The sequence below is a fragment of the Pseudomonas sp. YL2 genome (assembly GCF_023063025.1).
GTDB classification, from domain to species: Bacteria; Pseudomonadota; Gammaproteobacteria; order Pseudomonadales; family Pseudomonadaceae; genus Aquipseudomonas; species Aquipseudomonas putida_A.
Genome location: NZ_JAJSLU010000010.1, coordinates 66,050 through 123,720 on the forward strand (window position 1 = coordinate 66,050; position 57,671 = coordinate 123,720).

47 protein-coding genes and 1 pseudogene (1 of these 48 cut by a window edge) are annotated in these 57,671 nt (G+C 60.5%); 24 read left to right on the forward strand and 24 right to left on the reverse strand.

Annotation, left to right across the window (positions count from 1 at the left end):
* Positions 1–657: 657 nt before the first annotated feature.
* The 3 genes from LVD08_RS15660 to LVD08_RS15670 form a co-directional block, all read right to left on the reverse strand.
* Positions 658–1,554: a hydroxymethylglutaryl-CoA lyase gene (locus tag LVD08_RS15660; RefSeq protein WP_247268593.1), complete on the reverse strand. Its 897-nt coding sequence runs from the start codon at positions 1,552–1,554 to the stop codon at positions 658–660.
* Positions 1,555–1,701: 147 nt separating this feature from the next.
* Positions 1,702–2,103: a MerR family transcriptional regulator gene (locus LVD08_RS15665; protein WP_027614625.1), complete on the reverse strand. Its 402-nt coding sequence runs from the start codon at positions 2,101–2,103 to the stop codon at positions 1,702–1,704.
* Positions 2,104–2,300: 197 nt separating this feature from the next.
* Positions 2,301–3,230: a LysR family transcriptional regulator gene (locus tag LVD08_RS15670; RefSeq protein WP_027614626.1), complete on the reverse strand. Its 930-nt coding sequence runs from the start codon at positions 3,228–3,230 to the stop codon at positions 2,301–2,303.
* A gap of 157 nt (positions 3,231–3,387) precedes the next feature.
* On the opposite strand from LVD08_RS15670, the gene LVD08_RS15675 reads away from it, so the two are divergent.
* Positions 3,388–4,617, forward strand: coding sequence for an acyl-CoA dehydrogenase (locus LVD08_RS15675; RefSeq protein ID WP_247268594.1), 1,230 nt, complete (start codon positions 3,388–3,390; stop codon positions 4,615–4,617).
* 130 nt (positions 4,618–4,747) lie between these two features.
* On the opposite strand, the gene LVD08_RS15680 is transcribed toward LVD08_RS15675, so the two are convergent.
* Together LVD08_RS15680 and xthA are read right to left on the reverse strand one after the other, a co-directional pair.
* Complete coding sequence (locus tag LVD08_RS15680) at positions 4,748–6,082, reverse strand: substrate-binding domain-containing protein (RefSeq protein WP_096795665.1); 1,335 nt, start codon at positions 6,080–6,082, stop codon at positions 4,748–4,750.
* Positions 6,083–6,270: 188 nt separating this feature from the next.
* Positions 6,271–7,083, reverse strand: coding sequence for an exodeoxyribonuclease III (gene xthA / locus LVD08_RS15685; protein WP_095138861.1), 813 nt, complete (start codon positions 7,081–7,083; stop codon positions 6,271–6,273).
* 304 nt (positions 7,084–7,387) lie between these two features.
* Here xthA and LVD08_RS15690 point away from each other — a divergent pair, with 304 nt between their 5' ends.
* The 8 genes from LVD08_RS15690 (at position 7,388) to LVD08_RS15725 (ending at position 20,004) form a co-directional block, all read left to right on the forward strand.
* A complete protein-coding gene (locus LVD08_RS15690; protein ID WP_007961094.1) occupies positions 7,388–8,038 on the forward strand; it encodes a GNAT family N-acetyltransferase in 651 nt (216 codons plus the stop codon).
* A 66-nt stretch (positions 8,039–8,104) separates the two neighbouring features.
* A complete protein-coding gene (locus tag LVD08_RS15695) occupies positions 8,105–9,832 on the forward strand; it encodes an autotransporter assembly complex protein TamA (RefSeq protein WP_097088154.1) in 1,728 nt (575 codons plus the stop codon).
* Complete coding sequence (locus tag LVD08_RS15700; RefSeq protein WP_247268595.1) at positions 9,829–13,503, forward strand: translocation/assembly module TamB domain-containing protein; 3,675 nt, start codon at positions 9,829–9,831, stop codon at positions 13,501–13,503. The genes LVD08_RS15695 and LVD08_RS15700 overlap by 4 nt, the downstream gene beginning before the upstream one ends.
* Positions 13,504–13,597: 94 nt before the next feature.
* Positions 13,598–14,920 (forward strand): HdeD family acid-resistance protein, encoded by a 1,323-nt coding sequence (locus tag LVD08_RS15705; protein WP_247268596.1) that lies wholly within the window; start codon positions 13,598–13,600, stop codon positions 14,918–14,920.
* 257 nt (positions 14,921–15,177) lie between these two features.
* On the forward strand, positions 15,178–15,660 hold the full coding sequence (locus LVD08_RS15710) for a MarR family winged helix-turn-helix transcriptional regulator (RefSeq protein ID WP_027614634.1): 483 nt from the start codon (positions 15,178–15,180) through the stop codon (positions 15,658–15,660).
* Complete coding sequence (locus tag LVD08_RS15715) at positions 15,650–17,119, forward strand: efflux transporter outer membrane subunit (RefSeq protein ID WP_247268597.1); 1,470 nt, start codon at positions 15,650–15,652, stop codon at positions 17,117–17,119. Before LVD08_RS15710 ends, LVD08_RS15715 begins: the two co-directional genes overlap by 11 nt.
* A 14-nt stretch (positions 17,120–17,133) precedes the next feature.
* Positions 17,134–18,336 carry an HlyD family secretion protein gene (locus tag LVD08_RS15720; RefSeq protein WP_247268598.1) on the forward strand — a complete coding sequence of 401 codons (1,203 nt, stop codon included), beginning with the start codon at positions 17,134–17,136 and terminating at the stop codon, positions 18,334–18,336.
* A 138-nt stretch (positions 18,337–18,474) separates the two neighbouring features.
* Entirely contained in the window at positions 18,475–20,004 is a 1,530-nt protein-coding gene (locus tag LVD08_RS15725; RefSeq protein WP_027614637.1) for a DHA2 family efflux MFS transporter permease subunit, read from the forward strand.
* A gap of 124 nt (positions 20,005–20,128) precedes the next feature.
* Here the strand turns inward: LVD08_RS15725 and lpxH are convergent, their stop codons facing one another.
* Positions 20,129–20,881 (reverse strand): UDP-2,3-diacylglucosamine diphosphatase, encoded by a 753-nt coding sequence (gene lpxH / locus LVD08_RS15730; protein WP_247268599.1) that lies wholly within the window; start codon positions 20,879–20,881, stop codon positions 20,129–20,131.
* Entirely contained in the window at positions 20,878–21,384 is a 507-nt protein-coding gene (locus tag LVD08_RS15735; RefSeq protein WP_027614639.1) for a peptidylprolyl isomerase, read from the reverse strand. The genes lpxH and LVD08_RS15735 overlap by 4 nt, the downstream gene beginning before the upstream one ends.
* Positions 21,385–21,635: 251 nt before the next feature.
* On the opposite strand from LVD08_RS15735, the gene LVD08_RS15740 reads away from it, so the two are divergent.
* Complete coding sequence (locus LVD08_RS15740) at positions 21,636–23,336, forward strand: glutamine--tRNA ligase/YqeY domain fusion protein (protein ID WP_047291683.1); 1,701 nt, start codon at positions 21,636–21,638, stop codon at positions 23,334–23,336.
* Between the two features lie 22 nt (positions 23,337–23,358).
* Entirely contained in the window at positions 23,359–24,741 is a 1,383-nt protein-coding gene (gene cysS / locus LVD08_RS15745; protein ID WP_128614803.1) for a cysteine--tRNA ligase, read from the forward strand.
* Positions 24,742–24,946: 205 nt separating this feature from the next.
* On the opposite strand, the gene LVD08_RS15750 is transcribed toward cysS, so the two are convergent.
* On the reverse strand, positions 24,947–26,794 hold the full coding sequence (locus LVD08_RS15750; RefSeq protein WP_247268600.1) for a sigma-54-dependent Fis family transcriptional regulator: 1,848 nt from the start codon (positions 26,792–26,794) through the stop codon (positions 24,947–24,949).
* Between the two features lie 381 nt (positions 26,795–27,175).
* Here LVD08_RS15750 and LVD08_RS15755 point away from each other — a divergent pair, with 381 nt between their 5' ends.
* The 6 genes from LVD08_RS15755 to LVD08_RS15780 are packed head-to-tail and all read left to right on the forward strand — an operon-like array spanning position 27,176 to position 33,126.
* Positions 27,176–28,270 carry an ABC transporter ATP-binding protein gene (locus tag LVD08_RS15755; RefSeq protein ID WP_247268601.1) on the forward strand — a complete coding sequence of 365 codons (1,095 nt, stop codon included), beginning with the start codon at positions 27,176–27,178 and terminating at the stop codon, positions 28,268–28,270.
* Positions 28,270–29,379 (forward strand): ABC transporter ATP-binding protein, encoded by a 1,110-nt coding sequence (locus tag LVD08_RS15760; protein WP_247268602.1) that lies wholly within the window; start codon positions 28,270–28,272, stop codon positions 29,377–29,379. Before LVD08_RS15755 ends, LVD08_RS15760 begins: the two co-directional genes overlap by 1 nt.
* A complete protein-coding gene (locus tag LVD08_RS15765) occupies positions 29,376–30,242 on the forward strand; it encodes a carbohydrate ABC transporter permease (RefSeq protein WP_007961995.1) in 867 nt (288 codons plus the stop codon). The genes LVD08_RS15760 and LVD08_RS15765 overlap by 4 nt, the downstream gene beginning before the upstream one ends.
* A gap of 10 nt (positions 30,243–30,252) precedes the next feature.
* The gene (locus LVD08_RS15770) at positions 30,253–31,053 is read left to right on the forward strand and encodes a carbohydrate ABC transporter permease (protein ID WP_247268603.1); all 801 of its coding nucleotides are present in this window, start codon (positions 30,253–30,255) and stop codon (positions 31,051–31,053) included.
* A 10-nt stretch (positions 31,054–31,063) separates the two neighbouring features.
* Positions 31,064–31,336 carry a DUF2160 domain-containing protein gene (locus tag LVD08_RS15775; RefSeq protein WP_027614647.1) on the forward strand — a complete coding sequence of 91 codons (273 nt, stop codon included), beginning with the start codon at positions 31,064–31,066 and terminating at the stop codon, positions 31,334–31,336.
* Between the two features lie 47 nt (positions 31,337–31,383).
* A complete protein-coding gene (locus LVD08_RS15780) occupies positions 31,384–33,126 on the forward strand; it encodes an ABC transporter substrate-binding protein (RefSeq protein ID WP_247268604.1) in 1,743 nt (580 codons plus the stop codon).
* Between the two features lie 365 nt (positions 33,127–33,491).
* Here LVD08_RS15780 and LVD08_RS15785 read toward each other — a convergent pair whose 3' ends face one another.
* The 4 genes from LVD08_RS15785 to LVD08_RS15800 form a co-directional block, all read right to left on the reverse strand.
* Positions 33,492–33,869, reverse strand: a complete 378-nt coding sequence (locus LVD08_RS15785; protein WP_115990193.1) for a type II toxin-antitoxin system VapC family toxin — start codon at positions 33,867–33,869, stop codon at positions 33,492–33,494.
* Positions 33,866–34,204, reverse strand: a complete 339-nt coding sequence (locus LVD08_RS15790) for a type II toxin-antitoxin system Phd/YefM family antitoxin (RefSeq protein WP_247268678.1) — start codon at positions 34,202–34,204, stop codon at positions 33,866–33,868. Before LVD08_RS15790 ends, LVD08_RS15785 begins: the two co-directional genes overlap by 4 nt.
* A 400-nt stretch (positions 34,205–34,604) precedes the next feature.
* Complete coding sequence (locus LVD08_RS15795) at positions 34,605–36,038, reverse strand: heavy metal sensor histidine kinase (protein WP_247268605.1); 1,434 nt, start codon at positions 36,036–36,038, stop codon at positions 34,605–34,607.
* Positions 36,035–36,709, reverse strand: a complete 675-nt coding sequence (locus LVD08_RS15800; protein WP_027614650.1) for a heavy metal response regulator transcription factor — start codon at positions 36,707–36,709, stop codon at positions 36,035–36,037. The genes LVD08_RS15795 and LVD08_RS15800 overlap by 4 nt, the downstream gene beginning before the upstream one ends.
* Before the next feature lie 412 nt (positions 36,710–37,121).
* Between LVD08_RS15800 and LVD08_RS15805 the strand changes: the two genes are divergently transcribed.
* The 6 genes and pseudogenes from LVD08_RS15805 to LVD08_RS28060 all read left to right on the forward strand — a co-directional run.
* Positions 37,122–38,369 carry a TolC family protein gene (locus LVD08_RS15805; RefSeq protein ID WP_247268606.1) on the forward strand — a complete coding sequence of 416 codons (1,248 nt, stop codon included), beginning with the start codon at positions 37,122–37,124 and terminating at the stop codon, positions 38,367–38,369.
* A 49-nt stretch (positions 38,370–38,418) separates the two neighbouring features.
* Positions 38,419–39,612 (forward strand): efflux RND transporter periplasmic adaptor subunit, encoded by a 1,194-nt coding sequence (locus LVD08_RS15810; protein ID WP_247268607.1) that lies wholly within the window; start codon positions 38,419–38,421, stop codon positions 39,610–39,612.
* A gap of 15 nt (positions 39,613–39,627) precedes the next feature.
* Positions 39,628–42,777 carry a CusA/CzcA family heavy metal efflux RND transporter gene (locus tag LVD08_RS15815; RefSeq protein WP_247268608.1) on the forward strand — a complete coding sequence of 1,050 codons (3,150 nt, stop codon included), beginning with the start codon at positions 39,628–39,630 and terminating at the stop codon, positions 42,775–42,777.
* Between the two features lie 212 nt (positions 42,778–42,989).
* The gene (locus tag LVD08_RS15820) at positions 42,990–43,190 is read left to right on the forward strand and encodes a co-regulatory protein PtrA N-terminal domain-containing protein (RefSeq protein WP_247268609.1); all 201 of its coding nucleotides are present in this window, start codon (positions 42,990–42,992) and stop codon (positions 43,188–43,190) included.
* A 66-nt stretch (positions 43,191–43,256) separates the two neighbouring features.
* Positions 43,257–43,589: a DUF2790 domain-containing protein gene (locus LVD08_RS15825; protein ID WP_095138902.1), complete on the forward strand. Its 333-nt coding sequence runs from the start codon at positions 43,257–43,259 to the stop codon at positions 43,587–43,589.
* Between the two features lie 17 nt (positions 43,590–43,606).
* Positions 43,607–43,711, forward strand: a pseudogene (locus tag LVD08_RS28060) (DUF6124 family protein); the annotation flags it as partial.
* Between the two features lie 213 nt (positions 43,712–43,924).
* Here the strand turns inward: LVD08_RS28060 and LVD08_RS15835 are convergent.
* The 3 genes from LVD08_RS15835 to LVD08_RS15845 form a co-directional block, all read right to left on the reverse strand.
* Positions 43,925–45,250, reverse strand: a complete 1,326-nt coding sequence (locus LVD08_RS15835; RefSeq protein ID WP_247268610.1) for an OprD family porin — start codon at positions 45,248–45,250, stop codon at positions 43,925–43,927.
* 173 nt (positions 45,251–45,423) lie between these two features.
* Positions 45,424–45,738 carry a helix-turn-helix domain-containing protein gene (locus tag LVD08_RS15840; RefSeq protein WP_007964870.1) on the reverse strand — a complete coding sequence of 105 codons (315 nt, stop codon included), beginning with the start codon at positions 45,736–45,738 and terminating at the stop codon, positions 45,424–45,426.
* Entirely contained in the window at positions 45,728–46,078 is a 351-nt protein-coding gene (locus LVD08_RS15845) for a toxin (protein ID WP_007964869.1), read from the reverse strand. Before LVD08_RS15845 ends, LVD08_RS15840 begins: the two co-directional genes overlap by 11 nt.
* Before the next feature lie 370 nt (positions 46,079–46,448).
* Between LVD08_RS15845 and LVD08_RS15850 the strand changes: the two genes are divergently transcribed.
* Positions 46,449–46,913, forward strand: coding sequence for a GNAT family N-acetyltransferase (locus LVD08_RS15850; RefSeq protein ID WP_097088124.1), 465 nt, complete (start codon positions 46,449–46,451; stop codon positions 46,911–46,913).
* A 115-nt stretch (positions 46,914–47,028) separates the two neighbouring features.
* On the opposite strand, the gene nuoN is transcribed toward LVD08_RS15850, so the two are convergent.
* The 9 genes from nuoN to nuoF all read right to left on the reverse strand — a co-directional run.
* Positions 47,029–48,492, reverse strand: coding sequence for an NADH-quinone oxidoreductase subunit NuoN (gene nuoN / locus LVD08_RS15855; protein WP_115990181.1), 1,464 nt, complete (start codon positions 48,490–48,492; stop codon positions 47,029–47,031).
* Positions 48,493–48,499: 7 nt separating this feature from the next.
* A complete protein-coding gene (gene nuoM / locus LVD08_RS15860) occupies positions 48,500–50,032 on the reverse strand; it encodes an NADH-quinone oxidoreductase subunit M (protein WP_027614661.1) in 1,533 nt (510 codons plus the stop codon).
* A 39-nt stretch (positions 50,033–50,071) separates the two neighbouring features.
* Positions 50,072–51,925, reverse strand: a complete 1,854-nt coding sequence (gene nuoL / locus LVD08_RS15865; protein WP_007964862.1) for an NADH-quinone oxidoreductase subunit L — start codon at positions 51,923–51,925, stop codon at positions 50,072–50,074.
* Complete coding sequence (gene nuoK / locus LVD08_RS15870) at positions 51,922–52,230, reverse strand: NADH-quinone oxidoreductase subunit NuoK (RefSeq protein ID WP_003223790.1); 309 nt, start codon at positions 52,228–52,230, stop codon at positions 51,922–51,924. Before nuoK ends, nuoL begins: the two co-directional genes overlap by 4 nt.
* Before the next feature lie 3 nt (positions 52,231–52,233).
* Positions 52,234–52,734 carry an NADH-quinone oxidoreductase subunit J gene (nuoJ, locus tag LVD08_RS15875; protein WP_003223793.1) on the reverse strand — a complete coding sequence of 167 codons (501 nt, stop codon included), beginning with the start codon at positions 52,732–52,734 and terminating at the stop codon, positions 52,234–52,236.
* 9 nt (positions 52,735–52,743) lie between these two features.
* Positions 52,744–53,292, reverse strand: a complete 549-nt coding sequence (gene nuoI / locus LVD08_RS15880) for an NADH-quinone oxidoreductase subunit NuoI (protein ID WP_003223795.1) — start codon at positions 53,290–53,292, stop codon at positions 52,744–52,746.
* A gap of 11 nt (positions 53,293–53,303) precedes the next feature.
* Positions 53,304–54,311: an NADH-quinone oxidoreductase subunit NuoH gene (gene nuoH / locus LVD08_RS15885; RefSeq protein ID WP_007964859.1), complete on the reverse strand. Its 1,008-nt coding sequence runs from the start codon at positions 54,309–54,311 to the stop codon at positions 53,304–53,306.
* Positions 54,308–57,022 carry an NADH-quinone oxidoreductase subunit NuoG gene (gene nuoG, locus LVD08_RS15890; RefSeq protein WP_247268611.1) on the reverse strand — a complete coding sequence of 905 codons (2,715 nt, stop codon included), beginning with the start codon at positions 57,020–57,022 and terminating at the stop codon, positions 54,308–54,310. The genes nuoH and nuoG overlap by 4 nt, the downstream gene beginning before the upstream one ends.
* Positions 57,023–57,158: 136 nt before the next feature.
* On the reverse strand, positions 57,159–57,671 hold the 3' end of the coding sequence (gene nuoF, locus LVD08_RS15895; RefSeq protein WP_041073222.1) for an NADH-quinone oxidoreductase subunit NuoF. It continues 843 nt past the right edge of the window; only the last 513 of its 1,356 coding nucleotides appear in the window; the start codon falls outside the window, past its right edge; its stop codon occupies positions 57,159–57,161.

A 57,671-nucleotide genomic window follows, 5' to 3' on the forward strand; every position in this document is an offset into this window, starting at 1 on the left:
GGGGGGGGGCGGGCGAGGACGGAGGTGGCACAGTCAATTTGTCCCCCACCAGACACCCCGCCAGCAGAAGCGGACTCACTCCTACAAGGGGCGGCGGGGGATTCGGGAATCACAGAAAGCACAAAGGGGAGCCGAAGCTCCCCTTTAATTTTGTCGTCGCGTGCTCTTTTTTTATTATTGAGGGGCGGTCTGTTGTTGTTTTTGGCAACCGTGGCCCTTTACCGCTGTTTTTGGCGACCCCCATCCGGGGTCAAGAGCAAACGTATTTTTTTGAGCGCTGATCTGCTTTCTCGTTAAACGATCCAACCGATTCGGGAGCTACCTGAAGGTAGTTTTATTGTTCTCTGCCCGGTTGCGGGTCACTCCTGAGAGCACCCTGAAAAGCACACCTTCTCCAAAAAAATCTGTTAGCTGCGTCTCTGCCGTGTTGTTTTTGTTATGTCAGAGTCGGTACGTCTTATTTTTATTGGTTTGCTGCTTTTTATTCTTGTTATGCCATAGAGATAGCAGAAGCCGTGCCAACTTTTTAAATCCCTTTTAAATCAAGTGGTTGGGATTTTTGAAGGATTTTTTCTTTCAGGGCAAACCAGACAATTTGTTTCCGTGTTACTCGACTCCGCCCACGTTTCGGACACAGCGGTAACACCTTCGCCCTCACTAGGCGTTACGGGCCTTGGCCACGCGCGAACCGCTCGGGCGACCGAGCACCGCGCTGATCTGCTGCCCCGCCGCAATCAGGGCGTCCAGGTCGATACCGGTCTCGATGCCCAGGCCGTTGAGCAGATACACCACGTCTTCGGTGGCGACGTTACCGCTCGCGCCTTTGGCGTACGGGCAGCCGCCGAGGCCGGCGATAGAGCTGTCGAACACCGCGATGCCTTCCAGCAGGCTGGCATAGATGTTGGCCATCGCCTGGCCGTAGGTGTCGTGGAAGTGCCCGGCGAGTTTTTCCCGTGGCACTTGCGCCGACACCACTTCGAACAATCGCCGGGTCGCGCCGGCGGTGCCGGTGCCGATGGTGTCGCCGAGGGACACTTCGTAGCAGCCCATCGCATACAACTCGCGGGCGACCATCGCCACTTGTTCCGGTTCGACCTCGCCTTCATAAGGGCAACCGAGCACGCAGGACACGTAACCGCGCACGGTAACGCCGTGCTGTTTCGCGGCCTCCATGATCGGTGCGAAGCGCGCCAGACTTTCGCTGATCGAGCAATTGATGTTGCGCTGCGAGAACGCCTCGGACGCCGCAGCGAACACCGCGACTTCTTTCACACCGGCCGCCAGTGCATCTTCAAAACCGCGCAGGTTCGGCGCCAGTGCGCCGTAGGTCACGCCGGGTTTGCGCTGGATCTGCGCAAACACTTCGGCGGATCCCGCCATCTGCGGCACCCATTTCGGCGAGACAAAACTGCCGACTTCGATATAACCAAGACCGGCGGCGCTCAGGGCGTCGACCAGTTGCACCTTGTCAGCCACGCTGATCGGTTGGGCTTCGTTCTGCAGGCCATCGCGCGGGCCGACTTCGATCAGGCGTACTTGGGAGGGGAGGGACATGGGTTGACCTGCTCATTTTCGGAATTACATGAGGTCCCTGTGGGAGCGGGCTTGCTCGCGAAGGCGGTGTATCAGATACAAAATTTGTCGCCTGACACTCCGCCTTCGCGAGCAAGCCCGCTCCCACAGGGAATGAGTTGTGGCTGATTACTGCGCTATCTGCTGGCTCTTCAGCGTCTGTTCCAACGCCTGCACGCAGCGTTCTTCAGCGGTATCGAGTTCCAGCTTCATCTGTTCGATGTCGAGCAACTGCTGCTCGAGCTGTTCGCGGCGCTCGCCGATTTTTGCCAGCATGCTGTTGAGCTGTTTGGTGTTACCGCTGGACGGGTCATAGAGCTCGATCAGCTCACGGCATTCGGCCAGGGAGAAACCGATGCGCTTGCCACGCAGGATCAGCTTCAGGCTGACCTTGTCGCGCGGCGAGTAGATGCGTTCCTGGCCACGGCGCTCGGGGCTGAGCAGGCCTTGTTCTTCATAAAAGCGGATCGCCCGGGTGGTGATGTCCAGCTCGCGGGCGAGGTCGGAAATGCTGTAGGTCTGGCTGCTCATGAAAGCGCTCGGAAAAAGGTCTTGGCGCTAAGCTAATGGCGAGTTGACGTTTACGTCAAGGTTCAAGATGTATGGTGTGAGGGATGGCCTCTTCGCGAGCAGGCTCGCTCCCACAGTTGATTGCATGTCATCTGAAGAAGCGCGATCGAATGTGGGAGCGAGCCTGCTCGCGAAGAACGATAACGCGGTTGCCAGCCTTACACTTTGTCGAGCTTCTTCTCCTGCGCTGCCACCTGCTGGCACAACTCGATGATCTGCTCGCGCATCCAGCGATTGGCCGGGTCCTGGTCGGTGCTTTCATGCCAGTACAGGTGAGTCTCCAGCGGCGGCACGTCGTTGACCGGCAGGTTGAACGCATGCAAGTCGTTACGCCGGGCAAAGCGCTCGGGTACCGTCATCACCATGTCGGTCTGCTGCATGACCTGCGACGCCATCAGATAATGCTGTGAGCGCAGGGCGATCTTGCGCTGAATGCCCATTTTGCCCAGCGCCAGATCCACATAGCCCAGCCCGCTGCGGCGACTGGAGATGTGAATGTGGGTCAGCGACAGGTAGTCGTCGAGGCTGAGCTTTTCCTTGCCCGCCAGCGGATGCCCCTTGCGCATCGCACAGACGTAACGGTCTTCCATCAGCTTGACGTGGCGCACCTGCGGGTCGGTGTTGAGCGGGGCATCGACGGCAAAATCCAGGCGTCCGGCAGCCAGTTCCTTGGTGGTCTCGCGGCGTTTTGACAGGAAACTTTCAATGATCACCGTCGGCGCCAGACGCCGCAAACGCTGGAACAGCGGCGGCAGGATCACCGCCTCAGTGAGGTCGGTCATGCTGATGCGATAAGTCTTCACCGCCTGCGCCGGGTTGAAAATCCGGCTCTCCTGGACTGACACCCGCAGCAGCGACAGCGCGTTGCGCACCGGGCCGATGATGTTCTGTGCCATCGGCGTCGGCACCATGCCTTGGGCGGTGCGCACGAACAGCGGATCGTTGAAGGTCTCGCGCAACCGCGCCAGCGCGTTGGACACCGCCGGCTGGGTAATCCCGACAATCTGCCCGGCGCGGGTCAGGTTGGCTTCGGTGTAAATCGCGTCGAAGACGATGAAAAGGTTGAGGTCGACCTTACTCAGATTCATAACGCGGCTTCTCTTGTTCTAGGGGCTGACGATCAGCGGATCATATATCGGTGATGAATGTTTATACACGCCGAGAATAGGCTAGGTAAATTATCAGCGCTGTTCTAGCATCGATTGCATGATCTGAACAACCTCTGCCCATAGAAGGTAATTGCTCATGGATTTCGCTTATTCGCCCAAGGTGCAAGAACTGCGTGAGCGCGTGACCGCGTTCATGGACACTTACGTTTACCCGGCCGAAGCCGTGTTCGAACGCCAGGTTGCCGAGGGTGATCGCTGGCAGCCGACCGCGATCATGGAAGAGCTCAAAGCCAAGGCCAAGGCCGAAGGGCTGTGGAATCTGTTCCTGCCGGAATCGGAACTCGGCGCCGGCCTGACCAACCTTGAATATGCACCGCTGGCGGAAATCATGGGCCGTTCGTTGTTGGGGCCGGAGCCGTTCAACTGCTCGGCGCCGGACACCGGCAACATGGAAGTGCTGGTGCGCTACGCCAACGAAGAGCAGAAGCAGCGCTGGCTCGAACCGCTGCTACGCGGCGAGATCCGCTCGGCGTTCGCCATGACCGAGCCGGACGTGGCCTCGTCCGACGCCACCAACATGGCCGCCCGCGCCGTGCGTGATGGCGATGAATGGGTGATCAACGGCAAGAAATGGTGGACTTCCGGCGCCTGCGATCCGCGCTGCAAGATTCTGATCTTCATGGGCCTGAGCAACCCTGACGCACCGCGCCATGCGCAGCACTCGATGATCCTCGTGCCGGTCGACACCCCCGGGGTGAAAATCGTCCGCCCGCTGCCGGTATTCGGCTACGACGATGCACCGCACGGCCACGCCGAAGTGTTGTTCGACAACGTGCGCGTGCCGTACGAAAACGTCCTGCTCGGTGAAGGACGCGGCTTTGAAATCGCTCAGGGTCGCCTTGGCCCGGGCCGCATTCACCACTGCATGCGTTCGATCGGCATGGCTGAACGTGCGCTGGAATTGATGTGCAGACGTTCGGTGAGTCGCACCGCGTTCGGCAAGCCATTGGCGCGTCTGGGCGGTAACGTCGACAAGATCGCTGACTCGCGCATGGAAATTGACATGGCACGCCTGCTGACCCTGAAAGCGGCGTACATGATGGACACCGTCGGCAACAAAGTGGCGAAGAGCGAGATCGCGCAGATCAAGGTCGTCGCGCCGAACGTGGCGCTGCGGGTGATCGACCGGGCGATCCAGATCCACGGCGGGGCCGGGGTTTCCAACGATTTCCCGCTGGCCTATATGTACGCCATGCAGCGCACCCTGCGCCTGGCCGACGGCCCGGACGAAGTGCACCGCGCGGCAATCGGCAAGTTCGAGATCGGCAAGTATGTGCCGAAGGAAATGCTGCGCAGCGGTCATTAAGACCGCGTCGCCGGCTTCGCGAGCAGGCTCGCTCCCACATTAGACCGCATACCAAATGGAAGAATGCGATCACTGCGGGAGCGAGCCTGCTCGCGAAGGGGCCAGCCCATTCAGTCCATCAACATCAGATTCAATACACCCAAACCTCAACCCGCCGATTCTTGATCCTGCCTTCATCCGCACTGTTCGCCGCCACCGGCATCAACGCGCCAAACCCGCGCACTTCGCGCATCACCACGCCGTTCTTCACCAATTCACGGCGCACCGCCATCGCCCGCAGCTTTGACAGCAGGTCGGCGCGGGCCGGATCGTCTTTCTCGTCGCCAAACCCCACCAGCGTCACCGCGCGCTCGGTCTTGTCGTGGCGCTGTATATAGTCGAGCACCCGCGCCAGATCCTGCCGCGCCTTGTTGTCGAGGCTGGCGCTGCCTTCCTCGAAACGGAAATTCACCGTCAGACGCTGGGCATGGCGGCTGAGGGATTGATAACCCTCGGGCATCAGCGCATTCGGTGTCACGGTCATCGCGTGCACGGTCTGGCTGATGAAGCCGTTGGCCGCGACAATCTTCTGGCCCTGTGGGCTTTGCGCAAACGCCACCAGTGCCGATGCCCACGGATTCTGGTTGCCCGGCGGCAGATAAAAGAACAGGCGCCGCGACAGCGGATAGTCCTCAGTGGCAATCAGACTGTTGAGCGGCAACATCGATTGCGATGCGCCGTCGGCAATCGCCACGGCTTTGGCCTGACGCACATACGGCAGACCGATGAAACCGATACCCTGCGGATCACTGCTCACCGCGTCGGACAATTGCTCGCTGGATTCGAAGCGTTTCGCACTGGAACTCAGACTTTTCCCACGCCGACCCAGCACCAGTTCCTTGAACGTGTCGTAAGTGCCGGACTGATCATCCCGCGCATATAAATGAATCGCGCCGCCGCGACCGCCGAGGTCTTCCCAGGTTTTCACCTCACCGCTGAAGATCCGCGCCAGTTGCTCGGTGTCCAGTTGCTGCAGTGGGTTGCCGGGGTGAAGGATGATCGCCAGGCCGTCGATGGCAATCACCTGCTCGGCGGCGGCGCTTTTCAGATCGCCGAGCGCTTGCAGGCTGAGCAGTTCGCTGTCCTTGATCGGTCGGGAGGAGGCGGCGAGGTCGGCACTGGCGCTTTTCAGCGCAGTGAAACCGGTGCTGGAACCGTGGGCGGCGACTTCAATCACCACCCGTTTGCCTTGGGCAGTCTGGCCGACGATGTGTTGTTCGTTGGCGGCGTCGGGGTTCTCTCGGTGAATTTTCAGCAGGCCCTGGTCCTGCAGAAAGCCTTCAACCAACGCCGGGCCAAGGTCGGCGCCAATGGTGTTGGAACCCTGAATGCGCAATGCCGGGCCGTTTTCAGGGATGGGCAGGGTGGCGGCACTGACCGTCAGCCATGCACTCGACAGAAAAGCGAACAGAACACGCAGGGTCATGCCGGCACCGAATCAAGCCAAGGGGATTGCCGGGGAGATTAAGTCAGGCGCATGACCAAAACATGACAGTGATCCAATGTAGGAGTGAGCCTGCTCGCGATGGCGGAGTATCAGCCAATAAACACATCGACTGATCCACCGTCATCGCGAGCAGGCTCACTCCTACAAGGTTCTCTTAAAGCTTGAGATCAGGCCAGTTCAAGCCAGATCGGCGCATGATCCGACGGTTTTTCCATGCCGCGCAGTTCATAGTCCACGCCCGCATCCTTGACCCTTGGCAGCAAACCATGGGACGCCAGGATCACATCGATCCGCAGCCCGCGCTTCGGTTCGTCTTCAAAACCGCGGCTGCGATAGTCGAACCAGCTGAACATGTCGGTCACGTCCGGGTTCAAGTGGCGATAGCTGTCGGTCAGGCCCCAGTTTTTCAGGCGGGCCATCCACTCGCGCTCTTCCGGCAGGAAGCTGCATTTGCCGGTTTTCAACCAGCGCTTCATGTTGTCCGGGCCGATGCCGATGTCGCAGTCCTCCGGGGAAATGTTCACATCGCCCATCACCACCAGCGGCTGCTCGTTGTGGAACTGGCTTTCCAGCAGGGTTTGCAGGTCGCTGTAGAAGCGTTGCTTGGCCGGGAATTTGGTCGGGTGGTCGCGGCTTTCGCCCTGCGGGAAGTAGCCGTTCATGATGGTCACCGGTACGCCATTGGCGTCGGCGAAGGTGCCCCAGATAAAGCGGCGCTGCGCGTCTTCTTCATCGCTGGCGAAGCCTTTGTGGATCGCGATCGGTTCTTTGCGCGATAGCAGGGCGACGCCGTAATGGCCTTTCTGACCGTGGAAATAAACGTGGTAGCCCAGCGCGCGCACTTCTTCCAGCGGGAACTGGTCGTCGTGGACCTTGGTTTCCTGCAGGCCGATCACGTCCGGCTGATGCTTTTCGATCAGCGCTGCCAGCTGATGCGGACGGGCGCGCAGTCCGTTGATGTTGAAGGAAACAATCTTCATGGTCGGCAGTCCTGGCAAAAGGGCGATGCTAGCTGACATGTGGGATGGGGGCCAGTGTGGGGTGGGAGAAATCATTTTCATCTGTGGGATGTGGGTTGCCCGAGCTGACGCCATCGCGAGCAGGCTCGCTCCTACAATTGGAATGCGTACCCCCTGTAGGAGTGAGCCTGCTCGCGATGGCGGCCGCCCAGTCGATGAAGATCCCGAGTTGGTCTATACCTGTGGGGAACTGCGCCACCCGCAAAAGGTTCGTACCATCAAGAGCGCAGTCATTTGAGCCGCGCCCCGGGGGAGAATCACCGTTATGCCTGAAACCCAGACCGCCATCGCCGACATCCACATGCTCGACCGCGGTTACTCGCGCGAAGCCCGATCGCTGCTGTATCAGGCCTATCGCCACGAGCCGACCTTCGGTTACCTGTTCGAGGCCGAGCGGCCGGGGTACGAGCAGCGCGTGCGAGCCACGGTGCGCGAACTGGTCAAACAGCATTTTCTGCAGGATCAGCCGGCCATCGGCCTGTTAGTCAATGACCGCCTGATCGGCATTGCTCTGATCGCGCCGCCGCAGCGTCGCCTGGGCATCACCGAAAGTTGGGCGTGGCGCCTGCGCATGGTGCTCAGCACAGGTTTCCGCTGCACCCGCCGTTATCTGGAATATCACGATGCAGTGGCCGCCTGCGTGCCCAGCGACTCGGTGCACATGCTGCCGCTGCTGGGCATTCATCCGCAGTTTCAGGGCAAACACTTCGGCGAGCAGTTGCTGACCGCCGTGCACAACTGGTGCGCGGTGGACGAAACCTCGCAAGGTGTGGTGCTCGACACCGGCAACCCGCGTTACCTGGAATTCTATAAACGCCAGGGCTACGAAGAGATCGGCGAAGTGGCCGTCGGCCCGGTGCGCGAGCACGTGTTTTTTCACGCCAATCCGCAGGTGTTACAAACTGCAACTGCTTAGCCATAGAACTTTTCAGGAAATTTCCTGTTCTATCACGCTCCCAAGCCCGTGATAGCATCCGCGCCTATGAAGTTTCCAGGAAGATTTACCAGTGGCGTGCTCATGCTGTTAACCAGCTGCGCGGCGCTGGCGCAAAGTGAATTGGACGTGCGGATCAAACCGTCCAACGACGAACTCAAGGCCAATATAGAAGGCTATATCGGCAGCCTCGGCGATCGTGATGAAGAAGCCTTGCTGCGCTTCAGTCGCGGGGCCGAGGAGCAGGCGCGCAAAGCTGCGCAGGCCTTGGGTTATTACCAGCCGCAGATCGAAAGTGATGTGAAGGGCGGCGACAAGCCGCGCCTGGTGCTGAACATCGATCCCGGCGAGCCGATTCGTCTGCGCAATGTGACCATCCGCGTCGATGGCCCTGCTGCCTCCCTCAAATCCTTTCGTGTGCCGAGCAGTGACACGCTCAAGTCCGGCGCGGTGCTCAACCATGGGCGTTATGAAGACGCCAAACGCCTGATCCAGAACCAGGCCTCGCGCTTCGGTTTTTTCAGTGGCCATTTCACCAGTCAGAAACTCCTGGTCGACCCGCGTGCCGGGGTGGCCGACGTTGAATTGATCTACGAAAGCGGCCCGCGTTATGCGCTGGGCAGAGTCAGTTTCGAGGGTGATACGCCGTTCGACGAAGACCTGCTGCAACGCATGGTGCCGTTCAAGGCTGGCGATCCGTATGACTCCGAGCTGATCGCCGAACTCAACCGCGACCTGCAATCGAGTGGCTATTTCGAAGGCGTGCGCGTCGATGCGGCGCCGACGGCGGCGAAAAACGACGTGATCCCGGTCGACGTCAAACTCGACACGCGCAAACCACGCACCATGGGCCTGGGCCTCGGTTATTCGACCGACGTCGGCCCACGGATCAAGGCCAACTGGACGCGCCACTGGGTCAACCCGCAGGGCGACAGTTACGGCTGGGAAGCCGAATTGTCGGCGCCACGGCAGAACGTCGGGTTGTTCTATGACATCCCGCTCGACCCACCGCTGACCGACAAACTGCGTTGGGCCGGTGGTTATCAATTTGAAAACATCGACGGCTCGGACACCCTGAGCAAGCTGCTGACCTTCGGCCCGGAATGGCACAGCAAGTTGCCCAGCGGCTGGCAGCGAGTGATCTCGCTGAAATGGCAGCGCGAAGAATATGAACTCGGCGACGACTCCGGCCTGAGTACCTTGCTGATGCCCGGCATCAGTTACTCGTACCTGAAAAGCGACAACCGCATCGACCCGCACAACGGCTATCGCCTGACCTTCGAAAGCAAAGTGGCGAAAGAAGGCCTTGGCTCGGACAACAACCTTTTATATGGCACGGCGCTCATCAAGGGCCTGACCACGGTGTTCGACAACCACCGCTTCCTCGGTCGGGTGCAGGTCGGCGGCAGCGCCACCAACGGTTACAACTCGGTACCGCCGTCGCTGCGTTTCTTCGCCGGTGGCGATCAGAGCGTGCGCGGTTACGACTACCAGAGTCTGTCCCCGGAGAACTCCAAGGGCGACCGCATCGGCGGCCGCTACATGGTGGCCGGCAGCGTCGAGTATCAGTACTCGATTGCCGAGAAGTGGCGGGTCGCGACCTTCGTCGACCAGGGCAACTCCTTCAACAAACTCGAACTGCCGAACCTCAAGACCGGGGTCGGTATCGGTGTGCGCTGGGTCTCGCCGGTGGGGCCGATCCGCCTCGACCTGGCCCACGCGCTGGACGACGACGGCGGCATCCGGCTGCACTTTTCCATGGGGCCTGAGCTGTGAAGCGTGGTTTGAAAATAGCGGCACTGACACTGCTGGCGTTGCTGTTGTTAATTGTATTGAGCATCAGCGCGGTACTCGGGACGCAGGCCGGCAGCCGTTGGGCGCTGAGCCTGGTGCCGGGTTTGAGCGTGGAGAATTTCCAGGGCCGTCTCGGTGGCCAATGGAGCGCCGATCATCTGCTGTGGCAGCAGGACAGCAGTCGCGTCGAGCTGAACCAGGCAATCTTCGCCTGGTCACCGCTGTGCCTGACGCGCATGACTTTGTGCATCGAACAGCTCAAGGCCGATCAGGTCATTCTGCAATTACCGCCGAGTGAAGAAACCACTGAAAGCGGCCCGATCAAACTGCCGGATCTGCAACTGCCGGTGGCCATCGAACTCGGCGACGTACAAGTCGGCAGCCTGCTGTTCAACGGCAGCGAGCAGCTCAAGGGCCTGCAACTGGCGGCGCACTGGACGGCCCAGGGCCTGCAGATCGACAGCGTGAAATTGCAACGCGACGACCTCAGCCTGAACCTCTCCGGCCTGCTGCAACCGACCGGCAACTGGCCGCTGAACATCGCCGGTGACCTGAGCCTGCCGTCCCCAGGCACTGGCCCATGGACGCTGGCGTTGAAAGTCGACGGTGATCTTCTGAAAACCCTCAACCTGCATGCCGACAGCCGTGGCTACCTCGACGGCCAGTTGAGCGGCGAACTGCAACCGCTGGCGGAAAATCTGCCGGCCAAGGTGCGCATCACCTCCGAGGCGTTCAAACCCAGCGCCGATTTGCCGGACACCCTGCAACTCAATCAATTGGTACTGACCGGCGACGGTGACCTGAAAAACGGTTATCAGCTCAACGGCAACGCCACGCTGCCCGCCGATAAAGGCCCGGTGGCGCTGCTGCTCAAAGGCAAGGTCGATGCCAGCGGTGCGCAGATCGCCGGCCTCGACCTGACGGCCAACGATAAGCAAAGCCTCAAGCTCACCGGCAGCGTTGACTGGAGCAAGGGCCTCACGGCTCAGGCCAACATCAACTGGCAGGATTTCCCGTGGCATCGGCTGTATAACGAAATCGACGAGCCGCAAGTCGCCTTGCGCACCTTCACCGGCGAAGTCTCCTACACCGACGGTCAGTACCTCGGTAACTTCGCCGCCGATCTCGATGGCCCGGCGGGGGCGTTCAGCCTGAGCAGTCCGTTCAGCGGCAGCCTGAAGCAAATCGCCTTGCCGCAATTGAAAATGGAAGCCGGGCAGGGCAAGGCAGAAGGGCATGTCAACGTGCAGTTCGCCGACGGCATCGCCTGGGACACCGCGCTGGATCTCTCTGCGCTGAACCCGGCGTACTGGGTTGCGGAGTTGCCGGGCACCCTGGCCGGGCCGTTGCGCAGCAAAGGCGAAATGAAGAACGAACGCCTGAGCCTCACCGCCGATCTCGACCTCAAAGGCAAATTGCGCGGGCAACCGGCGATCCTCCAGGCCAAGGCTGACGGTGCCGGTGAGCAGTGGAACCTGAATGCCCTGCAAATCCGCCTCGGCGATAACAGCATCAGCGGCAAGGGCAGCCTGCAACAGAAGCTCACCGGGCAGATCGACATCAAACTGACGCGTCTGGCCCAGCTCTGGCCGCAGCTGCGGGGGCAGGTCACGGGTCAGGTCAACGTTGCCGGTACGCTGAAAGCTCCGCAAGGCAAACTTGATCTGCAAGGTTCGCAACTGGCGTTCCAGGACAATCGCCTGCAAAGCCTCAACCTCGACGCCACGCTCGACAGCGCGCAACGGGCGAAGATCGACCTCAAGGGCAGCGGCATTCAGGCCGGCGACACCAACCTCGGCGTGTTGACCGCCAGCGCGCAGGGCGACATCAAGAGCCAGAAACTCAACCTCGACCTGCTCGGGCCGAAGCTGAAACTGGCCCTTGGCCTGGACGGCAATCTGGACAAGGGCAACTGGCGCGGTCGTTTGGCCAGCGGCGATATTCAGGCCGGCGGCCAGGACTGGAAACTGCAGAGCCCGGCCAAACTCGAACGCCTCGCCGACGGCAAGATCAACTTCGGCGCGCATTGCTGGATGTCCGGCAATGCCAGCCTGTGCGGTGAAGACCAGCGCCTGCTGCCGGAGCCGAAACTGCGCTATCACCTCAAGCAGTTTCCGATTGAAAGCCTCGCACAATGGTTGCCGAAAGACTTTGCCTGGCAGGGCAAGCTCAACGCCGACCTGCAACTGGATCTGCCGGCCAGCGGCCCCAACGGCGTGGTCAGCGTCGACGCCAGCGGCGGCACCTTGCGCATGAAGGAAAAGGATCAGTGGCTGGACTTCCCGTACCAGACCCTGAAGCTCACCAGCAAACTCACACCGAAGCGCGTCGATACCGAACTCAACTTCGTCGGCGGCAAGCTCGGCGAACTGATGGTGCAGGCACAGCTCAATCCGTTGCCGAAAAATAAACCGCTGAGTGGTTCTTTCCGTCTCAGCGGGCTGGACCTTTCGGTGGCGCGGCCGTTTGTGCCGATGGTCGAGAAACTGACCGGGCGCTTGAACGGCAGCGGCACGATTTCCGGCGGGCTGCTGGCGCCGCTGGTCAACGGCACGGTGAAACTCAGTGACGGCGAAGTCTCCGGCGCCGAGCTGCCGATGGAACTCAAGGATCTGCAACTGCAAGCAGTGATTGCCGGTGAGTCGGTACGTCTGGACGGCGGCTGGAACAGCGGCAAGACCGGCCAGGGCAGCCTCAATGGCAACGTCGCGTGGGGGCAGGCGCTGATAGTCGATCTGGCGCTCAAGGGCACGCAATTGCCGGTCACCGTTGAACCGTACGCCAAGCTTGAAGTGGCGCCGGACCTGAAGATTTCCATGGCCGGCGATGAGCTGAAGATTGCCGGCAAGGTACAGGTGCCGCGAGGCGAAATCACCGTGCGTGAACTGCCGCCATCGACGGTGAAAGTGTCCGACGACACGATCATCGTTGGGGCGCAGACCGAAGAGGGCAAACCACCGCTGGCGATGAAAATGGACATCGACGTGGTGGTCGGCGAAGACAAACTGAGCTTCGCCGGGTTCGGCCTGACCGCCAACCTGCAAGGTCACGTGCACATCGGCGATAACATGGACACCCGTGGCGAGCTGTGGCTCAACGACGGCCGTTACCGCGCCTATGGCCAGCGCCTGAACGTGCGTCGTGCGCGGCTGCTGTTTGCCGGCCCGATCGATCAGCCGTATCTGGACATCGAAGCGATCCGCCAGACCGACGACGTGATCGCCGGTATCCGCCTGAGCGGCAGCGCCGAGCAACCGACCACGCAGATCTTCTCCGAACCGGCCATGAGTCAGGAGCAGGCCTTGTCCTACTTGGTACTGGGGCGTCCGCTGAGCACTAACGGCGAAGACAACAACATGCTCGCGCAAGCGGCGTTGGGTCTGGGCTTGATGGGCAGTTCCGGAGTCACCAGCGGCCTGGCCAAAGACCTGGGGATTCAGGACTTCCAACTCGACACCCAAGGCAGCGGCAACACCACCAGCGTGGTTGCCAGCGGTAACATTTCCGAAAAGCTCAGCCTGCGTTATGGCGTCGGCGTGTTCGAGCCGGCCAACACCATCGCGCTGCGTTACAAGCTGAGCAAGAAGGTTTATGTCGAAGCCGCCAGCGGTGTCGCCAGTTCGCTGGATATCTTCTACAAGCGCGATTTCTGAGAACGTGGCCAATAGCCGGGTCGTGACGCTGCGATCCGGTTTTTCCAGGATGTATTAGACTCACCGCACCCTCAAAACCTTGCCGGTTGCGCCTATGGTCCGCTTGAGTATGGTCCTGCTCGGTAATGACTTTGTCCGCAAACGCTGGTCGGCACTGGCGCTGACCGGCATCGTCTGGGGCGCGGCCGGGGTGGCGATATTCATCGATGCGCTGGATGGCGTTTTGTATTTCCCGTTGCATCTCTTCGGCTATCTGTTGTTACTCGAAGCGCTGATCCTGCTGCTGGTGCCGGCACCGCAAACCGGAACCGCTGCGGCCCTGCGTAAAGCGCGAGGTCTGGCGTTTCTCTTGCTGGGGCTGCTGATCGTTGACCGGCAACATGCTGCCGGGCTGATTCTGGCGGTGCTGTTTGGCGGGGCTTTCATCGTTGACGGGGTCTTCAGGCTGGCGGCTGCGGTGGTGGTGCGCTTTGTCGGTTGGCAATTGTCGTTGCTGACCGGATTGTTCGAAATCGGCTTTGGCCTGTTTATCCTTGAACCGTATCCGACGTTGTACAAGGGCACGGTGCCGTTCTGCATCGGCATGAGCCTGTTTCTCTCGGGCTGTGCGTTGTTGCGCCAAGCCGTGCGCTTCAGGCACCTGCCGCCGCTGACAAACCCTGTTGCGCTCAGTGCGCCGGCCAGCAGCGACGCATTGGTCATTCATGTCTGGACTCCCAGCGGCACCGTCGATGACACTCTGGTGCGCAACCGTCTGCTCAACCGCTATATCGCCGCGGTCGACATCAGCGGCGTGATCTCGGCCGGTCACGCGGCGCTGGAATGTGGCCCGGATATTTACATCAGCCACTACCCGCTGGATGACATCGATCGTTCGGCGGGGGATTTCGTGCGCTTGTTGCGGGCGACGCCGAACAACGATGTCGCCGGGCGGTTTCTGCCTGACTATGCGGGGGAGGTGGCGGACTGGTGCCCGTCTTCGGTTCAGGTCAGTTTTGCTCACTACGACGCCCGGCGGTTGCAGGCGTTCTGGAGCGAATATCGGCAGAACAGCACATACAACCTCACCAGCCGCAACTGCTCGAGTGCCGTCGCCCACAGTCTCGAAGCGGCCCTTGAAGGGGCGATGAATCGCGGGCATTCGAGCATGTTCGACTTCGCCCGAGTGGTCCTCAGCCCCGAGTTCTGGGTGGCGGCGCAGGTGCGTAAACGCGCCGAAGTGATGGCCTGGACGCCCGGTCTGGTGCTCGATTACGCCCGGGCGCTGCATGCCGCCATCGAGCCGGCACCGCCGGGCTGGCACAGCATGTATGCGGTGATCAAACGCGCCTGCGGTTATGCGCTGGCGGCCTTGCGCGGGCGCGAAGTGCATCCACTCCAGCCGCCGGCGGCTGCCCGTCCTTCCGATGAAGTCTGATCGGCTTTAAACCGAGTTGCTGCCATCGCGAGCAGGCTCACTCCTACATCGGATTGCTGATCGACGCGAAGTCTGTGTTCGCAGGAGATCCCCTGTAGGAGTGAGCCTGCTCGCGATGGCCTTCTTCTATGCGCCACAAAGACCCAGTCCACTGGTCAACTAATTACAAAGCAACCTAACTATTACGTTGACATTCGCTGCCTAGGCAGTAACATCTCGACATACATTCACTGCCTAGGCAGTTATTAGGTGAGCACATGAAGCATTTCACCCCGGACGAATTCAAACACTGCCATCTCGGCCTGTTGCTCGGCCGTGCCGCGCTGCTCAAAGACCGGATCATCGATACCCACATGGAACCCCACGGCATCACCGCCGCGCAGTTCAAGGTGTTGATCATCATGGCCCAGTTCGGCGTCGACACCCCGGCCGAGCTGTGCCGGCATTTGTCGCTGGACAGCGGTTCGATGACACGCATGCTCGATCGTCTGGAGCAGAAAGGTTTCCTGGCTCGCCAACGCAGCGAAGGCGATCGCCGTCAGGTGCAACTCAAGCTCACCGAGCAGGGCCAGCAACTGGCCGATCGCCTGCCATACATCGGTGCCGATGCGATGAATGAACTGGCCGGCGCCATCTCTCGTGAAGAGCTGAAAACCCTGGAATACATCCTCAAGAAAATCCTGCTGGCAGCCGGTGACCCGATCACTATCCAGCGGTTAGGTGAACACAATGAGCGGTAAAACCTTGCGCAGCAGCCTGACCCTGGTGCTGTCGGCGATGATCCTCGCCGGCTGCGCCAACTACAGCGGCCTCGACACTCAGGGCAAAAATCTCGACGCGAAAAGCCTGAAAGTCGGCCAGTCGCTCAACGGCGTGACTCTGTCGCCGGCGGCATGGCCGAAGAGCGACTGGTGGACGAGCCTCGGCGATCCGCAACTCGACGGGCTGATCCGCGAAGCGCTGCATGACAGCCCGGACATGCAGATCGCCGAAGCCCGCGCGCATCAGGCCAGCGCCGCCGCGTATGCCGCCGATGCCGAACGCTATCCGACCCTCGACGCCAGCGCCGGCATCAGCCGTTCGCGCTTGGCCAAGGATCAGGACCCGCGCGGGCAGGGCGATGCCTACGCCACCGTGCGTAACGTCAGCGCCGGTTTCAATTACAACTTCGATTTGTGGGGCGGTCAGCGCGATGCGTGGGAAGCTGCACTCGGTCAGGCTCGCGCTGCCGAAGTCGACCGTCAGGCCGCGCAATTGACCCTCGCCGCCGACGTGGCCCGCGCCTACAGCGATCTGGGTCAGGCGCATATCGTTTACGACCTGGCCAACGACGATCTGAAACGCACCAAACAGATGCTCGATCTGAGCCAGCGCCGCTTGAGTGCCGGGATCGACAGCCAGTACCAGTTCCAGCAAACCCAAAGCCTTGAGGCCAGTTCCGAAGCCAGCCTGATCGACGCTGAAAAACGTCTGAACAGCGCGAAAATCGCCCTGGCCGTACTGCTCGGCAAAGGCCCGGATCGCGGCAACGAAATCGCCCGGCCGAAAGTCCTGCAAGCCAGCGCCGTGGCGGTGCCGTCGGTGCTGCCGGCGGAGCTGCTCGGTCGGCGTCCGGATCTGGTCGCTGCGCGCTGGCGCGTAGAAGCGGCGAGCAAAGACATCGACTCGGCGAAAACCCGCTTCTATCCCAACTTGAACCTCACGGCCTCGGCCGGTGCCGAATCCTTGTTGGGTGACGCGATGTTCGGGTCGGCCAGTCGTTTCTTCAGCATCGCCCCGACCATTTCGGTGCCGATCTTCGACGGTGGACGCCTGCGCGCCAACCTCGATGCGCGCGACGCCGATTACGATCTGGCGGTGGCGCAGTACAACAAAAGTCTGGTGAAAGCCCTCGGTGATGTCAGCGACACGATCAACCAGTTGCGTGACATCGGCCGGCAGATCGGCGCGCAGCAGCACGCCACCGAGATTGCTCAGGATTCTTACAACACCGTCGTCCAGCGTTACGGTTCCGGCATCGGCAACTACCTGGACGTGCTCAGCATCGAGCAGCAATTGCTGCAGGCCCAGCGTCAGCTGGCCAACCTCAAAGCCGAGCAGATCGACCTGTCGATTCAACTGATGCAAGCGCTGGGCGGCGGCTTTCAGGGTGAAACCCTGACCGCAGCCAACGCCACCCCAGCCACGTCGCACAACTAATTCAGGTATTTGTCATGGCCACTGCCGAAAACACCCAAACTCAAACCAACACCCCCGACACCGGCAATCCGCGCAAGCGCAAATTCATGCTGCTGGTGCTGGCCGTCGTGGTCCTGCTCGCCGGGGCCGGCGTGTGGGCGTATCACGAATTCATCGGGCGCTTCAACGAAAGCACCGACGACGCCTACGTCAACGGCAACGTCGTCGAGATCACGCCGCTGGTCACCGGCACCGTGGTCAGCATTGGCGCTGACGATGGTGATCTGGTTCACGAAGGTCAGGTGTTGGTCAACTTCGACCCCAACGACGCCGAAGTCGGCCTGCAAAGCGCCCAGGCGAAACTGGCGCGTACCGTGCGTCAGGTGCGCGGTCTGTACAGCAACGTTGACGGCATGAAAGCCCAGGTCAACGCGCAACAGGCAGAAGTGCAGAAGGCTCAGGACAACTACAACCGCCGGAAGAACCTCGCCGCTGGCGGGGCGATTTCCCAGGAAGAACTGTCCCACGCCCGCGACGACCTGACCTCGGCGCAAAACGCCCTGGCCAACGCCAGGCAGCAACTGAAAACCACCAGCGCGCTGGTCGATGACACCGTGGTTTCGTCGCACCCGGACGTGATGTCCGCCGCTGCCGATCTGCGTCAGGCGTACCTGACCAACGCCCGCAGCACGCTGATCGCGCCAGTCACTGGTTACGTCGCCAAACGCACCGTGCAACTCGGTCAGCGTGTGCAGCCGGGCACCGCGCTGATGGCGGTGATTCCGCTGGATCAACTGTGGATCGACGCCAACTTCAAGGAAACCCAATTGCGTGACATGCGCATCGGCCAACCGGTGGACATCGAGTCCGACATCTACGGCAGCAGCGTGAAGTACAGCGGCACCGTCGACAGCCTCGGCGCCGGTACCGGCAGCGCGTTCGCCCTGTTGCCGGCGCAGAACGCCACCGGTAACTGGATCAAGATCGTGCAGCGTGTGCCGGTGCGGATTCACATCAACGCCGAAGAACTGGCCCAGCACCCGCTGCGGGTCGGGCTGTCGACCAACGTTGAAGTGAACCTGCACGACCAGAGCGGCCCGGTGCTGGCGCAGCAACCGCCGCAGAAGGCCTCGTTCAGCACCAACGTCTATGACCGCCAACTGGCCGAGGCCGACGCGATGATTGCGCAGCTGATCCACGACAACAGCGCTGCGGTGAGCAAGACCGCGCAACGCTGACCTGCACTGACCTTGTAGGAGTGAGCCTGCTCGCGATAGCGGTGTATCAGTCGAGAAAATTGGGTTTGACACATCGCTATCGCGAGCAGGCTCACTCCTACAGGGCTGCGGCGACCATCAGGTTTCATAGGATTCACAATGAGCAATAACGCCTCTTTCACGCCGCCCAGCCTGTTGCTCAGCACCATCGGCCTGTCGCTGGCGACGTTCATGCAAGTGCTCGACACCACCATCGCCAACGTGGCGCTGCCGACGATTTCCGGCAACCTTGGGGTGAGTTCGGAGCAGGGCACCTGGGTGATCACCTCGTTCGCCGTGAGCAACGCGATTGCGCTGCCGCTGACCGGTTGGCTCAGCCGCCGTTTCGGTGAGGTGAAGCTGTTTCTCTGGGCCACCATTCTGTTCGTGCTGGCCTCGTTCCTCTGCGGTATCTCCACCTCGATGCCGGAACTGATCGGCTTCCGCGTGCTGCAAGGCCTGGTGGCCGGGCCGCTGTACCCGATGACGCAGACGTTGTTGATTGCGGTCTATCCCCCCGCGAGGCGCGGCATGGCCCTGGCGTTGCTGGCGATGGTCACAGTGGTCGCACCGATTGCAGGTCCGATTCTCGGTGGCTGGATCACTGACAGCTACAGCTGGCCGTGGATCTTCTTCATCAACGTACCGATCGGCATCTTCGCGGTGATGGTGGTGCGCTCGCAACTGGCCAAGCGCCCGGTGGAAACCAGTCGCCAACCGATGGACTACGTCGGGCTGATCACGTTGATCATCGGCGTCGGCGCATTGCAGGTGATCCTCGACAAGGGCAATGACCTGGACTGGTTCGAGTCGAACTTCATCATCATCGGCGCGGCGATTTCGGTGATCGCGCTGGCGGTGTTTGTGATCTGGGAAATGACCGACCAGCACCCGGTGGTGAATCTGCGCCTGTTCGCGCACCGCAACTTTCGCATCGGCACGCTGGTGCTGGTGTTGGGTTACGCCGGGTTCTTCGGCATCAACCTGATCCTGCCGCAGTGGCTGCAAACCCAGATGGGTTACACCGCGACCTGGGCCGGTCTGGCGGTGGCGCCGATCGGGATTCTGCCGGTGCTGTTGTCGCCATTTGTCGGCAAGTACGCGAACAAGTTCGACCTGCGCCTGCTGGCCGGTCTGGCGTTCCTCGCGATTGGCCTGAGCTGCTTCATGCGCGCCGAGTTCACCAACGAGGTGGACTTCCAGCACATCGCTCTGGTGCAGCTGTTCATGGGTATTGGCGTGGCGCTGTTCTTCATGCCGACCCTGAGCATCCTGATGTCCGACCTGCCACCGAGCCAGATCGCCGACGGCGCAGGCCTTGCGACCTTCCTGCGCACTTTGGGCGGCAGCTTTGCCGCATCGTTGACCACGTGGATCTGGATCCGCCGTGCCGATCAGCATCATGCGTACATGAGCGAAAGCATCAGTACCTTCGAACCGGCGACCCGCGAGACCTTGAACCATTTAGGCGGCGCGAGCCAATCGGCTTATGCGCAGATGGATCAGATCCTCACCAGTCAGGCGTACATGCTCTCCACCGTGGATTACTTCACGTTGCTGGGCTGGGGGTTCATGGGGCTGATTCTGATTGTGTGGCTGGCGAAACCGCCGTTTGCGGCGAAGGCCGGACCGGCTGCCAGCGGTCACTAAGCAAAACGCGGTCAAAAATGTGGGAGCGGGCTTGCTCGCGAAAGCGGTGTATCAGACAAATCAATGCTGAATGACACTCCGTATTCGCGAGCAAGCCCGCTCCCACATTGGGTTTTGTGTTGTGTCAGATGGCAGGTGCTGCCAGTTGTGGCGGCGGGGCAAAGTCGAACGGTGCCAGGGCATACCCGTTCTCATCGACCTGCAACGCCCAACCCTGACGATCCCAGTCCCCCAGCACAATCCGCTTCGCCGCCTGCTCGCCGAGCTGCAGCTTATGGATCGCCGGGCGATGGGTGTGGCCGTGGATCAGGGTTTTCACCCCGTATTCCTGCATGATCCGCGGAATTTCCTCCGGCGTCACATCCACGATGTCATTGGCCTTCATCCGCGTCTGCGCGCGGCTTTCGCTGCGCAGCTTGCGCGCCAGTTTGTGGCGGGTGCTCAGCGGCAGGTGGCGCAGGATAAACAGAGTGATCGGGTTGCGCAGGTAGCGCCGCAGCTTCATGTAGCCCACGTCGCGGGTGCACAGGCTGTCGCCGTGCATCAGCAGCACCGGCTCGCCGTAAAACTGCACGACACTCGGGTCCTTCAACAGCGTGCAGCCGGCTGCTTTGCAGAAGGCCTTGCCGAGCAGGAAGTCGCGATTGCCGTGCATCAGAAAGATCGCCGTGCCGCTGTCGCTCAATTGGCGCAGGGCCTGGCAGATGGAACGCTGGAAGGGCGTCATGGCGTCGTCGCCAATCCACGCCTCGAAAAAGTCGCCCAAGATGTACAACGCACTCGCCAAGCGGGCGCGTCCGGCGAGCAAATCCAGAAACGCCCGGGTGATGTCCGGGCGCTCCTCTTCCAGATGCAAGTCTGAAATCAGCAATATCACGCTTCGATGATCTCGGCTTTCTCGATGATCACGTCGTCTTTCGGCACGTCCTGGTGACCGGCCTTGGAAGTGGTGGCCACGCCTTCGATCTTGTCGACCACGTCGGTACCGGCAACCACTTTACCGAACACGGCATAACCCCAGCCCTGAGCGGTCTTGGCGGTGTGGTTGAGGAAGCTGTTGTTGGTGGCGTTGATGAAGAACTGCGCCGAGGCCGAATGCGGGTCCATGGTGCGGGCCATGGCAACGGTGTACTTCTCGTTCTTCAGACCGTTGTCAGCTTCGTTCTGAATGCTTGGGCTCTTGTCTTTCTTTTCCTGCATGCCAGGCTCGAAACCGCCGCCCTGGATCATGAAGCCCTTGATCACGCGGTGGAACACTACGTTCTCGTAGTGACCTTTCTTGACGTATTCGATGAAGTTGGCAGCGGTGATTGGCGCTTTTTCCGCGTCCAGTTCGATGACGATGTCGCCGTAGTTGGTGGTCAGTTTGACTTGAGTCATGATCGCTACTCTTTATAAGGAATTCGTGGTTCTGGGACATTCAGCCCCACAACCGGTTCAGCCTGCTTCGGCCAAGGAGCGCAGTTTAGCGTGACAGGCGCGAATTTCGAGGCTGTTTTTCCAAAACCCTTCGATTAAATGCACTCCTTTATAGGCCGCGCTCTGTCAGCCCCTTGACAGCATCGGCTATGATAGCGGCTTTGTTTTGTCTGGCCCCCTTTGCGGCCGCGCACATGTAAGTCAAGGATCCTATGAGCAAGCCCACTGTCGACCCTACCTCGAATGCCAAGTCCGGCCCTGCCGTGCCGGTCAATTTCCTGCGGCCGATCATCCAGGCAGACCTGGACTCGGGCAAGCACACCCAGATCGTCACCCGTTTTCCGCCTGAGCCCAACGGCTACCTGCACATCGGCCACGCCAAGTCGATCTGCGTGAACTTCGGCCTGGCCCAGGAGTTCGGCGGCGTCACGCACCTGCGTTTCGACGACACCAACCCGGCCAAGGAAGACCAGGAATACATCGACGCGATCGAATCCGACGTCAAATGGCTGGGCTTCGAGTGGTCCGGCGAAGTGCGCTACGCCTCGCAGTATTTCGACCAGTTGCACGACTGGGCGGTCGAGCTGATCAAGGCCGGCAAGGCTTACGTCGACGACCTGACCCCTGAGCAGGCCAAGGAATACCGTGGCAGCCTGACCGAGCCGGGCAAGAACAGCCCGTTCCGCGACCGTTCGGTGGAAGAGAACCTCGACTGGTTCGCGCGCATGCGTGCCGGTGAGTTCCCGGATGGCGCCCGTGTGCTGCGCGCGAAGATCGACATGGCCTCGCCGAACATGAACCTGCGCGACCCGATCATGTACCGCATCCGCCACGCCCATCACCACCAGACCGGTGACAAGTGGTGCATCTACCCGAACTATGACTTCACCCACGGTCAGTCGGACGCCATCGAAGGCATCACCCACTCGATCTGCACCCTGGAATTCGAAAGCCATCGTCCGCTGTACGAGTGGTTCCTGGAAAACCTGCCGGTGCCGGCCAACCCGCGTCAGTACGAGTTCAGCCGCCTGAACCTGAACTACACCATCACCAGCAAGCGCAAGCTCAAGCAACTGGTCGATGAAAAGCACGTCAATGGCTGGGACGACCCGCGCATGTCGACGCTGTCCGGCTTCCGTCGCCGTGGCTACACGCCGGCGTCGATCCGCAACTTCTGCGACATGATCGGCACCAACCGGTCCGACGGCGTGGTCGATTTCGGCATGCTCGAGTTCAGCATCCGTCAGGACCTGGACGCCAACGCGCCGCGCGCCATGTGCGTGCTGCGTCCGTTGAAAGTCGTGATCACCAATTACCCGGAAGGTCAGGTCGAAAACCTCGAACTGCCGCGTCATCCGCAGAAAGAAGAACTCGGCGTGCGCCAGCTGCCGTTCGCCCGTGAGATCTACATCGACCGCGATGACTTCATGGAAGAACCGCCAAAGGGCTACAAGCGCCTGGAGCCGAACGGCGAAGTGCGTCTGCGTGGCAGCTACGTGATCCGTGCCGACGAAGCGATCAAGGACGCCGACGGCAACATCGTCGAGCTGCGTTGCTCGTACGACCCGGACACCCTCGGCAAGAACCCTGAAGGCCGCAAGGTCAAAGGCGTGATCCACTGGGTGCCGGCCGCTGCCAGCATCGAGTGCGAAGTGCGTCTGTACGATCGCCTGTTCCGTTCTCCGAACCCGGAGAAGGCCGAAGACAGCGCGAGTTTCCTCGACAACATCAACCCTGACTCACTGCAAGTGCTGACCGGTTGTCGTGCTGAGCCATCGCTTGGCAATGCACAGCCGGAAGACCGTTTCCAGTTCGAGCGCGAAGGCTACTTCGTCGCCGACATCAAGGACTCGAAACCAGGTCAGCCGGTATTCAACCGTACCGTGACCCTGCGTGATTCGTGGGGCCAGTGATTTAGCGTCAAGGAAATATAAAGTGCTGACGATCTACAACACGCTCACCAAGAGCAAAGAAGTCTTCAAGCCGCTGGATGGCAACAAGGTGCGCATGTACGTGTGCGGCATGACCGTGTACGACTACTGCCACCTCGGCCACGGCCGCAGCATGGTCGCGTTCGACCTGGTGACCCGCTGGTTGCGGTTCAGCGGTTACGACCTGACCTACGTGCGCAACATCACCGACATCGACGACAAGATCATCAATCGTGCCCGCGAGAACGGTGAGTCTTTCGACGCGCTGACCGAACGCATGATCGCCGCGATGCACGAAGACGAAGCGCGCCTGAACATCAAGAAGCCGGACATGGAGCCGCGCGCCACGGATCACATTCCGGGCATGCACGCGATGATCCAGACCCTGATCGACAAGGGCTTCGCCTACGCCCCGGGCAATGGCGACGTGTACTACCGCGTCGCCAAGTTCATGGGCTACGGCAAGCTGTCGCGCAAGAAGATCGAAGACCTGCGCATCGGTGCACGCATCGAAGTCGACGAGTCGAAAGAAGACCCGCTGGACTTCGTCCTGTGGAAAGCCGCCAAACCGGGCGAGCCGAGCTGGGAATCGCCGTGGGGCGCCGGGCGTCCGGGCTGGCACATCGAGTGCTCGGTGATGTCCACCTGCTGCCTCGGTGAAACCTTCGACATTCATGGCGGCGGCAGTGACCTCGAATTCCCGCACCACGAAAACGAAATCGCCCAGAGCGAAGCGGCCACCGGCAAGACCTACGCCAACGCGTGGATGCATTGCGGCATGATCCGTATCAATGGCGAGAAGATGTCCAAGTCCTTGAACAACTTCTTCACCATTCGTGACGTGCTCGACAAGTACCACCCGGAAGTCGTGCGTTACCTGCTGGTGTCGAGCCACTACCGCAGCGCGATCAACTACTCGGAAGACAACCTCAAGGACGCCAAGGGCGCACTCGAGCGTTTCTACCACGCGTTGAAAGGCCTGCCGAGCGTTGCTCCGGCTGGCGGCGAAGCCTTCGTCGAGCGTTTCACCACGGTGATGAACGACGACTTCGGCACGCCGGAAGCCTGCGCGGTGCTGTTCGAGATGGTGCGTGAGATCAACCGTCTGCGCGAGAGCGATCTCGACGCGGCGGCCGGTCTGGCGGCACGTCTGAAAGAACTGGCGAGCGTGTTGGGTGTGTTGCAGCTGGAAGCCGATGACTTCCTGCAAGCGGGCGCCGAAGGGCGTGTCGATGCCGCTGAAGTCGACGCGCTGATTGCTGCACGTCTGGCGGCACGCGCCGGCAAAGACTGGGCCGAATCCGACCGCATCCGCGACCAGCTCACCGCCATGGGCGTGGTGCTGGAAGACGGCAAGGGCGGTACGACCTGGCGTCTGGCTGACTGATTGCCTGATCCGCTTTAAAAACAAAACCCGCCGTGTGCGGGTTTTTGTTTTTGGGGGACGCTGTGGTTTTTGTGGTGACGGGACTGGCGCCTTCGCGAGCAAGCCCGCTCCCACACGGGTCATCGGTTACGCCACCAATCCTGAGTCGGTCGCAAACCCCTGTGGGAGCGGGCTTGCTCGCGAAGAGGCCCACAAGGCCGACGCATCATTCAGCCTGACGCAAGCGCTTGTACAGGGTATTACGGCTCACCCCAAGCCTGCGTGCCAGATGCGAAATATTCCCCCCGGCTGCTTTCAACTCCCGGTTCAACGCTTCCACATCATTCAGATCCAGCCCCAGCGGCTGCACGCTCTCCACCGGCTCCATCTCCAGGTCGACAAAAAAGTCATCCGGCAAATGCTCCGGCCGCACCGGCTGTTCCTCGGCCATCGCCAGCGCCACCTGCATCACGCTGCTGACCTGACGCAGATTACCCGGCCACGGGTGCCGCTCGAACAGCTCCAGCACTTCGCGGCTGAGCCCGGCCCATTGCGTCGGTTCACGATGCTGCTCCCACAAGCGTTTGAACAGCGCCTCTTTATCACTGCGCTCTCTGAGCGGTGGCAACTCCAGGGTCAAACCGCCAATTCGGTAGTACAAGTCCTCACGAAATCGGCCCAATTGCACTTGCTCGCGTAAAGAGCGGTTGGTCGCCGAGATGATCCGCAGATCCACCGCGAACAATTCGCTGCTGCCTACCGGTTGCACGCAACGCTCCTGCAATACCCGCAACAACCGCGCCTGAGTGGGCAGCGGCATGTCGCCGATTTCGTCGAGGAAGAGAGTGCCTTTGTCGGCTTTGCGGATCAGGCCGATGCTGCCTTTCTGGTTGGCGCCGGTGAACGCGCCTTTTTCATAGCCGAACAGTTCTGATTCCACCAGTTCGGCGGGGATCGCCGCGCAGTTGACGGCGATAAATGCCTGTTTGCTGCGCGAGCTGGCCTGGTGCAGGGCTTTGACGAAGACTTCCTTGCCGACCCCGGTTTCGCCGTGGATCAGCAGTGGGATGTCTTTCTCCAGCAGGCGTTCGGCCTGACGCACGGCTTTTTCCACCCGGCTGTCACCGAAGTGCAGGGTGCTGAGGCTGATGGCGCCCGCGGGTTTGAGCGACTTTTCGGCGCTTTTCGGTTCAGCAAATACCCGAGGCTGAACCGCTGCCTGTTGCGGGCGCTTCAGCAAACACTGAAAACGGTTGCGCCCGGAGGTCTGCAGGGCGAACGGCAATCCATCCGGCTGATTGATCAACTCCAGCAGCGACACGTTGAACAGGCTCTCGACACTGACCCGCGACAGGCGCACGCCGAGCAGATTGTCGGCGCGACGATTGGCCGACAGCACTTGACCGCTCTCGTCGAAAATCAACAAACCAGCCCACTGACTGTCGAGGTTGTTCAACCCGGTGTTGAACGTCAGTTGAAAGTGCTGGCCGTGGAACAGGTTGAGGATCAGCCGGTTCTCCACGGTCTGGCTCATCATCTTGACCATGCCCAGCGTGTGCGAGGGCGGCAGGTAACTGTCGCTGGACACGTCGAGCACGGCGATAACCTTGCGCTCGGCATCGAAAATCGGCGCGGCGGAACCGGTCATGAAACGGTTGGCTTTGAGAAAGTGTTCATCGTGCTCGATGTGCACCGCCTGTTCGCAGGCCAGCGCGGTGCCGATCGCATTGGTGCCACTGCAGCGTTCCATCCAGCTCGCCCCGGCGCTAAACCCTCGGGCCAGGTTCGGCTCGATAAAGCGCTGAGTGCCCCACGAGGTCAGCACCTGACCCTGATGGTCGGCGAGCATGATCAGGCAATTGGAGTTGCTGAGGATGTTCTCGTAGTACGGCAGCACTTCCTGATGGGTGGTCTGCACCAGCGCGTGGTGACGGTCGAGCAGCTGCGCGATCCCGGCGGCGGGCAATTGATCGAAGGCCGGGGCGCTCTGGTGGTCAAGGCCGAAGGCGCGGCAACGTTGCCAGGAGGTCTGGACAATAGCGTCGTGGGACAGCGGCGGGGCAGGTGCGGCCATGGTGGTGGGCCTCTGAAGGGCATTTTATTGTTGTTATGGCACTGCTTTCAAAACCAACACAGATCAAAACTGTGGGAGCGGGCTTGCTCGCGAAAGCGGTATATCAGACACATTTACATCGACTGACACACCGCCTTCGCGAGCAAGCCCGCTCCCACATTGGATTTTCATCGTTCACAGAATTTGGGCAAAAGGCGTTCATAGAGTGTTGTTCACTATTGTTCATTGTCAATCGCCCAACTGTTCAAATGTGTTCAGCAATGAACGCCCGATCCCCGCGTTTTCAGCCCTTTTCACGACAAATCAACCACTTGCCATTTCTGGCACGAATGTCGCTCTGCTGCACAGGTCGCTTGACTCCAATAATAAAAAGGCCGAGCCATGTCACTCACCCTGGAGCACGTCAGCCGCACCGTCGAGGGCCAGACCTGGATCGACGATGCCTGCCTGAAATTCGAACCCGGATCTTTCAACGTTCTGCTCGGCCGCACGCTGTCCGGCAAGACCAGCCTGATGCGCCTGATGGCAGGCCTGGACAAGCCCGACAGCGGCCGGATCCTGATGAACGGCGTCGACGTCACCCAGCGCCCGGTACGTCTGCGCAACGTGTCGATGGTCTATCAGCAGTTCATCAATTACCCGACCATGACCGTGTTCGAGAACATCGCCTCGCCGCTGCGTCAGGCCGGTGTTTCCAAAGAAATCATCCAAAGCAAAGTGCTGGAAACCGCGAAGATGCTGCGCATCGAGAAGTTCCTGCAGCGCTATCCGCTGGAGCTGTCCGGCGGTCAGCAGCAGCGCACGGCGATGGCCCGGGCGCTGGTCAAGGACGCCGAGCTGATCCTGTTCGACGAGCCACTGGTCAACCTCGACTACAAGCTGCGCGAAGAACTGCGCCAGGAAATGCGCGAGCTGTTCAAACTGCGCCACACCATTGCGATCTACGCCACCACCGAACCCAACGAAGCGTTGGCGCTGGGCGGCACCACGACGATTCTGCACGAGGGCCGGGTGATCCAGAGCGGCCCGTCGACTTCGGTTTACCACCAGCCGCAAACCGTGCTGGCGGCGGAGCTGTTTTCCGAACCGCCGATCAACCTGATGCCGGGGCGCATCGCCGGCAACGAGGTCAGCTTCGCCAATTTCGTGCACTTTCCGCTGAACGTCGACCTGCGTCCTGTAGGCGAGGGCGAGTTTCGCTTTGGCGTGCGCCCCAGCCATATCTCGCTGGTGCCGAGCAACGATGACGATCTGGAACTGGCGGTCACCGTCGAAGTGGCGGAGATCAGCGGTTCGGAAACCTTCCTGCACGTGCGCAACGAGCATTTCCTGCTGGTGCTGCACCTGCCGGGGGTTCACGAATACGACGTTGATGCGCCGATCCGCATTTACATCCCGACCCACAAACTGTTCGTGTTTGATGCGCAGGGCCGTCTGGTGCAGGCACCGGGTCAACGTGTCGCGAGGGTTGCCTGATGGCCGAAATTCGTTTGCAGCACCTCGCCCACAGCTACAACAAAGCCCCGAGCGGGCCTGACGATTACGCGATCCGCGAGATGGACCACATCTGGGAGCAGGGCGGCGCGTATGCCTTGCTCGGCCCTTCGGGTTGCGGCAAATCGACCTTGCTCAACATCATTTCCGGTCTGCTCAGCCCCTCGCAAGGGCATGTGCTGTTCGATGGCAAAGCGGTCAACGACCTGACCCCGGAGAAGCGCAACATCGCTCAGGTGTTCCAGTTCCCGGTGGTCTACGACACCATGACCGTGTTCGACAACCTGGCCTTCCCCCTGCGCAATCAGGGCATGGCCGAGGCGAAAGTGCACAGCAAGGTGCAGGAAATCGCCGAAGTCCTCGACCTGCAAAACCTGCTGAGCAAGAAAGCGCGCAACCTCACCGCTGACGAAAAACAGAAAGTCTCCATGGGCCGTGGCCTGGTGCGTGACGACGTCTCGGCGATTCTCTTCGACGAGCCGCTGACGGTGATCGACCCGCATCTGAAATGGAAGCTGCGACGCAAGCTCAAGCAGATCCACGAGCAGTTCAACATCACCATGGTCTACGTCACCCACGATCAGCTCGAAGCCTCGACCTTCGCCGACAAGATCGCCGTGATGTACGGCGGGCAGATCGTGCAGTTCGGCACGCCACGGGAATTGTTCGAGCGGCCGAGCCACACCTTTGTCGGCTACTTCATCGGCAGCCCGGGGATGAACCTGATCGAGGTGCAGCCGCAGCCGGGCGGGGTCGGTTTCGCTTCAACGCATTTGCCACTGTCCGACGCCTTGCAACGGCATATCGAACACGGTCAGTGGAAAAATCTGAAGGTCGGCATCCGTCCCGAGTTCATCCATGTCTGGGACGAGCCGTTTGACGAGGCGATGCAGGCGCGGGTGGTACACGTCGAGGACCTTGGCACCTACAAGATTCTCACCCTCGACCTCGATGGTGCGCCGCTGAAGGTGCGTCTGGCCGAAGACAAACCGGTGCCGCAGGGCACGGCATATATCAGTTTTCCGGCGCAGTGGCTGATGGTCTATGCCGATGAGTTTCTGCTCGAAGCCGACGACGAGGTGCAGCCATGAACAAGGTACAGAACAACAAGGCCTGGTGGCTGGTGTTGCCGGTGTTCCTGCTGGTGGCGTTCAGTGCGGTGATCCCGATGATGACCGTGGTCAACTACTCGGTGCAGGACATCTTCGACCAGTCCAGCCGCTACTTTGTCGGCGCCGACTGGTACAAGCAGGTGCTGCTCGACCCGCGTCTGCATGACTCGCTGCTGCGCCAATTCATCTACTCGGCCTGCGTGCTGTTGATCGAAATTCCGTTGGGTATCGCCGTCGCCCTGACGATGCCGACCAAGGGCCGCTGGTCGTCAGTGGTGCTGATCATCCTGGCGATTCCGCTGCTGATCCCATGGAACGTGGTCGGCACCATCTGGCAGATCTTCGGCCGTGCCGACATCGGCCTGCTCGGTTCGAGCCTGAATGCGCTGGGCATCAGCTACAACTACGCGGCCAACACCATGGACGCCTGGGTCACGGTGCTGGTGATGGACGTCTGGCACTGGACTTCGCTGGTGGCGTTGCTGTGTTTCTCCGGGCTGCGGGCGATTCCCGATGTGTATTACCAGGCGGCGCGGATCGACCGCGCCTCGGCCTGGGCAGTGTTCCGCCATATTCAGTTGCCGAAGCTGAAAAGCGTGCTGCTGATCGCGGTGATGCTGCGCTTCATGGACAGTTTCATGATCTACACCGAGCCATTCGTGCTCACGGGCGGCGGGCCGGGCAATGCCACGACTTTCCTCAGTCAGACCTTGACCCAAATGGCGGTCGGCCAATTCGATCTGGGGCCGGCGGCGGCGTTTTCGCTGGTGTACTTCCTGATCATCCTGCTGGTCTCGTGGCTGTTCTACACCGCCATGACCCATTCCGACGCCAATCGCTGAGGGCCCGGCCATGAGCAAGAGAAAGCTGATTCCGTTGCTGGTGTACATCCTGTTCCTGCTGGTGCCGATCTACTGGCTGTTGAACATGTCGTTCAAGAGCAACACCGAAATTCTCGGCGGGTTGACCCTGTTCCCCCAGGATTTCACCTGGCACAACTACAAGGTGATTTTCACCGATCCGAGCTGGTACACCGGTTATCTCAATTCCCTGTATTACGTCAGCCTGAACACGGTGATCTCGCTGAGTGTGGCGCTGCCAGCGGCGTATGCGTTTTCGCGCTATCGCTTCCTTGGCGACAAGCACCTGTTCTTCTGGCTGCTGACCAACCGCATGGCGCCAACGGCGGTGTTTCTGTTGCCGTTCTTTCAGTTGTATTCGTCGATCGGGCTGTTCGACACGCACATCGCCGTGGCCTTGGCGCACTGCCTGTTCAACGTGCCGCTGGCGGTGTGGATTCTTGAAGGCTTCATGTCCGGGGTGCCCAAGGAAATCGACGAAACCGCGTACATCGACGGCTACAGCTTTCCCAAGTTCTTCGTGAAGATTTTCATCCCGCTGATCGGCTCGGGCATCGGCGTCACGGCGTTTTTCTGCTTCATGTTTTCCTGGGTCGAACTGCTGCTGGCGCGCACGCTGACCTCGGTGAATGCCAAGCCGATTGCCGCGGTGATGACCCGCACGGTTTCGGCCTCGGGCATCGACTGGGGCGTGCTGGCGGCGGCGGGGGTGTTGACCATCCTCCCGGGGATGCTGGTGATCTGGTTTGTTCGCAACCACGTGGCCAAGGGCTTTGCCCTCGGTCGGGTCTGAGGAACGCATGATGGAATGGATGAGCTGGACCACCCCCACGGCGGGGTTCTTTATCGCCATCGGCCTGTTGCTGGTGGGCATGACCACCTGGGAATTGCGCTCGCCAAGCATCCTGCGACGCGGTTTTCTGCCGATTGCCACCACCCGTGGCGATCGCTTGTTCATCGGTCTTCTCGGCAGCGCCTACCTGCATCTGCTGGTAATCGGCGTCACCGACTGGAGCATCTGGGTAGCGTCCGCGCTGTCTCTGGTGTGGCTGTTGGTTGTGATGCGCTGGGGCTAGTCGAGTCGCTCGGCAATCGTGCTCCGTAACTCAAACTGGAGGTCTCTATGTTCGACAAAAACAATAAGCTGCGACATAGCATTTCATTGGCAGCCATGCTGGCACTCAGCGGTTTGAGCGCATCTGCCTGGGCCGATGCCTACGAAGACGCGGCGAAAAAATGGATCGGCAGTGAATTCAAGCCGTCGACCCTGACGGCGGATCAGCAGCTCGAAGAATTGAAGTGGTTCATCAAGGCCGCCGAGCCGTTTCGCGGCATGGACATCAAGGTTGTTTCCGAGACCCTGACCACCCACGAATACGAGTCCAAGGTGCTGGCCAAGGCGTTCACCGAAATCACCGGGATCAAGCTCACCCACGACCTGCTGCAAGAAGGCGACGTGGTGGAAAAAATGCAGACGGTGATGCAGTCGGACAAGAACATCTACGACGGCTGGGTCAACGACTCGGACCTGATCGGTACGCACTTTCGCTACGGCAAGACCGAATCGATCACCGACCTGATGGCCAACGAGGGCAAGAACTTCACCTCGCCGACCCTCGACATCAAGGACTTCATCGGCATCTCGTTCACCACCGCACCGGACGGCAAGATTTATCAGTTGCCCGATCAGCAGTTCGCCAACTTGTACTGGTTCCGCGCCGACTGGTTCGAACGCGCGGACTTGAAAGCCAAATTCAAGGAAAAGTACGGCTACGAATTGGGCGTGCCGGTGAACTGGTCGGCCTATGAAGATATCGCCAAATTCTTCAGCGAAGACGTCAAGGAAATCGACGGTAAACGCGTCTACGGCCACATGGACTACGGCAAGAAAGACCCGTCGCTGGGCTGGCGCTTCACCGACGCGTGGTTCTCCATGGCCGGTGGCGGCGACAAGGGCCTGCCCAACGGCTTGCCGGTGGACGAGTGGGGGATTCGCGTCGAGGACTGCCATCCGGTTGGTTCCAGTGTGACCCGCGGCGGCGACACCAACGGCCCGGCGGCGGTGTTCGCCACGCAGAAATACGTCGACTGGCTCAAGGCCTACGCGCCACCGGAAGCGGCGGGCATGACCTTCTCCGAGTCGGGACCGGTGCCGTCGCAGGGCAATATCGCCCAGCAGATCTTCTGGTACACCGCGTTCACCGCCGACATGACGAAACCGGGCCTGCCGGTGGTCAACGCCGACGGCACGCCGAAATGGCGCATGGCGCCGTCGCCGCGCGGGCCGTATTGGGAGGAGGGCATGAAGCTCGGCTATCAGGACGTGGGTTCGTGGACGTTCATGAAGTCCACGCCTGAGAAACAGAAACTCGCGGCGTGGCTGTACGCGCAATTCGTCACCTCGAAAACCGTGTCGCTGAAGAAAACCATCGTCGGCCTGACGCCGATCCGCGAGTCGGATATCAACTCGCAGGCGATGACCGATCTGGCGCCGAAACTCGGTGGCCTGGTCGAGTTCTACCGCAGCCCGGCCCGCGTGCAATGGACCCCGACCGGCACCAACGTGCCGGACTATCCGCGCCTGGCGCAATTGTGGTGGAGCCACATCGCCGAAGCGGCCAGCGGCGAGAAGACTCCGCAACAGGCGCTGGACGGCCTGGCCAAGGATCAGGACGCGATCATGACCCGCCTCGAACGCTCCAAGGCCCAAGCGGTGTGCGCCCCGAAAATGAACCCGGAACGCGACGCGCAATACTGGTTCGACCAACCGGGCGCACCAAAACCGAAACTGGCCAACGAGAAGCCGCAGGGCGAGACCGTGAGCTACAACGAACTGCTGAAATCGTGGGCGGATGCGCGTAAGTAATAGCTGAAATGTGAAAGGCGAACGGCACCGGAAGGTGCCGTTTGTTTTGTTGCCCGATCTACCGTAATCGCTTGCAGGCAAGCTCCCACAGGTTTTCTTGTTGTTCACAGACCCCAAAAACACCCCGATCCCTGTAGGAGCTGCCGCAGGCTGCGATCTTTTGCTCCTGATCTTCAAAGGCCAAGGCAAAAGATCGTAGCCTGCGGCAGCTCCTGCAGGACATCGGTCAATGCAAGCTTCATTTTTGAATTTCTTCAAAGATATCAAGCATGGGGTCAGGCCCGGGTACACCCGGATTCACTGTGTGGCTTGATGGTTGGCCTGGCAGCCAGCATTGATGTGTGACGGTGCTAGATGTGTCTTGATCAGACCAGAACAGCCAGATCGGTGTACCGAGCAACCAGAGCATCAGCCGTAAGTAACTTCATCGGTTCGGTCATCGCTGTGGCCACGATAATGCGGTCAAACGGATCGCGATGATGGTGCTCAAGATCCTTCACGGCGATGGCGTGCTCTGCAGTCACTGGCAGTTCGATAAAACCACTGTCGAGACAATATTGGCGGACTTCTTCCAGATCAATATTCAGCTTGCCGAGCCCGACCTTGATCGCCATTTCCCAGAAGGTGGCGGCGCTGATGTAGATTTCGGCGGCGTTCTCAATCAATTTTCTGGCTTTGCCGGACAGTCTGGCGTCATCACTGAGCGTCCAGAGCAAAACGTGCGTGTCGAGCAGAAGTCTCATGCTTGAGTGCCCTCAAATGCATCAAGCATGTCATCGGGCAGTGGTGAGTCGAAATCGTCGGGCGACAACAGTTTGCCTTTCATTGCGCCAATACGTTGAGCACTGGATTTTCCTACGGGAACGAGACGGGCCATCGCCCGGCCATGCTTGGCAATCGTGATGACTTGGCCGGCAGCGGCATCATCGACGAGTTTGGATAAATTGTTTTTGGCTTCAGCCAGCGGAACGATGATCATCAGCTCACCCCTGTATTCTGGACAAATATAGCCAGAATATTTCAGTGCTGCCAATCCGTAGACTTCTTCAGCCCATTCGCAAACGATGTCCCTGTTCATTTTTTGCCTCTCATCGGTATCCATCTGCCAGGGCCTCCACCTTAGTGCTATCTACTCAAAACCGGCTGTAGGACAAGACGGAGGTTGCGGCGAGAGCTTTCGGCGTTTGCGCGGGGATGGCAGTAAGTTGGTAAAAAATCGTACAAAAAATATCGACTGGCCCGCCGCCATCGCTGGCAAGCCAGCTCCCACAGGTTTCAGTGGTGCCCACCAAACCCAAAAACACCCCGATCACTGTAGGAGCTGCCGCAGGCTGCGATCTTTTGCTCCTGATCTTCAAAGGCCAAGGCAAAAGATCGCAGCCTGCGACAGCTCCTACAGGACATCGGTCAATGCCAGCTTCATGCTTGAGTTTCTTCAAAGGTATCAAGCATGGCGTCGAGCCCGGGTTCACCGCGACTTACTGTGGGAGCTTGCCTGCAAGCGATGGGGCCGTGGATGTCGCCGCAGGAAAACCGAGGCGGAATACGGTCATGACGCCGGGCAAGCTCTTCACCTCCGCCACGCCCTGATGCAGGCTCATGATCGAGCGCACGATTGCCAGTCCCAGCCCGGTGCTGCCCTGTGAACGCGAGCGGGCGCTGTCGACGCGGTAGAAGCGGTCGAACAGGTGCGGCAGGTGTTGCGCCTCGATGCCGGCACCGGGGTTGCTCACCAGCAGTGAAGCCTGCGTTGCGCCTTGCTCGATCAGCAAGGTGATGGTTTTACCGTTCGGGCAATGGCGCAGCGCGTTGGATAGCAGATTGGAAATCGCCCGCTGGATCATCAGCCGATCGCCCAACACCGATGCGCTGCCAACAACATTCAAATGAATCTGCTTGTCCTGCGCCGCCAGCGAAAACATCTCCGCAACCTTCGCCGCTTCCGCCTCCAGCGCCACCGCTTCAAACGGCGCCAGTGCCGACGGATGACTGACCTGCGCGAGAAACAGCATGTCCGAGACAATCCGCGCCACGCGTTCCAGCTCCTCGGTACACGACACCAGCACGTCCTGGTATTCCTCACTCGTGCGCTCGCGAGACAGCGTCACCTGGGCCTTGCCCATCAGGTTGTTGATCGGCGTGCGCAACTCATGCGCCAGGTCATCGGAGAACTGTGACAACTGCTGCACCCCGGCATCCAGTCGATGCAGCATGAAGTTGATGCCCTGCGCCAGTTCGCTCAACTCCTGCGGCATGTTCACCACCGACAGCCGATGCTCCAGATCCTGCGTCGAGACCATCGCCGCCACTTTGCGAAACTCGCGCAGCGGCGCCAATCCACGCTGCACCGCGCCCCACGCCGTCAGGCCGATGAACACCAGCAACAGCGGCAAGGCAATCAGCGTCGAGCGCAGATAGGCGCTGAGCAGCGCCTGGTCATGCGCGTTGTCCATCGACAGCAGCACCGGCACGCTGCTGCCGTCCTTGAGCCGAATCAGCTTCGACGCGGTAAGGAACTTCGCGCCCTCGTCATCGCTGCTGTCGCTATAGGCCAATTGTTCGGTGGTGGTTCGCACTGCGCGCAATTCGGCGCGTGGATCCTTGAGTCCCGAGCCGGATTTGAGCAGCGGCGTACGCAGGTTCGAACGGTCATAAATCGTCAGCGTCAGGTTGTCATGGCCCATGACCTGATCAAGCAGAATGTGCGGCTTGCCACTGACTTCGTTGGCGTCGACATACAGCGACAGGCTGTGCTCCACCTGCGCCATCTTCTTTTGCAGGCTGTCGCGGGACAGTGCATTCAGCTCATGGGTCAGGGCGAAATAGGCGAGGATCGCCAGAAACACCACCAACAGCGCGCCGAGAATACTCACGGTCAAACCGAGGCGCATCGACAGGCTGGCCGGCTTCATTCCCGCGCCTCCAGCACGTAGCCGACACCGCGCAGGGTGTGGATCAGCTTGTTGTCGAACGGGTCATCGATCTTCGCCCGCAAGCGCCGGATCGACACTTCGACCACGTTGGTGTCGCAGTCGAAATTCATGTCCCACACCAGCGAGATGATCTGTGTACGGGTCAACACCTCGCCGGACTGGCGCATCAGCAAGTGCAGCAGGGCGAATTCCTTGGTGGTCAGGTCGATGCGCTGCGCACCCCGAAACGCCCGATGCCGGCCCGGATCCAGCTCCAGATCGGCGACTTTCAACACCTGTGGCACTGGGATGTTTTCGCTGCGGCGCATCAGGGTGCGCACCCGCGCCAGCAGTTCGGGAAACTCGAACGGCTTGACCAGATAGTCGTCTGCGCCCAGGTCCAGACCGCGAATCTTGTCCGCCAACCGCCCGCGCGCGGTGAGCATCATCACTCGCGTCGAGTGGGTGCGGCGCAGTTGTTCCAGCACGCCCCAACCGTCCAGTTCCGGCAAGTTCACGTCGAGAATGATCAGGTCATAGGCCTGCTGTTGCGCCAGATGCAATCCATCGGCACCGGTGGCGGCGTGATCAACGATATAACCACTTTCGGTCAAACCCTGATGCAAGTATTCGGCAGCTTTAAGCTCGTCCTCAACGACAAGGATTCGCATGATCTATCACCACTTTTATTTAAGGGATATTTAATTAAGGTGGCCGGGAAAGTTATGGTTTTTGTAAGGTCTTCCGGACGCTGTTCAATAACTGAATGACGAATACGGTAAAGGCTGTAGTGGCTACAGGGTCAATCTTGGAGGCCTTTAAAACGGCCATCCGCGACAGCCTGTCGCAGCCTGAATGCGCCAACAGACATGTATTGCATTCAGGCAAGTGCTGTTCGGCAGATAACTACCGTGTATTTGTTTCCATGTATTACGGCAAACCCTTTTGCACTTCGCATCCTAGAACAAAACAACTTTGCTGAACCGTGGATAACGGATTTGTAATGTTCCAGTCACCTTGTCGATAAGTTCAAAACCCTAACGTGGCGGCATCGAAAAATCCTGAATTAAAGGAAGCCCTCCATTGCCCGGTTTAATTGAACTGACGGCGCGATCACGCCTGAACACAACCGCCAGCGGCCTCTTGTTGCTGGCGTGCAGCAGCCTGGCCAGCGCATCGACCCTGACGCTGGATCAGGCGCTGCAAAGTGCCTTCGCCGGCAACCCCGATCTCGCTGCCGCGCAATGGGAAATCGGTATTGCCGAGGGCGATCGCCAGCAGGCCGGGCTGATCCCCAATCCCGAGGTGTCGTGGGAGGCCGAAGACACCCGGCGCGACTCGCGCACCACTACGGTGATGCTCAGCCAGCCGATTGAACTGGGCGGCAAACGCGGTGCGCGCATTGATGTCGCCAGCCGTGCGCAGGACGCCGCCGGCATTGAGCTGGAGCGCAAGCGCAATGCCTTGCGCGCCGATGTGATTCAGGCGTTCAACGGCGCGCAAACCGCGCAGCAACGCTTGCAGCTGTCGCGTCAGTCACTGCAACTGGCCGAGCACGGTTTGCGCGTTGCTCAGGGGCGCATCGAGGCCGGTAAATCATCGCCGGTCGAAGGTGCGCGAGCACAGGTGCAGCTCTCGGAAGTGCGCCTGGAGGTGAGCCGCGCCGAACGCGATCAGGCCAATGCCTATCAGCAACTGGCGCAGGTCATGGGCGCACCGTTGCCGACCTCGACCAACGTCCAAGCCGCCACGCAAAACCTCGCCACGCTGCCACCGCCCAGTCGTTTGCTCGAGCGTCTGAACCAGACTGCCGAGCTGCGTCTGGCGAAGCTGCAGATCGATCAGCGCGAAGCCTCGTTGGGCCTGGAAAAGTCGCAGCGCATTCCCGATCTGACCGTGAGCATCGGCAGTCAGTACAGCGAAACCGAGCGCGAACGGGTCAACGTGGTCGGGCTGTCGATGCCGATTCCGCTGTTCAACCGCAATCAGGGCAACGTGCTCGCCGCCGCACGCCGCACCGATCAGGCGCGGGATCTACGCAACGCCACCGAGCTGCGTTTGCGCACCGAGGTCCAGACCAGCCTTGAGCAATGGCAGACCGCCAACGGCGAAGTCAACGCGTTCAACCAGAGCATCCTGCCTGCCGCACAAAGCGCAGTGGACAGCGCCACCCGTGGTTTCGAAATGGGCAAGTTCGGCTTCCTCGACGTACTCGACGCCCAGCGCACCCTGATCGCCGCGCGCAGCCAATACATCCAGGCCGTCAGCGAGGCGACCGAGGCCCGCGTGCGCCTCGAACGGATCTACGGCGACCTTAGCGTCAGCCCTTGAATTTCACTTTTCAGACAACTGCGCGATGGCACGGCGCAGAGGAGTTTCCATGGATAAAAAACTGATGGTGGTCGCGGTGGCGACCCTGGCGCTAGGCATTGGCTTCGGTTCGATGTGGCCGGCCAATTCAACTATCGACGCGCATGCCGATGAGGCTTCCGAACATGCCGATCACGCCGAGGAGGGTGCTGCCGCCGAAAGCGAACATGCCGAAGAAGGCCACATCGAATTGAGCACCGAGCAGATCGCGGCGGCGGGCATTCAACTGGCCGAGGCGCGGGCGCAGAGCATCAGTCTCGGCCTGTCGTTTCCCGGCGAAGTGCGCTTCGACGAGGACCGCACGGCACACGTCGTGCCGCGCGTGCCGGGGGTGGTCGAGTCGGTGGCGGTCAACCTCGGACAAGCGGTGAAGAAGGGCCAGTTGCTGGCGGTGATCGCCAGTCAGCAAATCTCCGATCAGCGCAGTGAACAGGCCGCCGCGCAACGGCGTCTGGCCCTGGCGCGCACCACTTACGAGCGCGAGAAGAAGCTGTGGCAGGACAAGATCTCCGCCGAACAGGATTTCCTCCAGGCCAAGCAGGCGTTGGAAGAGGCGGAAATCGCCATGAACAACGCCCGGCAGAAAATCAGCGTACTCAGCGGCAGCATGGTCGCCACCGGCGGCAATCGCTACGAACTGCGCGCGCCATTCGACGGCGTGGTGGTGGAAAAACACCTGACGCCGGGCGAGGTGGTCGATGAAACCACCGCCGCATTTACCCTTTCGGACTTGTCCCGGGTGTGGGTGACCTTCGGCGTTTCGCCCAAGGATCTGGCCCAGGTGCAGGTGGGCAAACCGGTCACCGTCAGCGCGCCGGAATTGAAAGCCGAAGTGACTGGCAGCGTGGCGTACGTCGGCAGCCTGCTCGGCGAACAGACCCGCACCGCGACCGTGCGCGTGACCCTGGAAAACCCGCAGGGCTCATGGCGTCCGGGGCTGTTCGTCACCGCACTGGTCGCCACCGAGAGCCGCCAGGCCAAAGTTGCCGTGCCGGAAACCGCGATCCAGACCGTCGAGGACAAACCCACGGTATTCGTCCGAACCGACGACGGCTTCAAGGCGCAGGCGGTGGAGCTGGGCAGCCGCGCCGCCGGCCACGTCGAAGTCACCCAAGGCCTGGAACCGGGGGTGCAAGTCGCCAGCGCCGGCAGCTTCGTCCTCAAGTCGGAGCTGGGCAAAGCCTCAGCCGAGCACAGTCATTAATTCTGGAAGGTCCCCATGTTCGAACGCCTGATCCAGTTTGCCATCGAGCAACGCATCATCGTGCTGCTCGCCGTTCTGCTCATGGCCGGCCTCGGCATCGCCAGTTATCAGAAACTGCCGATCGACGCCGTGCCCGACATCACCAACGTCCAGGTGCAGATCAACACCGGCGCCGCCGGGTTCTCACCGCTGGAAACCGAGCAGCGCATCACTTTCCCGATTGAAACCGCGATGGCCGGTTTGCCGGCGCTGGAGCAGACCCGGTCGCTGTCGCGTTCGGGGCTGTCGCAGGTCACGGTGATCTTCAAGGACGGCACCGACCTGTTCTTCGCTCGCCAACTGGTCAACGAGCGTTTGCAGATCGCCAAGGAGCAATTGCCCGAGGGCGCTGAAGCGGTGATGGGGCCGATCTCTACCGGCCTAGGCGAGATCTTTCTGTGGACGGTCGAGGCGCAGGAGGGCGCGTTGAAGGACGACGGCACTGCCTACACGCCGACCGATCTGCGGGTGATTCAGGACTGGATCATCAAGCCGCAATTGCGCAACGTGCCGGGCGTCGCCGAGATCAACACCATTGGTGGTTTCGCCAAGGAATATCAGATCGCGCCGGACCCGAAACGCCTCGCCGCGTACAAGCTCACGCTCACCGATCTGAACACCGCGCTGGAGCGCAACAACGCCAACGTCGGCGCCGGGTACATCGAGCGCAGCGGCGAGCAGTTGCTGATCCGCGCACCGGGGCAAGTGGCGAGCACCGAGGATATCGCTAACATCGTCATGGCCAATGTCGATGGCACGCCGATCCGGGTGAAGAACGTCGCCACCGTGGAAATCGGCCGTGAGTTGCGCAGCGGTGCAGCCACCGAAAACGGTCGCGAAGTGGTGCTGGGTACGGTGTTCATGTTGATCGGCGAGAACAGCCGCACCGTTTCGCAAGCGGTGGCCAGCAAGCTGGAACAGATCAATAAATCCCTGCCGCAAGGCGTGATCGCCGTGCCGGTCTATGACCGCACGCACCTGGTCGACAAAGCCATCGCCACGGTGAAAAAGAACCTGATCGAAGGCGCGATTCTGGTGATCGCGATTCTGTTCCTGTTCCTCGGCAACATCCGCGCCGCGCTGATTACGGCGATGGTGATTCCGCTGTCGATGCTGTTCACCTTCACTGGCATGTTCAGCAACAAAGTCAGCGCCAACCTGATGAGCCTCGGCGCGCTGGACTTCGGGATCATCGTCGACGGTGCGGTGGTGATCGTCGAAAACACTCTGCGCCGGTTGGCTCACGCACAGCAGCATCACGGCCGTTTGCTGACTCGTGCCGAGCGTTTCAAGGAAGTGTTCGCGGCGGCGAAAGAGGCGCGCCGACCGCTGATTTTCGGCCAGTTGATCATCATGGTGGTGTACCTGCCGATCTTCGCCCTGAGCGGCGTCGAAGGGAAAATGTTCCACCCGATGGCGTTCACCGTGGTCATCGCGTTGCTCGGTGCGATGCTGCTGTCGGTGACCTTTGTGCCGGCAGCGATTGCGCTGTTCGTCACCGGCAAGGTCAAGGAAGAAGAGGGCGTGGTGATGCGCGGTGCACGTCGGGTGTATGCGCCGGCGCTGGCCTGGGTCATGGCCCATCGCACGGTGGCCGTGGGCGCGGCGTTGGGCGTGATCGTGCTCAGCGGCGTGCTCACCAGCCGCATGGGCAGCGAGTTTGTGCCGAGCCTCAGTGAAGGCGACTTCGCCCTGCAAGCGCTGCGCGTGCCGGGCACCAGCCTGACGCAATCGGTGGACATGCAGCAGCGGCTGGAGACGCTGATCCTGGCCAAAGTACCGGAAGTCGAGCGCGTGTTTGCCCGCACCGGGACCGCCGAAATTGCTTCTGATCCAATGCCGCCGAACATCTCTGACAGCTATGTGATGCTCAAACCGAAGGATCAATGGCCAGACCCGAACAAGTCCCGCGAAACCCTGATGGCCGAGTTGCAACAAGCCGCCGCGACGCTGCCGGGCAGCAACTATGAACTGTCGCAGCCGATCCAGTTGCGCTTCAACGAACTGATCTCCGGCGTGCGCAGCGATGTCGCGGTGAAGGTGTTCGGCGATGATATGGACGTGCTCAACGCCACCGCTGCGAAGATTGCGGCGGCGATGCAAAAGGTCAACGGCGCCTCTGAAGTGAAAGTCGAGCAGACCACCGGGTTGCCAGTGCTGACCATCAACATCGACCGCGACAAGGCGGCGCGTTACGGGCTCAACGTCGGTGATGTGCAGGACACCATCGCTGTGGCAGTGGGCGGGCGTCAGGCCGGCACCTTGTACGAGGGCGATCGGCGTTTCGACATGGTGGTGCGTTTGTCCGACGCCATGCGCAAGGACATCGACGGCTTGTCGGCGTTGCTGATTCCGGTGCCGGCGCTGAGCGGTGCGGCGAATCAGATCGGGTTTATCGCGCTGAAGGACGTCGCCAGCCTCGATCTGGTGCTCGGGCCGAACCAGGTCAGCCGCGAAAACGGCAAGCGTCTGGTGATCGTCAGCGCCAACGTGCGCGGTCGGGATATCGGCTCGTTCGTCAGCGAGGCCGGTGCGCTGATCGAGCGCGAGGTGCAGGTGCCTGCCGGTTACTGGACCAGTTGGGGCGGGCAGTTCGAGCAACTGCAATCGGCGGCCAAGCGCTTGCAGATCGTGGTGCCGGTGGCGTTGCTGCTGGTGTTCGGCTTGCTGTTCATGATGTTCAACAATCTGAAGGACGGCTTGCTGGTGTTTACCGGGATTCCGTTTGCCTTGACCGGCGGGGTGATGGCGCTGTGGCTGAGGGATATTCCGTTGTCGATTTCCGCTGGCGTGGGGTTTATCGCGTTGTCCGGGGTGGCGGTGCTCAACGGTTTGGTGATGATCGCGTTCATTCGCAATTTGCGCGAGGAAGGGCGCTCACTGACGGAGGCAATCAACGTCGGCGCGTTGACGCGGTTGCGGCCGGTGTTGATGACCGCGCTGGTGGCGTCGCTGGGGTTTATTCCGATGGCGCTGGCAACCGGCACCGGCGCCGAGGTGCAGCGGCCACTGGCAACCGTGGTGATCGGCGGAATTCTGTCCTCGACGATCCTCACGCTTCTGATATTGCCCGCGCTGTACCAGATCGCCCATCGCCGGGATGAGGACACCGTACCGTCTGAATAGGTGATCCCTTGTGGGAGCGGGCTTGCTCGCGAAGAGGCCGTGTCAGTCGACATCAATGTTGGATGACACACCGCTTTCGCGAGCAAGCCCGCTCCCACATGGGTTCCGTGCACTGATCCGGCAGATAACGGATATGTAATTCCCCCGCCACCGTCACGAAAGGTGCGCCTTGTTACTTTGATCCCGTCAGTTACTTAAACGAGGAATCAACCATGAAATTCGCCCAACTCAGCACCTTCGCAACCGCCCTGATGCTGTCGTCACTGGCCATGGCCGAAGGCGGTGGTGACCGCACCTTCGACCGCATGATGACCGCCAATGATCGCGCGGTGGAGCTGTTCGTGGCCAAGGAACAGGCCCGTGACCCGGTCGTCGTCAACGAGAAGAAAGACGCCAACACCAAAGACCTGTAAGCCCGGCGCACTGGAACAAGCCCGTTGTCGTGTGCCGATGCCGGGCTTTTTTACGGAGGAGTAAACATGCAGTTGATCAAATGGATGACCTTCGCCGGCGTCATGGCGATGTCGGTAAATGCACTGGCTGAAGGCGGCGGCGATCGCACTTTCGAACGTGCTTTCAGCGCCAACGCCAAAGCCATGGAGCAATACGCCGCCGAGCAGGGCAAAGCGGCGCCGGTGGTCAAGGAATACGAATACGGCATGAAGCTCGACGTGGTGAAAATCGTCAGCGTGGTGAAGCCGCAGCCGGCTTGCTCGGTGGTGCCGACGGCCATGACTTACGAAGACTCGCAAGGGCAGCTCAATACGCTCAAGTACAGCGTGGCAGGCGTGTGCCGCAATAGCGGTGGCTGATGAGCCAGACGTTTTGTATTTCAAACCCGGGTCGCAATGCGCTGCTGAGGATTGCGCAGGTGGTCATGCTTGGCGAATTGGCGGTGAGCAAGGCACTGGATAACGTCGAAGCCAGCGCATAACCCTGTGGGAGCGGGCTTGCTCGCGAAAGCGGTGTGTCATTCAGCAATGATGTTGACTGACACGGCCCCTTCGCGAGCAAGCCCGCTCCCACAGTTTTCTGCGGCGTGATTTCGGAAAGGCATAAAAAAGGCGCCCCGAAGGGCGCCAAAAAATTCACCTCTGACCAAAGGAGCAAGGAGCTTCTAAAGGTGAATGGTATTGCTCGGGGAAACTCAGAGAATCGCCAGCGGATACTCGACGATCACCCGCACTTCATCCAGATCCGACTCGAACGCCGTGGCGCGGGTAGTGGCTTGGCGCAAGCGCAGTGACAGGTCTTTCATCGAGCCGCTTTGCACCACGTATTTGACTTCGATATCACGCTCCCAACGTTTCTGATCGGTCAGCGGATTGCCCTCGGCATCGCGGCGCATGTACACGGCGTTGGCGTTGGAATAGTCGGCGTCGGTGCCACGTGCGTAACGGGTCATGAACGACAGACCGGGTACGCCGTAAGTGCTCATGTCGAGGTCATAACGCACCATCCACGAACGTTCTTTCGGCGAGTTGAAGTCGCTGTACTGGATCGAGTTGTCGAGGAAGATCGAGTCGGACTGGCGCAGGTAATCGAAGTCGTCGTTGCCGTTGTTGCGCTGGTGGGAGAGGGCGACGGAGTGCGCGCCGAGTTTCACGCCGACGCGGCCGCTCCAGATGTTGTTGTCGAACTGGCCAAGCAGTTGTTTGCCTTCGTCGACTGCCTTGTAATAGTTCAGGCCGCCGAACAGCGACAGGTCATCCGACAGCGGATAGGTCCAAGCGGTGCCGGCGTAATACTGATTCCAGGCATCCTTGAGGCGACTGGAGTACAGGCTGAAACTGAGGTTCTTGTTCAGCACGTAGTCGCCTCCGCCATAAGCGATCCACGGCGAATTGACCGGGCCGGCGTAGAACGTGGCGAAATTTTCGCGCATGTCGCTGGACACCGGTTGGCTCATCGCATGCAAACGACCGCCCTGAATCGACAGACCGTCGATACTGGTGTTGGTCGCCGTCACACCGCGAAAGCTTTCCGGCAGCAGGCGCGAATCACCTGCGGCTACCACCGGGTTGGCCGGGAACACATCACCGACCTTGACCACGGTATCGAAGGCCCGCACTTTGGCAGCGCCACCGACCTTGGTGTACTCATCCCGCGCCTGGCCGTCACGGTTGACCGGCAACACATCGAACGAACTGCGCCCGCCGTTGCGGCCATCACCGGTGTCGAGTTTCAAACCGATCATGGCAAACGCATCCACCCCGACCCCAACGGTGCCTTGAGTGAAGCCGGATTCGAACTTGCTGATCACGGCATGCGCCCAGGCTTCGGAGTAACCGTTGCCGGTGGGGCTGGACTGGCCGTTGCGATGATCACGATTGAAGTAGAAGTTGCGATTGAGCACCGTCAGGCTGCTGCCCTCGACAAAGCCCTCAGGCTTGTCTTCTGCAAACACCATGGACGGCCCGGTGCCGACCACCACCGCTAAAGCGGCCATCGACATTTTTGTATTGTTAACCATCAAACACTCCTTGGGTTCGGCAGAACGGGAACGTGCGTCGGCGTGGTTTTATTGTTCGACGGGCAAAGGCCCGCCGGCATTGGTCGCCGGGTCACATCGTTGCAAGCTGCGGATAACGCCAAGGTGATGGGGGAATTACAATTTCGTCATGTGGCTGGAATGAAAACCCTCTATCAGGTCAGGGCTGCGAGTTGTTCGATTGTCTGTGGAAAACGCTCGACCAGACGGATCAGGGTTGTGGCCTGAGCATTGGGCGTTGCTCGTCCTTGCTCCCAGTTTTCGAGCGTTCGCGTGTTGGTGCGTAGATACATCGCGAATACTGACCGAGAGAGATTAAGTTGCTGACGGATGGCTACCACTTCCTCAGCAGTGATCGGCATCAGTTTTGGCAGCTGAACCTTGTGGGTACGCAAGGTGATTTTGCCTTGGCGTTCATCGGCCAGTGCTTCCAGTCCATCCATCAGTTCGGAAAAAATGTCACGTTTCATAGTGGCTTCTCGCGTTGAGTTCTCTATCCAGTGTTTTTCTGAAAAGTTTTTTCTGGGCAGGCGTCAAATCGTCCTGCTCGTTTTTGTTGTAGACGGTAAAGAGCCAGAACTGATCGAAGCCTGACCACCAGTAATAAATCACTCGTAATCCGCTGCGCTTGCCTTTCCCTCTTCGTTGGTCGCTAAAGCGAATTTTACGAAGCCCGCCTGTGTCCTCGATGAGATCGCCCGCTTCCGGATTTTTCAGCAACTCCAATTGAAAGCTGCGAAACAGATCGTCATCCAGATAGTCGTCTCGGTGCTTCTGAAATACAGGTAATTCGATAAATAGAGCATCCATGTTCTGTACGTTACCTACGTATAGTGTTGTCTCGATAATCGAATCGGTCAAGGCTTCCTGGCCTTGCTTTTCGTCCCTTTTTCAACGGTAGACGCCAGTCGTAAAAACACCTGTAGGACGAATCGACGAGTGTGGTGAGAACGTTCGATTGAGTAGAGAGGAGGCTTAGCAATTGACGTGTCGGAACAATCCGCAGCACTATCGCCCCATGACTGTCCAACTTCGAATGAACATGATGTGCTTCTCCATGACCGCTTCCGGCGGGCCATGAGGTCATACGTGTTTGTCATTTGACGTGTTACCCAAAGCCCCGCCAGCAATGGACGGGGCTTTTTCATGCCCCGTCCGCACATACCTCATGGAGAGAGAAATGTTCGACATCAGAAGAGCGACCCCGGACGATGCGCAGATCGCATTCGACATTCGGCGACTGGCCATCCGGCACCAATGCATCGGTGCCTACAGCCAGCAGCAAATGCTCGATTGGACCAAAGGAGCGGCCGAAGACGGCTACGACACGCTGATGGAGAGACATTTCTATCTGGGCTGCATCGAGGGTGAAGCCGTAGCGACCGGCATGCTCGATCTGGATTACCGTGAAATCGGCGCGATCTTCATTCGCCCGGATTTCATGCAGCGTGGGCTGGGCAAGCGTGTTCTGTACTTTCTCGAAGATTTGGCGCGGGATCTCGGGCTGACCGAGGTGTGTCTGGACGCAACGTTGAACGCTGCCGATTTTTACCGGCGCTGCGGTTACGTCGGGGAGGAGAGCGCGGTTTATCAATCACCTTCGGGTCTGCAACTGGCGTGTGTACCGATGGTGAAGAAACTGTGATGCCATTGTGGCGAGGGAGCAAGCTCCCTCGCCACAGGTTATTTGTTGCTACATAGAATCCTTAAAACAAAAACGGCACCCGAAGGTGCCGTTTCCGTTTCCAGCCAGCCGAATATCAGCCCGCCAGACCCGCCTGCTGAACCAGAGTCAGCAATGGCTGCGGGTACACACCCAGGAAGAAAGCGACCAGGGCGATGGCCAGCAGCATTACACCGCCTGCCTTCTGTTCCCAGTGCAGCTGAGCGTCGTGGCGGCGCAGGTTCGGTTCGATCAGGTACAGGGTGACCATCACGCGCAGGTAGTAGAAGACGCCGATGGCGCTGCCCAGTACCAGCGAACCTACCAGCCACCATTGGTGCGACTCGACACCGGTGGCGATGATGTAGAACTTGCCGATGAAGCCAGCGGTCAGCGGAATACCGGCCAGGGACAGCATCATCACGGTCAGCACGGCGGTCAGGTACGGACGGCGCCAGAACAGGCCGCGGTACTCGTACAGCGCGTCGGCGTCACGGCCGTTGTACGGCGAGGACATCAGGGTGATCACGCCGAATGCGCCGAGGCTGGTGATCACGTAGGTGACCAGGTACACGCCGATGGCTTCCACCGCCAGACCCTTGCTCGCCACCAAAGCGATCAGCAGGTAGCCGAAGTGCGCGATGGACGAGTAACCGAGCAGACGCTTGAGGTTGCTCTGGGTCAGGGCCAGCAAGTTACCGAACAGGATCGAGGCGACGGCGATCACGCTCAGCACGTCGCTCAGCACGCCACTGCTCGCGGCAGGGGAGATCTGGAACAGACGCACCATCACCGCGAACACCGCAACCTTGGAAGCGGTCGCAAGGAAGGCAGCCACCGGTGCCGGAGCACCTTCGTAGACGTCCGGCGTCCACAGGTGGAACGGTACCAGCGACAGCTTGAACGCCAGACCGATCAGCATCATGCCCAGACCCAACTGAGCCAGCGAGCTCGGCAGGTTGGTGGTGGCCAGCGCCTGACCGATACCGACGAAGCTCAGGGTGCCGGCGTCAGCGTAGAGCAGGGCCATACCGAACAGCAGGAACGCGGAACCCGCGGCCGACAGCACCATATACTTGATGCCGGCTTCCAGCGAACGCTTGTTGAAGAAGGCGTAAGCCACCAGACCGTAGACCGGCACCGACAGCAGTTCCAGACCGATGAACAAACCGGCCAGGTGCTGCGCGCTGACCAGAACCAGACCACCGGCGGCGGCCATCAGGATCAGCAGATACAGTTCTTCACGATTGCCCGGGTAACCCGAACCGCCATCGCCGAGGTAGGCGTGGGCGAGGGTCACACAGGCGAGGGTGGCGACCAGGATCAGCGCCATGTACAGGCAGGCGAAGGTGTCGATCTGCAGCAACGGGGTCACGGCCAGAGGCGCGACTTTCAGGGCTGGCAGGATCGACAGCAGGGCCAGGTTCAGACCGGCGACCGAGATCAGGAAGGTCTGCGAGTGGTTGCGGCGCCAGGCGATTGCCAGCATCACCACGATAATGGTGAGGCTGGTGATCAACAGTGGCGCTAGCGCAATAAAGTGTTGAATCGTGAATTCCATAGCGCTCTTACCGGGCCGAAGCGAGTTGAGTGAAGGCGGTGCCGAGCCACTGCTGCACGCCATGCATCGTGGCGGCGGAAGTGTCGAGGAACGGTTGCGGGTAGACGCCGAGGTAAATCAGCAGCGCCGCAAGGCCCAGCACCATGGTCAGTTCGCGACCGTCCATGCCGTGCAGGATCGAATCCGATTTCGACGGACCGAAGTAGGCACGGTGGATCATGATCAGCGAGTAGACCGAACCGAACACCAGACCGGAGGTGGCAATCGCGGTGATCCATGGCGCACTGGCGAACGTACCGATCAGGATCAGGAACTCGCCGACGAAGTTACCGGTACCCGGCAAGCCCAGCGACGCGGCTGCAAAGAACAGGCTGATCGCCGGCAGGTAAGCGATACGCGACCACAGACCGCCCATCTCACGCATGTCACGGGTGTGCAGACGCTCGTACAGCTGACCGCTGAGGATAAACAGTGCCGCGGCCGACAGACCGTGCGCCAGCATCTGGATCACTGCACCTTGCAGCGCCAGTTGGCTGCCGGAGTAGATGCCGATCAACACGAAGCCCATGTGGGAAACGGACGAGAAGGCGATCAGACGCTTGATGTCGGTTTGCGCGAACGCGAGGAACGCACCGTAGAAGATCCCGATCAGACCGAGGGTCATGGCGATCGGCGCGAATTCGGCCGAGGCGTTCGGGAACAGCGGCAGGGCGAAACGCAGCAGACCGTAGGCCGCGGTTTTCAGCAGGATACCGGCGAGGTCGACGGAACCGGCAGTCGGCGCCTGGGCGTGCGCGTCAGGCAACCACGAGTGGAACGGTACGACTGGCAGCTTGACCGCGAAGGCGATGAAGAAGCCGAGCATCAGGATGTACTCGGTGGTCATCGACATCTTGGTCTTCAACAGGTCGGCGTAGTTGAAGGTGATCACGCCGGTGTTGTTGAAGTTGACCAGCACCAGACCGAGGATCGCCACCAGCATGATCAGGCCGGAAGCCTGAGTGAAGATGAAGAACTTGGTCGCCGCGTAGATCCGGGTTTTCTTGCCGTCCGAAGAACTGTGACCCCAGAGCGCGATGAGGAAGTACATCGGCACCAGCATCATTTCCCAGAAGAAGAAGAACATGAACAGGTCGAGGGCGAGGAACACGCCGACAACGCCGCCCAGGATCCACATCAGGTTCAGGTGGAAGAAGCCAACGTGACGCTGGATCTCTTTCCACGAGCAGAGTACCGAGAGGATACCCAGCAGACCGGTCAGCAGGATCATCAACAGCGACAGGCCGTCGAGGGCCAGGTGCACGTTGATGCCGAAGCGCTGGATCCAGACGTGCTTGAACTCAAGCGCCCAGGTCGGATCGGCGCCAGGCGCCGGAGCAAATGAATAGTCACCGTGGGCCCACAGCCAGAGGCCGAGGGCGAGTTCCAGGGTCATGGTCAACAGCGCAATCCAGCGGGGGAGGGTAGCGCCGAAGCGCTCACCCATCCAGCACAGCAGGCCGCCGATGAAGGGGATCAGGATTAGCCAAGGCAGAATCATGACGGGCTCGTTTCCTTTCGCAAATTCGCAAGGTTCATATCAGACCGCTACCAGCACGATGGCGCCGATTACCAGCACGGCACCAGCAGCCATCGAGGCGGCATACCAACGCAGTTGACCGGTCTCGGTGCGGCTCAGGGCGGTGTGACCACCCTTGGCCATACGCGGGATCAGACCGATGGTCTGGTCGAGCGGGTCTCTGCGCAGTACATGGCTGATCGCAAGGTACGGCTTGACGAACAGTTTGTCGTAGATCCAGTCGAAGCCCCAGGCAGCGAACCACCAGGCCGAAAGGAAACGGCCGATGCCGCTGTTGGCGATTGCCGTCACGAAGCGACGCTTGCCGAGGAACAGCAGGGCCGCCAGCAGGATACCGGCCAGGGCGATGGCGCCCGAGGCGATTTCCAGACTGTGCTTGGCTTCACCACCGGCATGGCCAACGCTCTCAGGCAGTACGCCGTGCAGCGGTGGAACGATCATCGCGCCGACGAAAGTCGACAGCACGATCAGCACCGACAGTGGCAGCCAGTGCGAGATGCCGTGACCTGCGTGGGCTTCAGTCTTGGCTTCACCGTGGAACGTGATGAAGATCAGGCGGAAGGTGTACAGCGAAGTCATGAACGCGCCGACCAGACCTGCGTAGAGCAGACCGTGGTTGCCGCTGGCGAACGCTTCCCAAAGGATTTCGTCCTTGGAGTAGAAACCGGCGGTGACCAGTGGCAGGGCGGCCAGTGCAGCACCACCGACGATGAAGCTGGCGTAGGCCAGTGGCAGTTTTTTCCACAGACCGCCCATCTTGAAGATGTTTTGCTCGTGGTGGCAGGCAACGATCACCGCGCCGGAAGCAAGGAACAGCAGGGCCTTGAAGAAGGCGTGGGTCATCAGGTGGAAAATCGCGCCATCCCAGGCACCAACGCCCAGCGCCAGGAACATGTAGCCGATCTGGCTCATGGTCGAGTAGGCGAGGATACGTTTGATGTCGGTCTGTACCAGTGCGGCGAAACCGGCCAGTACCAGAGTCACACCACCAACGATGCCGACCAGGTGCAGGATTTCCGGCGCCAGGGTGAACAGGCCGTGGGTACGGGCAATCAGGTAGACACCGGCGGTCACCATGGTGGCGGCGTGGATCAGTGCCGACACCGGGGTCGGACCGGCCATCGCGTCCGCGAGCCAGGTTTGTAGCGGCAGTTGTGCCGATTTACCGACTGCACCACCCAGCAGCATCAGGGTCGCCAGGGTGATCCAGAAGTCGCCGACCTGGAATTTCTGCGGTGCCAGCACCAGCAGTTCCTGGATGTTCAGCGTGCCCACTTGCTGGAACAGGATGAACAGGCCGATGGCCATGAACACGTCGCCGATCCGGGTCACGATGAAGGCCTTGAGTGCGGCGTTACCGTTGTTGCGGTTGCTGTAGTAGAAACCGATCAACAGGTACGAGCACAGGCCCACGCCTTCCCAGCCGAAGTACAGGAACAACAGGTTATCGCCGAGTACCAGGAACAGCATGCTGGCGATAAACAGGTTGGTGTACGAGAAGAAGCGCGAGTAACCCGCTTCACCGCGCATGTACCAGGACGCGAACAGGTGGATCAAGAAGCCTACGCCCACCACCACGCCGAGCATGGTGATCGACAGGCCATCGATGTAGAGGGCGAAGTCAGGCTTGAAGCCTTCGACCGCCATCCACTTCCACAGCACCAGGGTGTAGTGACCGCCTTCGGGCGGCGCGACGTTGAATTGCCAGATGACGTAGGCGGCGACAATCGCCGACAGGCCGATGGAACCCACGCCGATCAGCGCCGAGAGGTTTTCCGACCAGCGTCCACGGGAGAACGACAGCAGCAGGAAACCGATCAGAGGGAATACAAAAGTCAGAAAGATTAGGTTCATCCGCGCATCTCACTGGCAGCGTCGATATCGAGCGTGTGGAAGCGGCGATACAGTTGCAGCAGGATCGCCAGGCCAATACTGGCCTCGGCGGCTGCCAGGCTGATCACCAGGATGAACATGATCTGTCCATCCGGTTGGCCCCAACGGGCGCCTGCAACGATGAAGGCCAGTGCAGAGGCGTTCATCATCACTTCCAGACTCATCAACACGAACAAAATGTTGCGGCGGACCATCAGGCCGACCAGACCAAGGCAGAACAGGATCCCGGCAACGGCCAATCCATGTTCGAGAGGGATAGCAGGCATGTCTTACTCCTTCGCCTCGTTACGGCCCAAATGGAACGCCGTGACGGCTGCGGCGAGCAGCAGCATCGAGGCGAGTTCGACCACAAGCAGATACGGGCCGAACAGGCTGACGCCCACGGCTTTTGCATCGACGGTGGTGTGGCCGATGGCCTGACCGCTCTGGTGAGCGAACAGCACATACAGCAGTTCGGCCAGCAGCAGGGCGGCGAGAATCACCGGGCCTGCCCAGATACCGGGCTTGAGCCAGGTGCGTTCCTGCTGAACCGAGGCCGGGCCCAGGTTCAGCATCATCACCACGAACACGAACAGCACCATGATGGCGCCAGCGTAGGCGATCACTTCCAGCACGCCGGCGAACGGCGCGCCGAGGGCGAAGAAGGTCATGGCCACGGCGATCAACGAGATGATCAGGTAGAGCAGGGCGTGCACAGGGTTGGTGTTGGTGACCACACGTAGCGTGGACACAACCGCAATACCCGATGCGAAATAGAAAGCGAATTCCATCGTTCTTCCTTAAGGCAGCAAGCTCTTCACGTTGATCGGTTCGGCTTCGTTCTGCGCAGAGCCTTTCGGCTTGCCAGCGATTGCCATACCTGCAACACGATAGAAGTTGTAATCAGGGTTTTTGCCGGGGCCGGAGATCAAAAGATCTTCTTTCTCGTACACCAGGTCCTGACGTTTGAACTCGGCCATCTCGAAATCCGGAGTCAGCTGGATTGCGGTGGTCGGACAGGCTTCCTCGCAGAGACCGCAGAAAATGCAGCGCGAGAAGTTGATACGGAAGAAGTCCGGGTACCAGCGACCGTCTTCGGTTTCAGCTTTCTGCAGCGAGATGCAACCTACCGGGCACGCCACGGCGCACAGGTTGCAGGCTACGCAACGCTCTTCGCCATCGGGGTCACGGGTCAGGACGATGCGACCACGGTAGCGTGGCGGCAGGTAGACCGGCTCTTCCGGGTATTGCAGGGTGTCGCGCTTGCGGAAGCCATGGCCGAAGACCATGACCAGGCTGCGCAACTGGGTACCGGTACCCTTAACGATGTCGCCAATATATTTGAACATGGGTCAAATCCTCACTGAACCGCAACCGCAGGTGTGTTCCACAACACAACCGCAGCGGTTATCAGCAAATTGATCAGGGTCAGTGGCAGGCAGAATTTCCAGCTGAAATCCATCACCTGGTCATAACGCGGACGCGGGATGGAAGCGCGCAGCAGGATGAACAGCATGATGAAGAACGCGGTCTTCAGTGCGAACCAGACGAAGGACAGTTGCGGCAGGATGCCGAACGGACCGTGCCAGCCACCGAAGAACAGGGTGACCAGCAGCGCCGAGATCAGGATGATGCCGATGTATTCACCGACGAAGAACATGCCCCATTTCATACCGGCGTATTCAATGTGGTAACCGTCTGCCAGTTCCTGTTCCGCTTCCGGCTGGTCGAACGGGTGACGGTGAGTCACGGCGACGCCAGCGATGAAGAAGGTACAGAAGCCGAAGAACTGCGGAATGATGAACCACAGGTTCTGCGCCTGGTACTCGACGATGTCGCGCATGTTGAACGAGCCGACCTGCACCACGATGCCCATCAGGGCCAGGCCCATGAACACTTCGTAGGACACGGTCTGCGCCGAAGCACGCAAGCTGCCGAGCAGGGCGAACTTGTTGTTGCTCGACCAGCCGGCGAACAGCACCGCGTAGACCGACAGACCGGCCATGGCGAAGAAGAACAGCAGGCCGATGTTCAGATCCGCCACGCCCCAGGTCGGGGTGATCGGGATGATCGCGAACGCGATCAGCAGGGCGGACATGGCGACCACCGGTGCCAGGGTGAAGATCACCTTGTCGGCAAACGGCGGGGTCCAGTCTTCCTTGAAGAACATCTTCAGCATGTCGGCGGCGATCTGGAACATGCCGAACGGGCCAACGCGGTTCGGACCGTAACGGTCCTGCCACCAGCCCAGCAGGCGACGTTCGACAAAGCTGAGCAACGCGCCCGCGACCACAACGGCCAGCAGAATCACGATGGCTTTGATGACCGTCAGGATCACATCGATCACTTCAGGGGTGAACCAGGTCATTGCGCTGCCTCCTGCAGACCGTCGACGGACAGGCCGGCGAATGCCGGTGGAATGCCGGCGATGCCCGCAGGCAAGGCCACCAGACCAGCGCCCAGTTCTTCATTGATGCGCAGCGGCAGACGCAGGGTCTGGCCGGCCACGTTCAGGCTCAGCAGAGCACCATCGTTTACGCCCAGGCGATCCGCTTCGGATTTGGCCAGCGCCACGTACGGAGCCGGGATGCGTTCCTGTACCGGTGCGGCTTTCGACGAGTTTTCGTCGCTGCCGAACAGGTGGTAGAACGGCACGGCCTGCCAGGTGCCCGGCGCCGGGTTGAATGCGCGCGGAGCGGCGGCGAACCAGTTCAGCGAATCACCGGTGCTTTCGATCAGGCGGGTGCCCGGGTCGCCAGCACGCAGGTGACCACCGACTTCATCCTGGAACTTGTTCCAGGCTTGCGGCGAGTTCCAGCCCGGCGACCAGGCGAATGGCACCTGCTGACGCGGTTCGGCCGAGCCCGAGTAACCTTCCATGGAGAAGGCGAACGCGGTGTCTTTGTCTTGCGGGGTGCGCGGTTCGTGAACGCTGATGTCGGCGCGCATCGCGGTGCGACCGGAATAACGCAGTGGCTCACGCGCCAGTTTCAGACCCTTGATGCGGAACGCGGCAGACGGCGCGGCATCGACGATACGCGCCAATTGCTCGGTGCTCGATGCCACGGCAGCGGTGACGTGGTCGAGTTGCGTCCAGTCGATCGGTTGGTTCAGCAGGGTCGAGCGCAGGGCGTGCAGCCAGCGCCAGCCTTCGTGAACCAGAATGCTCGCGTCCATATATTGCGGATCGAAAACCTGGAAGAAGCGCTGGGCGCGACCTTCCTGGCTGACCAGCGTACCGTCGCCTTCAGCGAAGCTCGCCGCTGGCAGAACCAGTTGCGCGCGCTCGGTGGTGGCGGTCTTCTGGTGGTCGGCAACGATCACTACTTTCGCAGCGTTCAGTGCGGCATCGACCTTGGCTTTCGAAGTGCGGGTGTACAGATCGTTTTCCAGCACGACGATGGCGTCGGCCTTGCCATCGATCACGGCTTGCAGCGCCGCGTCGACCGATTCGCCACCGAGCATGGCCAGACCGAGGCTGTTGGCTTCCGGCACGATCAGGCTGATCGAACCGTTCTTCTCGCGCAGCTTCAGGGCTTTGGCGATGTTCGCCGCCGCTTCGATCAAGGCTTTGGAACCCAGCGAAGTACCGGCGATGATCAGCGGACGTTTGGCTGCGAGCAGGGCGTCGGCAATGCGCTTGGCCAGTTCCAGTGCTTCAGCATCCAGACCTTCAACGGCCGGTGCGCTGGCATCCAGTGCGTGGGCCACAGCGAAGCCGATGCGCGCCAGATCGTCCGGAGCGGCGTGAACGCACTCTTCCGCGATGTCGTCGAGCTTGGTTTCCGCCAGGCTGGCGATGAACAGCGGGTTCAGTTCGTGCTGACCGATGTTCTTCACCGCGGCGTCGAGCCACGGCTGAACGCGCATGGCCTCGGCCATGTCTTCAGCTTTGCCCTTGACCGACTGACGCAGGGACAGCGCCATACGCGCAGCAGTCTGGGTCAGGTCTTCACCGAGGACGAACACGGCGTCGTGGTCTTCGATGTCGCGCATGTTCGGCACGGGCAACGGGCTGTCTTTGAGCACTTGCAGAACCAGACGGATGCGCTCCAGTTCGGAGGCCTCGATACCGGAGTAGAAGTGCTCGGCGCCGACCAGTTCACGCAACGCGTAGTTGCTTTCGAGGCTGGCACGCGGCGAACCGATACCGACGATATTGCGCCCGCGCAGCAGATCGGCCGCCTTGTCCAGCGCCTGATCCAGGCCCAGCTTGGTGCCGTCGGCCAGCATTGGCTGACGTGGACGGTCGGTGCGGTTGACGTAGCCATAACCGAAACGGCCACGGTCGCACAGGAAGTACTGGTTCACCGAACCGTTGAAACGGTTTTCGATGCGACGCAGTTCGCCGTAACGCTCGCCCGGGGAGATGTTGCAACCGCTGGAGCAGCCATGGCAGATGCTCGGCGAGAACTGCATGTCCCACTTGCGGTTGTAGCGCTCGGAGTGAGTCTTGTCGGTGAACACACCGGTCGGGCAGACCTCGGTGAGGTTGCCGGAGAACTCGCTTTCGAGGGTGCCGTCTTCAACGCGACCGAAGTACACGTTGTCGTGGGCGCCGAACACACCGAGGTCGGTGCCGCCGGCGTAGTCCTTGTAGAAACGCACGCAGCGGTAGCAAGCGATGCAGCGGTTCATTTCGTGGGAAATGAACGGGCCCAGTTGCTGGTTCTGGTGGGTGCGTTTGGTGAAGCGATAACGGCGCTCGTTGTGGCCGGTCATCACCGTCATGTCTTGCAGGTGGCAGTGACCACCTTCTTCGCACACAGGGCAGTCGTGCGGGTGGTTGGTCATCAGCCATTCGACAACACTGGCGCGGAACGCCTTGGATTCTTCATCGTCGATGGAGATCCAGGTGTTGTCGGTGGCAGGGGTCATGCAGGACATGACGATGCGACCACGGGTGTCGTTCTCGTCGGTGTACTGCTTGACCGCGCACTGGCGGCAGGCCCCGACGCTACCAAGCGCGGGGTGCCAGCAGAAATAAGGGATGTCGAGGCCCAGCGACAGACATGCCTGTAACAGGTTGTCTGCCCCGTCGACTTCGAGCGCTTTGCCGTCTACGTGGATAGTGGCCATGGTTCAAAGGTCTTCGTTGGCCCGGTGTCAGCGGGCGTGGCTAATGGAATCTTGTTATCCGTCCGAATCCAGTCAGCCCCGAAAGGCGTCATCGGACGAAAGGCGAAGGGCACGGACCCTTCGCCTTTTTAAGCGTTTACGCGCCGATTACGATCGGCCTTGCCAGAGGCGGGACGGCGGCGCTTGCAGGCGCGATACCGGCTTCGAACTCTGGACGGAAGTATTTGATGGCACTGCCCAGCGGCTCCACGGCACCCGGTGCGTGAGCACAGAAGGTCTTGCCTGGGCCGAGGAAGCCGACCAGACCCAGCAGGGTCTCGATGTCGCCTGGCTGACCGCGGCCTTCTTCGATAGCCATCAAGAGCTTGACGCTCCATGGCAGGCCATCACGGCACGGGGTGCAGAAACCGCAGGATTCGCGAGCGAAGAACTGCTCCATGTTGCGCAGCAGGGAAACCATGTTGACGCTGTCGTCCACCGCCATCGCCAGGCCGGTACCCATCCGGGTGCCCACTTTGGCGATGCCGCCGGCGTACATCTGTGCGTCGAGGTGTTCCGGCAACAGGAAACCGGTACCGGCGCCACCTGGCTGCCAGGCCTTGAGCTTGTAACCGTCGCGCATGCCGCCGGCGTAGTCTTCGAACAGCTC

What these genes read in the sequence shown, in the direction of transcription:
- LVD08_RS15660 (WP_247268593.1), bottom strand. Translation starts at nt 1,554, where the DNA reads ATGTCCCTCCCCTCCCAAGTACGCCTGATCGAAGTCGGCCCGCGCGAT.
- LVD08_RS15665 (WP_027614625.1), bottom strand. Translation starts at nt 2,103, where the DNA reads ATGAGCAGCCAGACCTACAGCATTTCCGACCTCGCCCGCGAGCTGGAC.
- LVD08_RS15670 (WP_027614626.1), bottom strand. Translation starts at nt 3,230, where the DNA reads ATGAATCTGAGTAAGGTCGACCTCAACCTTTTCATCGTCTTCGACGCG.
- LVD08_RS15675 (WP_247268594.1), top strand. Translation starts at nt 3,388, where the DNA reads ATGGATTTCGCTTATTCGCCCAAGGTGCAAGAACTGCGTGAGCGCGTG.
- LVD08_RS15680 (WP_096795665.1), bottom strand. Translation starts at nt 6,082, where the DNA reads ATGACCCTGCGTGTTCTGTTCGCTTTTCTGTCGAGTGCATGGCTGACG.
- xthA (WP_095138861.1), bottom strand. Translation starts at nt 7,083, where the DNA reads ATGAAGATTGTTTCCTTCAACATCAACGGACTGCGCGCCCGTCCGCAT.
- LVD08_RS15690 (WP_007961094.1), top strand. Translation starts at nt 7,388, where the DNA reads ATGCCTGAAACCCAGACCGCCATCGCCGACATCCACATGCTCGACCGC.
- LVD08_RS15695 (WP_097088154.1), top strand. Translation starts at nt 8,105, where the DNA reads ATGAAGTTTCCAGGAAGATTTACCAGTGGCGTGCTCATGCTGTTAACC.
- LVD08_RS15705 (WP_247268596.1), top strand. Translation starts at nt 13,598, where the DNA reads ATGGTCCGCTTGAGTATGGTCCTGCTCGGTAATGACTTTGTCCGCAAA.
- LVD08_RS15710 (WP_027614634.1), top strand. Translation starts at nt 15,178, where the DNA reads ATGAAGCATTTCACCCCGGACGAATTCAAACACTGCCATCTCGGCCTG.
- LVD08_RS15715 (WP_247268597.1), top strand. Translation starts at nt 15,650, where the DNA reads ATGAGCGGTAAAACCTTGCGCAGCAGCCTGACCCTGGTGCTGTCGGCG.
- LVD08_RS15720 (WP_247268598.1), top strand. Translation starts at nt 17,134, where the DNA reads ATGGCCACTGCCGAAAACACCCAAACTCAAACCAACACCCCCGACACC.
- LVD08_RS15725 (WP_027614637.1), top strand. Translation starts at nt 18,475, where the DNA reads ATGAGCAATAACGCCTCTTTCACGCCGCCCAGCCTGTTGCTCAGCACC.
- LVD08_RS15735 (WP_027614639.1), bottom strand. Translation starts at nt 21,384, where the DNA reads ATGACTCAAGTCAAACTGACCACCAACTACGGCGACATCGTCATCGAA.
- LVD08_RS15740 (WP_047291683.1), top strand. Translation starts at nt 21,636, where the DNA reads ATGAGCAAGCCCACTGTCGACCCTACCTCGAATGCCAAGTCCGGCCCT.
- LVD08_RS15750 (WP_247268600.1), bottom strand. Translation starts at nt 26,794, where the DNA reads ATGGCCGCACCTGCCCCGCCGCTGTCCCACGACGCTATTGTCCAGACC.
- LVD08_RS15755 (WP_247268601.1), top strand. Translation starts at nt 27,176, where the DNA reads ATGTCACTCACCCTGGAGCACGTCAGCCGCACCGTCGAGGGCCAGACC.
- LVD08_RS15760 (WP_247268602.1), top strand. Translation starts at nt 28,270, where the DNA reads ATGGCCGAAATTCGTTTGCAGCACCTCGCCCACAGCTACAACAAAGCC.
- LVD08_RS15765 (WP_007961995.1), top strand. Translation starts at nt 29,376, where the DNA reads ATGAACAAGGTACAGAACAACAAGGCCTGGTGGCTGGTGTTGCCGGTG.
- LVD08_RS15770 (WP_247268603.1), top strand. Translation starts at nt 30,253, where the DNA reads ATGAGCAAGAGAAAGCTGATTCCGTTGCTGGTGTACATCCTGTTCCTG.
- LVD08_RS15775 (WP_027614647.1), top strand. Translation starts at nt 31,064, where the DNA reads ATGGAATGGATGAGCTGGACCACCCCCACGGCGGGGTTCTTTATCGCC.
- LVD08_RS15780 (WP_247268604.1), top strand. Translation starts at nt 31,384, where the DNA reads ATGTTCGACAAAAACAATAAGCTGCGACATAGCATTTCATTGGCAGCC.
- LVD08_RS15785 (WP_115990193.1), bottom strand. Translation starts at nt 33,869, where the DNA reads ATGAGACTTCTGCTCGACACGCACGTTTTGCTCTGGACGCTCAGTGAT.
- LVD08_RS15790 (WP_247268678.1), bottom strand. Translation starts at nt 34,204, where the DNA reads ATGAACAGGGACATCGTTTGCGAATGGGCTGAAGAAGTCTACGGATTG.
- LVD08_RS15795 (WP_247268605.1), bottom strand. Translation starts at nt 36,038, where the DNA reads ATGAAGCCGGCCAGCCTGTCGATGCGCCTCGGTTTGACCGTGAGTATT.
- LVD08_RS15800 (WP_027614650.1), bottom strand. Translation starts at nt 36,709, where the DNA reads ATGCGAATCCTTGTCGTTGAGGACGAGCTTAAAGCTGCCGAATACTTG.
- LVD08_RS15810 (WP_247268607.1), top strand. Translation starts at nt 38,419, where the DNA reads ATGGATAAAAAACTGATGGTGGTCGCGGTGGCGACCCTGGCGCTAGGC.
- LVD08_RS15815 (WP_247268608.1), top strand. Translation starts at nt 39,628, where the DNA reads ATGTTCGAACGCCTGATCCAGTTTGCCATCGAGCAACGCATCATCGTG.
- LVD08_RS15820 (WP_247268609.1), top strand. Translation starts at nt 42,990, where the DNA reads ATGAAATTCGCCCAACTCAGCACCTTCGCAACCGCCCTGATGCTGTCG.
- LVD08_RS15825 (WP_095138902.1), top strand. Translation starts at nt 43,257, where the DNA reads ATGCAGTTGATCAAATGGATGACCTTCGCCGGCGTCATGGCGATGTCG.
- LVD08_RS15835 (WP_247268610.1), bottom strand. Translation starts at nt 45,250, where the DNA reads ATGGTTAACAATACAAAAATGTCGATGGCCGCTTTAGCGGTGGTGGTC.
- LVD08_RS15840 (WP_007964870.1), bottom strand. Translation starts at nt 45,738, where the DNA reads ATGAAACGTGACATTTTTTCCGAACTGATGGATGGACTGGAAGCACTG.
- LVD08_RS15845 (WP_007964869.1), bottom strand. Translation starts at nt 46,078, where the DNA reads ATGGATGCTCTATTTATCGAATTACCTGTATTTCAGAAGCACCGAGAC.
- LVD08_RS15850 (WP_097088124.1), top strand. Translation starts at nt 46,449, where the DNA reads ATGTTCGACATCAGAAGAGCGACCCCGGACGATGCGCAGATCGCATTC.
- nuoN (WP_115990181.1), bottom strand. Translation starts at nt 48,492, where the DNA reads ATGGAATTCACGATTCAACACTTTATTGCGCTAGCGCCACTGTTGATC.
- nuoM (WP_027614661.1), bottom strand. Translation starts at nt 50,032, where the DNA reads ATGATTCTGCCTTGGCTAATCCTGATCCCCTTCATCGGCGGCCTGCTG.
- nuoL (WP_007964862.1), bottom strand. Translation starts at nt 51,925, where the DNA reads ATGAACCTAATCTTTCTGACTTTTGTATTCCCTCTGATCGGTTTCCTG.
- nuoK (WP_003223790.1), bottom strand. Translation starts at nt 52,230, where the DNA reads ATGCCTGCTATCCCTCTCGAACATGGATTGGCCGTTGCCGGGATCCTG.
- nuoJ (WP_003223793.1), bottom strand. Translation starts at nt 52,734, where the DNA reads ATGGAATTCGCTTTCTATTTCGCATCGGGTATTGCGGTTGTGTCCACG.
- nuoI (WP_003223795.1), bottom strand. Translation starts at nt 53,292, where the DNA reads ATGTTCAAATATATTGGCGACATCGTTAAGGGTACCGGTACCCAGTTG.
- nuoH (WP_007964859.1), bottom strand. Translation starts at nt 54,311, where the DNA reads ATGACCTGGTTCACCCCTGAAGTGATCGATGTGATCCTGACGGTCATC.
- nuoG (WP_247268611.1), bottom strand. Translation starts at nt 57,022, where the DNA reads ATGGCCACTATCCACGTAGACGGCAAAGCGCTCGAAGTCGACGGGGCA.